At 59.6% G+C, this 55,998-nt stretch carries 52 protein-coding genes and 1 pseudogene (2 of these 53 cut by a window edge); 20 read left to right on the forward strand and 33 right to left on the reverse strand.

Annotated features, from left to right (window positions below):
• From ACWGXF_RS10675 to cysD, 14 genes are all read right to left on the reverse strand, one after another.
• Positions 1–225: the 5' end (the start) of a cytochrome c3 family protein gene (locus ACWGXF_RS10675; protein ID WP_012838109.1), read on the reverse strand. The gene continues 420 nt to the left of window position 1, outside the view; the window shows 225 of its 645 coding nt (coding positions 1–225); its start codon is at positions 223–225; the stop codon falls past the left edge of the window.
• 24 nt (positions 226–249) lie between these two features.
• Positions 250–756, reverse strand: coding sequence for a nitrate reductase cytochrome c-type subunit (locus ACWGXF_RS10680; protein ID WP_034351940.1), 507 nt, complete (start codon positions 754–756; stop codon positions 250–252).
• 17 nt (positions 757–773) lie between these two features.
• A complete protein-coding gene (napA, locus tag ACWGXF_RS10685; RefSeq protein WP_054075242.1) occupies positions 774–3,263 on the reverse strand; it encodes a periplasmic nitrate reductase subunit alpha in 2,490 nt (829 codons plus the stop codon).
• Positions 3,256–3,558: a chaperone NapD gene (locus ACWGXF_RS10690; protein WP_229228610.1), complete on the reverse strand. Its 303-nt coding sequence runs from the start codon at positions 3,556–3,558 to the stop codon at positions 3,256–3,258. Before ACWGXF_RS10690 ends, napA begins: the two co-directional genes overlap by 8 nt.
• Complete coding sequence (gene napE, locus ACWGXF_RS10695; protein ID WP_003070148.1) at positions 3,551–3,712, reverse strand: periplasmic nitrate reductase, NapE protein; 162 nt, start codon at positions 3,710–3,712, stop codon at positions 3,551–3,553. The genes ACWGXF_RS10690 and napE overlap by 8 nt, the downstream gene beginning before the upstream one ends.
• 750 nt (positions 3,713–4,462) lie before the next feature.
• The gene (locus ACWGXF_RS10700; RefSeq protein ID WP_012838113.1) at positions 4,463–4,927 is read right to left on the reverse strand and encodes a nuclear transport factor 2 family protein; all 465 of its coding nucleotides are present in this window, start codon (positions 4,925–4,927) and stop codon (positions 4,463–4,465) included.
• Positions 4,928–4,945: 18 nt separating this feature from the next.
• Positions 4,946–5,740, reverse strand: coding sequence for an SDR family oxidoreductase (locus ACWGXF_RS10705; RefSeq protein ID WP_012838114.1), 795 nt, complete (start codon positions 5,738–5,740; stop codon positions 4,946–4,948).
• 34 nt (positions 5,741–5,774) lie between these two features.
• Positions 5,775–6,254: an SRPBCC domain-containing protein gene (locus ACWGXF_RS10710; protein ID WP_003079789.1), complete on the reverse strand. Its 480-nt coding sequence runs from the start codon at positions 6,252–6,254 to the stop codon at positions 5,775–5,777.
• A gap of 13 nt (positions 6,255–6,267) precedes the next feature.
• A complete protein-coding gene (locus ACWGXF_RS10715; RefSeq protein ID WP_034377520.1) occupies positions 6,268–6,723 on the reverse strand; it encodes a nuclear transport factor 2 family protein in 456 nt (151 codons plus the stop codon).
• Positions 6,724–6,754: 31 nt separating this feature from the next.
• Entirely contained in the window at positions 6,755–7,465 is a 711-nt protein-coding gene (locus ACWGXF_RS10720; protein WP_256630302.1) for an EthD domain-containing protein, read from the reverse strand.
• 23 nt (positions 7,466–7,488) lie between these two features.
• A complete protein-coding gene (locus tag ACWGXF_RS10725; RefSeq protein ID WP_256630303.1) occupies positions 7,489–8,676 on the reverse strand; it encodes a sulfotransferase family protein in 1,188 nt (395 codons plus the stop codon).
• Positions 8,673–9,782 carry a DUF1214 domain-containing protein gene (locus ACWGXF_RS10730; protein WP_012838118.1) on the reverse strand — a complete coding sequence of 370 codons (1,110 nt, stop codon included), beginning with the start codon at positions 9,780–9,782 and terminating at the stop codon, positions 8,673–8,675. The genes ACWGXF_RS10725 and ACWGXF_RS10730 overlap by 4 nt, the downstream gene beginning before the upstream one ends.
• A 113-nt stretch (positions 9,783–9,895) precedes the next feature.
• Entirely contained in the window at positions 9,896–11,809 is a 1,914-nt protein-coding gene (gene cysN, locus ACWGXF_RS10735) for a sulfate adenylyltransferase subunit CysN (protein WP_256630304.1), read from the reverse strand.
• Positions 11,809–13,305 carry a sulfate adenylyltransferase subunit CysD gene (gene cysD, locus ACWGXF_RS10740; protein ID WP_440588474.1) on the reverse strand — a complete coding sequence of 499 codons (1,497 nt, stop codon included), beginning with the start codon at positions 13,303–13,305 and terminating at the stop codon, positions 11,809–11,811. Before cysD ends, cysN begins: the two co-directional genes overlap by 1 nt.
• On the opposite strand from cysD, the gene ACWGXF_RS10745 reads away from it, so the two are divergent.
• The 3 genes from ACWGXF_RS10745 to ACWGXF_RS10755 all read left to right on the forward strand — a co-directional run bounded on the left by ACWGXF_RS10745 (position 13,189) and on the right by ACWGXF_RS10755 (position 15,671).
• Positions 13,189–13,737, forward strand: coding sequence for a hypothetical protein (locus ACWGXF_RS10745; RefSeq protein WP_256630305.1), 549 nt, complete (start codon positions 13,189–13,191; stop codon positions 13,735–13,737). The genes cysD and ACWGXF_RS10745 overlap by 117 nt on opposite strands.
• 108 nt (positions 13,738–13,845) lie before the next feature.
• Entirely contained in the window at positions 13,846–14,619 is a 774-nt protein-coding gene (gene cysQ / locus ACWGXF_RS10750) for a 3'(2'),5'-bisphosphate nucleotidase CysQ (RefSeq protein ID WP_256630306.1), read from the forward strand.
• Positions 14,620–14,699: 80 nt separating this feature from the next.
• Entirely contained in the window at positions 14,700–15,671 is a 972-nt protein-coding gene (locus tag ACWGXF_RS10755; protein ID WP_452101897.1) for a Bug family tripartite tricarboxylate transporter substrate binding protein, read from the forward strand.
• Positions 15,672–16,029: 358 nt separating this feature from the next.
• Here ACWGXF_RS10755 and ACWGXF_RS10760 read toward each other — a convergent pair whose 3' ends face one another.
• On the reverse strand, positions 16,030–16,968 hold the full coding sequence (locus ACWGXF_RS10760) for a LysR family transcriptional regulator (protein WP_256630308.1): 939 nt from the start codon (positions 16,966–16,968) through the stop codon (positions 16,030–16,032).
• Positions 16,969–17,116: 148 nt separating this feature from the next.
• Here ACWGXF_RS10760 and ACWGXF_RS10765 point away from each other — a divergent pair, with 148 nt between their 5' ends.
• Together ACWGXF_RS10765 and ACWGXF_RS10770 are read left to right on the forward strand one after the other, a co-directional pair.
• Entirely contained in the window at positions 17,117–17,581 is a 465-nt protein-coding gene (locus ACWGXF_RS10765; protein WP_003070120.1) for a (2Fe-2S)-binding protein, read from the forward strand.
• 17 nt (positions 17,582–17,598) lie between these two features.
• Positions 17,599–19,860: a xanthine dehydrogenase family protein molybdopterin-binding subunit gene (locus ACWGXF_RS10770; protein WP_256630309.1), complete on the forward strand. Its 2,262-nt coding sequence runs from the start codon at positions 17,599–17,601 to the stop codon at positions 19,858–19,860.
• Positions 19,861–19,878: 18 nt separating this feature from the next.
• Here the strand turns inward: ACWGXF_RS10770 and ACWGXF_RS10775 are convergent, their stop codons facing one another.
• Complete coding sequence (locus ACWGXF_RS10775) at positions 19,879–22,266, reverse strand: DNA polymerase II (protein ID WP_370466574.1); 2,388 nt, start codon at positions 22,264–22,266, stop codon at positions 19,879–19,881.
• A gap of 388 nt (positions 22,267–22,654) precedes the next feature.
• Complete coding sequence (locus ACWGXF_RS10780) at positions 22,655–23,584, reverse strand: LysR family transcriptional regulator (protein WP_081007773.1); 930 nt, start codon at positions 23,582–23,584, stop codon at positions 22,655–22,657.
• 68 nt (positions 23,585–23,652) lie between these two features.
• Here ACWGXF_RS10780 and ACWGXF_RS10785 point away from each other — a divergent pair, with 68 nt between their 5' ends.
• On the forward strand, positions 23,653–24,651 hold the full coding sequence (locus ACWGXF_RS10785) for a tripartite tricarboxylate transporter substrate binding protein (protein ID WP_054075289.1): 999 nt from the start codon (positions 23,653–23,655) through the stop codon (positions 24,649–24,651).
• Between the two features lie 23 nt (positions 24,652–24,674).
• A complete protein-coding gene (locus ACWGXF_RS10790) occupies positions 24,675–26,300 on the forward strand; it encodes an FAD-dependent monooxygenase (protein WP_054075254.1) in 1,626 nt (541 codons plus the stop codon).
• 160 nt (positions 26,301–26,460) lie between these two features.
• Here the strand turns inward: ACWGXF_RS10790 and ACWGXF_RS10795 are convergent, their stop codons facing one another.
• Positions 26,461–27,717: a Zn-dependent hydrolase gene (locus tag ACWGXF_RS10795; protein WP_054075255.1), complete on the reverse strand. Its 1,257-nt coding sequence runs from the start codon at positions 27,715–27,717 to the stop codon at positions 26,461–26,463.
• Positions 27,714–28,385: an orotate phosphoribosyltransferase gene (locus tag ACWGXF_RS10800; protein ID WP_039048605.1), complete on the reverse strand. Its 672-nt coding sequence runs from the start codon at positions 28,383–28,385 to the stop codon at positions 27,714–27,716. The genes ACWGXF_RS10795 and ACWGXF_RS10800 overlap by 4 nt, the downstream gene beginning before the upstream one ends.
• Positions 28,386–28,562: 177 nt before the next feature.
• Between ACWGXF_RS10800 and ACWGXF_RS10805 the strand changes: the two genes are divergently transcribed.
• Entirely contained in the window at positions 28,563–29,483 is a 921-nt protein-coding gene (locus tag ACWGXF_RS10805) for a LysR family transcriptional regulator (protein WP_003070090.1), read from the forward strand.
• Between the two features lie 183 nt (positions 29,484–29,666).
• Here the strand turns inward: ACWGXF_RS10805 and ACWGXF_RS10810 are convergent, their stop codons facing one another.
• From ACWGXF_RS10810 to ACWGXF_RS10820, 3 genes are read right to left on the reverse strand one after another with little or no spacing between them, the layout of a single operon-like run.
• Positions 29,667–30,086 (reverse strand): YeeE/YedE family protein, encoded by a 420-nt coding sequence (locus ACWGXF_RS10810; RefSeq protein ID WP_256630311.1) that lies wholly within the window; start codon positions 30,084–30,086, stop codon positions 29,667–29,669.
• 18 nt (positions 30,087–30,104) lie between these two features.
• Complete coding sequence (locus tag ACWGXF_RS10815) at positions 30,105–30,548, reverse strand: YeeE/YedE family protein (RefSeq protein WP_054075256.1); 444 nt, start codon at positions 30,546–30,548, stop codon at positions 30,105–30,107.
• Entirely contained in the window at positions 30,545–30,889 is a 345-nt protein-coding gene (locus ACWGXF_RS10820) for an ArsR/SmtB family transcription factor (protein WP_003070079.1), read from the reverse strand. Before ACWGXF_RS10820 ends, ACWGXF_RS10815 begins: the two co-directional genes overlap by 4 nt.
• 93 nt (positions 30,890–30,982) lie before the next feature.
• Here ACWGXF_RS10820 and ACWGXF_RS10825 point away from each other — a divergent pair, with 93 nt between their 5' ends.
• The gene (locus tag ACWGXF_RS10825; RefSeq protein ID WP_034351992.1) at positions 30,983–31,888 is read left to right on the forward strand and encodes an MBL fold metallo-hydrolase; all 906 of its coding nucleotides are present in this window, start codon (positions 30,983–30,985) and stop codon (positions 31,886–31,888) included.
• Here the strand turns inward: ACWGXF_RS10825 and ACWGXF_RS10830 are convergent, their stop codons facing one another.
• From ACWGXF_RS10830 to ACWGXF_RS10840, 3 genes are all read right to left on the reverse strand, one after another.
• On the reverse strand, positions 31,889–33,370 hold the full coding sequence (locus tag ACWGXF_RS10830) for an MBL fold metallo-hydrolase (protein ID WP_256630312.1): 1,482 nt from the start codon (positions 33,368–33,370) through the stop codon (positions 31,889–31,891).
• A gap of 17 nt (positions 33,371–33,387) precedes the next feature.
• A complete protein-coding gene (locus tag ACWGXF_RS10835) occupies positions 33,388–34,785 on the reverse strand; it encodes a DUF1254 domain-containing protein (protein ID WP_256630313.1) in 1,398 nt (465 codons plus the stop codon).
• Positions 34,786–34,909: 124 nt separating this feature from the next.
• Positions 34,910–36,295: a DUF1329 domain-containing protein gene (locus tag ACWGXF_RS10840; protein WP_039048611.1), complete on the reverse strand. Its 1,386-nt coding sequence runs from the start codon at positions 36,293–36,295 to the stop codon at positions 34,910–34,912.
• A gap of 739 nt (positions 36,296–37,034) precedes the next feature.
• On the opposite strand from ACWGXF_RS10840, the gene ACWGXF_RS10845 reads away from it, so the two are divergent.
• Together ACWGXF_RS10845 and ACWGXF_RS10850 are read left to right on the forward strand one after the other, a co-directional pair.
• Positions 37,035–38,507 carry a DUF1254 domain-containing protein gene (locus ACWGXF_RS10845; RefSeq protein WP_256630315.1) on the forward strand — a complete coding sequence of 491 codons (1,473 nt, stop codon included), beginning with the start codon at positions 37,035–37,037 and terminating at the stop codon, positions 38,505–38,507.
• Between the two features lie 68 nt (positions 38,508–38,575).
• Positions 38,576–39,104, forward strand: a pseudogene (locus ACWGXF_RS10850) (IS5 family transposase); the annotation flags it as partial.
• Positions 39,105–39,214: 110 nt separating this feature from the next.
• On the opposite strand, the gene ACWGXF_RS10855 reads toward ACWGXF_RS10850, so the two are convergent.
• On the reverse strand, positions 39,215–39,625 hold the full coding sequence (locus ACWGXF_RS10855) for a hypothetical protein (protein WP_256630316.1): 411 nt from the start codon (positions 39,623–39,625) through the stop codon (positions 39,215–39,217).
• 328 nt (positions 39,626–39,953) lie between these two features.
• Between ACWGXF_RS10855 and ACWGXF_RS10860 the strand changes: the two genes are divergently transcribed.
• The 4 genes from ACWGXF_RS10860 (at position 39,954) to ACWGXF_RS10875 (ending at position 43,125) form a co-directional block, all read left to right on the forward strand.
• Positions 39,954–41,000, forward strand: coding sequence for a methionine ABC transporter ATP-binding protein (locus tag ACWGXF_RS10860; RefSeq protein ID WP_003070063.1), 1,047 nt, complete (start codon positions 39,954–39,956; stop codon positions 40,998–41,000).
• Positions 41,001–41,005: 5 nt separating this feature from the next.
• The gene (locus ACWGXF_RS10865; RefSeq protein ID WP_003070061.1) at positions 41,006–41,671 is read left to right on the forward strand and encodes a methionine ABC transporter permease; all 666 of its coding nucleotides are present in this window, start codon (positions 41,006–41,008) and stop codon (positions 41,669–41,671) included.
• Positions 41,672–41,812: 141 nt separating this feature from the next.
• Entirely contained in the window at positions 41,813–42,121 is a 309-nt protein-coding gene (locus tag ACWGXF_RS10870) for a single-stranded DNA-binding protein (protein WP_452101898.1), read from the forward strand.
• Between the two features lie 203 nt (positions 42,122–42,324).
• A complete protein-coding gene (locus ACWGXF_RS10875) occupies positions 42,325–43,125 on the forward strand; it encodes a MetQ/NlpA family ABC transporter substrate-binding protein (protein ID WP_256630317.1) in 801 nt (266 codons plus the stop codon).
• A 243-nt stretch (positions 43,126–43,368) separates the two neighbouring features.
• On the opposite strand, the gene ACWGXF_RS10880 is transcribed toward ACWGXF_RS10875, so the two are convergent.
• The 6 genes from ACWGXF_RS10880 to ACWGXF_RS10905 are packed head-to-tail and all read right to left on the reverse strand — an operon-like array spanning position 43,369 to position 48,784.
• Positions 43,369–44,082: a nitroreductase gene (locus tag ACWGXF_RS10880; protein ID WP_370466575.1), complete on the reverse strand. Its 714-nt coding sequence runs from the start codon at positions 44,080–44,082 to the stop codon at positions 43,369–43,371.
• Between the two features lie 25 nt (positions 44,083–44,107).
• Positions 44,108–45,331: an acetyl-CoA C-acyltransferase gene (locus ACWGXF_RS10885; protein WP_452101899.1), complete on the reverse strand. Its 1,224-nt coding sequence runs from the start codon at positions 45,329–45,331 to the stop codon at positions 44,108–44,110.
• 5 nt (positions 45,332–45,336) lie between these two features.
• A complete protein-coding gene (locus tag ACWGXF_RS10890; protein ID WP_256630319.1) occupies positions 45,337–46,848 on the reverse strand; it encodes an AMP-binding protein in 1,512 nt (503 codons plus the stop codon).
• Positions 46,845–47,438 carry a biotin transporter BioY gene (locus tag ACWGXF_RS10895; protein ID WP_256630320.1) on the reverse strand — a complete coding sequence of 198 codons (594 nt, stop codon included), beginning with the start codon at positions 47,436–47,438 and terminating at the stop codon, positions 46,845–46,847. Before ACWGXF_RS10895 ends, ACWGXF_RS10890 begins: the two co-directional genes overlap by 4 nt.
• Before the next feature lie 10 nt (positions 47,439–47,448).
• A complete protein-coding gene (locus ACWGXF_RS10900) occupies positions 47,449–48,042 on the reverse strand; it encodes an energy-coupling factor transporter transmembrane component T family protein (protein ID WP_087865152.1) in 594 nt (197 codons plus the stop codon).
• A complete protein-coding gene (locus ACWGXF_RS10905) occupies positions 48,035–48,784 on the reverse strand; it encodes an energy-coupling factor ABC transporter ATP-binding protein (RefSeq protein WP_202787324.1) in 750 nt (249 codons plus the stop codon). The genes ACWGXF_RS10900 and ACWGXF_RS10905 overlap by 8 nt, the downstream gene beginning before the upstream one ends.
• Before the next feature lie 241 nt (positions 48,785–49,025).
• On the opposite strand from ACWGXF_RS10905, the gene ACWGXF_RS10910 reads away from it, so the two are divergent.
• On the forward strand, positions 49,026–49,334 hold the full coding sequence (locus ACWGXF_RS10910; RefSeq protein ID WP_452101900.1) for a hypothetical protein: 309 nt from the start codon (positions 49,026–49,028) through the stop codon (positions 49,332–49,334).
• A gap of 68 nt (positions 49,335–49,402) precedes the next feature.
• On the opposite strand, the gene ACWGXF_RS10915 is transcribed toward ACWGXF_RS10910, so the two are convergent.
• Positions 49,403–51,547 carry a TonB-dependent receptor family protein gene (locus tag ACWGXF_RS10915; protein WP_452101901.1) on the reverse strand — a complete coding sequence of 715 codons (2,145 nt, stop codon included), beginning with the start codon at positions 51,545–51,547 and terminating at the stop codon, positions 49,403–49,405.
• A gap of 473 nt (positions 51,548–52,020) precedes the next feature.
• On the opposite strand from ACWGXF_RS10915, the gene ACWGXF_RS10920 reads away from it, so the two are divergent.
• The 4 genes in view from ACWGXF_RS10920 to ACWGXF_RS10935 are tightly spaced (at most 25 nt apart) and all read left to right on the forward strand, a layout consistent with a single transcriptional unit that may run on beyond the window.
• Positions 52,021–53,115, forward strand: a complete 1,095-nt coding sequence (locus tag ACWGXF_RS10920; protein ID WP_256630323.1) for a LuxE/PaaK family acyltransferase — start codon at positions 52,021–52,023, stop codon at positions 53,113–53,115.
• Positions 53,112–54,578: an acyl-CoA reductase gene (locus ACWGXF_RS10925; RefSeq protein ID WP_256630324.1), complete on the forward strand. Its 1,467-nt coding sequence runs from the start codon at positions 53,112–53,114 to the stop codon at positions 54,576–54,578. Before ACWGXF_RS10920 ends, ACWGXF_RS10925 begins: the two co-directional genes overlap by 4 nt.
• Positions 54,579–54,603: 25 nt before the next feature.
• On the forward strand, positions 54,604–55,341 hold the full coding sequence (locus ACWGXF_RS10930; protein WP_256631236.1) for an ABC transporter ATP-binding protein: 738 nt from the start codon (positions 54,604–54,606) through the stop codon (positions 55,339–55,341).
• A protein-coding gene (locus tag ACWGXF_RS10935) for an ABC transporter permease (protein WP_256630325.1) crosses the window boundary here: on the forward strand, positions 55,338–55,998 show its 5' portion. The gene runs 128 nt beyond the window's last position; the window shows 661 of its 789 coding nt (coding positions 1–661); it begins with the start codon at positions 55,338–55,340; its stop codon lies beyond the right edge, outside the window. The genes ACWGXF_RS10930 and ACWGXF_RS10935 overlap by 4 nt, the downstream gene beginning before the upstream one ends.

Raw genomic sequence — 55,998 nt, forward strand, 5'->3', positions numbered from 1 at the left:
GCGGTTGGTGTAGTGGATCGTGCTCTTGAGCTCTGCAAACACGTTGTCCCGCATCTCGTGACAACCCGTGCAGAATTTCTCCGTATTGGTCAGCTCCATGGCGGTATTGAACGCGCCCCAGAAGAGGATGCCGCCGATGAAGCCGCCGATGGTCAGAAAGCCCAGGCTGAAATGTACGCTGGGGCGGCGGATCACCGCCCAGTAGCGCTTGAGAAGTGTCAACATAGATGAGCCTCGTGCGCCGCAGCGTCAGTTTTTCTTGGATGTCTTGCCCGACTGGGACTGCAGGGCCTTCAGGATCACGGTATCCACATCTTCGAAGGTGTTGCTGACCAGAGGGCGGACGGCATCCTGAGCCACATGGCATTGCTGGCAGAAGTAGCGTCGCGTGGACACCTGCCCCAACATGCGCCCGTCGCGGTCCATATAGTGCGTGACCGATACCGGCACTGCCTGCGAGATCTCGGCCTTGGTTCGCGAATGGCAGTCCATGCATTTGTTGAAGTTCTTGTCCACCTGGTAGCCATCAACGCGATGAGGGATCGTGGGCGGTTGCCAGGTGTAGTTGCGCGTGCGGCGCACGTCATCATTGACGGCATTGCCAAGCACTGGCGGTTTGGTTGCCTGCATGATGGGCGTGGGGCCACGCGCCGAGTCATAGAAGGTCTCCGCGATGGCGGCTGGTGTCCAGGCCATACCTATATTGAGCATGAGCAGCATGCCCACAAGACGGACGAGTTTGCGGAAGAAGTTCATGGTCAACCTCTCTTTCGTCAAACCTTGGTGATCTTCACAGCGCACTTCTTGAAGTCCGTCTGCAACGAAATCGGGTCGGTAGCATCCAGCGTCACCTTGTTGATCAGCTGGCTGGCGTCGAACCAGGGGACATAGACCAATCCGCGCGGCGGCTTGTTGCGGCCGCGCGTCTCGACGCGCGTGCGCATGGAGCCGCGCCGCGAGGACAGCTCCACTTCGCTGCCGCGGCGCACGCCCAGTGCCTTGGCATCGTCAGGATGCATGTAGCACAGTGCGTTAGGCACGGCACGATGCAGCTCGGGTACGCGCCGGGTCATGGATCCTGAGTGCCAGTGTTCAAGCACTCGGCCCGTGGAAAGCCAGAACGGGTAATCCTTGTCCGGAGCCTCCGCCGGTGGTTCGTACGGCAAGGCAAAGATGTTGGCCTTGCCGTCGATATTGCCGTAGAACTGGTAGCCCGTACCGGCTTTCACATAAGGGTCCGAGCCTTCGCGGTAACGCCAGAGCGTTTCCTTGCCGTTGACCACGGGCCAGCGCATGCCGCGCACCTTGTGGTACTGGTCGAACGGTGCCAGATCGTGGCCATGGCCACGGCCGAACGAGGCGTACTCCTCGAACAGACCTTTTTGCGGATAGAAGCCAAAGGCCTTGGCTTCCTCGTTTTCATAGGCGGGGTCCATGTCGGCCAAGGGGAACTTGTCCACGTTGCCGTTGCGGTACAGCACCTCGAACAGGGTCTTGCCGCGCAACTGGGGCTTCTTGGCCAGCAGTTCCTCGGGCCAGACTTCCTCGACCTTGAAACGCTTGGAAAACTCCATCAATTGCCACAGGTCGGAGCGCGCCTCACCAGGAGCCTTGACCAGCTGGTGCCAAAAGTGGGTGCGGCGCTCTGCATTGCCGTAGGCGCCTTCCTTTTCGACCCACATGGCCGACGGCAAGATCAGATCGGCGGCTACAGCTGTGACTGTGGGATAGACATCGGAGACCACCACGAAATTGTCAGGGTTGCGGTAGCCCGGGTAGCCTTCCTGCGCCAGGTTGGCGCCGGCCTGTATGTTGTTGTTGACCATCACCCAGTAGGCATTGAGCCTGCCGTCCTTGAGCGCACGGTTTTGTTCCACGGCATGGTAGCCGGGCTTGGGTGGAATCGTGCCTTCGGGCAGCTTCCAGATGGTTTCAGCAGTCTTGCGATGCTCAGGGTTCGTCACCACCATGTCCGCTGGCAGGCGGTGCGAGAAAGTGCCCACCTCACGCGCCGTTCCGCAGGCAGAAGGCTGACCCGTCAGTGAGAACGGGCTGTTGCCGGGTGTGGCGATCTTGCCCAGCAGCAAGTGGATGTTGTAGACCATGTTGTTGGCCCAGACACCGCGTGTGTGCTGGTTGAAACCCATGGTCCAGAACGACACCACCTTGCTATTGGGGTCTGCATAGAGCTCGGCAAGAGCCTTGAGACGGTTGGCCGGTACACCCGTGAGCTTGGTTGTGTACTCGAGCGTATAGGTGGATACGAACTTGGCGTATTCCTCGTAGTTTATGGACTTGGCACCATTGGGGTCCTTGGCGTTCTTGGCAGCCTTCTGCAGCGGATGCTCGGGACGCAGCCCGTAGCCGATATCGGTGTTGCCGAGCTTGAAATTGCAGTGCTTGGAGACAAAGTCCTTGTTGACCCTGCCTGTGGTGATGATGTGGTTGGCGATGTAGTTGAGTATGGCCAGGTCGGTCTGAGGCTTGAAGGTCAGAGACATGTCCGCCAACTCATACGAGCGGTGCTCGAAGGTGGACAGTACGGCCACCTTCACGCCCGGTGTGGACAGGCGCCTGTCGGTCACGCGCGTCCACAGCACCGGATGCATTTCAGCCATGTTCGAGCCCCATAGCACAAAGGCAGTCGCGGCCTCGATGTCGTCATAGCAACCCATGGGCTCGTCCATGCCAAAGGTGCGCATGAAGCCGGCAACTGCCGAGGCCATGCAGTGCCTTGCATTGGGATCAATGTTGTTGGTGCGAAAGCCCGCCTTGAACAGCTTGGAGGCGGCATAGCCCTCCCATACCGTCCACTGGCCGGAGCCGAACATGCCCACCGCGTCGGCCCCCTTGGCCTTGAGCGTCTTTTTGAACTGCTCTGCCATGACGTCGAAGGCCGTATCCCAGGAAACCTGCTGGAATTCGCCATCCTTGGCATAGCGACCATTCTTCATGCGCAGCAACGGCTTTGTCAGACGATCACCGCCATACATGATCTTGGACAGGAAGTAACCCTTGACGCAGTTCAGTCCCCGGTTGACCTCGGCCTCAGGGTCACCCTGGGTGGCCACTACGCGGTTGTCCTTGACGGCCACCATGACGCCGCAACCTGTACCGCAAAAGCGGCATGGCGCCTTGGACCACTTCAGGTCGGCAGCCATTGCTCCTGCATCCTGGGACAGAACTTCTATGGGGATGCCTGCAACGGCCCCTGCGGCTGCGGCCGCAGATTGACGGACAAAATCACGCCTAGTGCTAGTCATGTGTTACCTCTTGGTTTAGCGACTGCCAGTTCTCAACATGCTGATAAACCAGGGATGCGTTGATTACGCCATCAAGCAGCTCAATCTGAGACACGCAATCAAGTATTTCTCTTGCATGGGGCGCTTCCAAGGTCACGACCAACTTGCCGGCCGGATGACTTCCATGTATTTGGGCGCCTTTGATCGTGACGATGCCAGCAGCTACTTGTGCCAGTGCATGGGGAAGCACATGCACAACCAGACTGGTGATATGCAAGTCGGTATGAGTTTCAATGGGCTCAGATTCTTCATGCATGTGGAGGGCCACCGATGATCATCTGATAAAACCAGATCGCAAAGCCGTAAGACGCAATCAGTACAACGGCCAATATAGGTGCCATAACAACTGCGAGAAATGCGAAGCTGCGCAACTCCTCGGTACGAGTCGATTCAGGCTGAGGTTCTGTCATTAGCAATCCCCCTTGGCTTGGATGCCTGAGCATCCATGATTTGGCGATAGAGATCCGATAACGAACTTTGCCACGAGATTACCTACAAAATTGACTTGCAACAAGGTTCTTCTTGATTCGTTGCTTTGCATCAATTCCTTCATCAAGATTTCATCGAGTGAATTGACATTCAAGTAAATACCTCGGGCGTTGACTAAATAGCCGGCGGAATCAAGCGCGGCTTGGATCAGCCCTCTGCAAACTGAATTCGCGCCTCAATCTCGCACTGACCCGTTGAAGTTGAGGCGTGAAATCTGGCCTGAAACCGATAGCCGCCGCCTGTTGCTTGCTTGAAAGCCGTCACTGGATCGCCTGACTGACACAGAGAGGGAATCGGGGTATCGTGCGGCCGTAATCAATGATGGCAATCAGCGGGAGAAAGCCAGTCTTGCACAAGAGATTGCTGCAGATTGTGGATTTGGTGACTCAATACAGCGCAGGACCTCGCGGTATTCAAGACGCGCTCCTCTCGGCCAGACGGGAAGCGGTAACGAGTCTCATGCGAGCTCAACCTGGATTTGTGCAAGCTCAAAGCATCACCGTGACGAGCACGATGCGCATCGAACCAAAAAGCGCTCCACAAAAGCGCTTTATAGGAGTAAAAGAATCTAGGGGCAGAGCTCCGCTCCTGCTCGTCCATCAGCCTGCATTGGACTGCCCCTAGACATGTCTACCTGCTAAGGGAAAGTCCAATAGCAGTCTTAATGTCGCTTATAAGCTGCTCGTAATAGGTCGCGATGTGATGCGACAACCACTGCTCAGAGGTTCAATCATCTCCAGCAGCCGCTTGTAGCCCGTGCGCTGCACCCGCCACTGACCGGCGACCCTGGTATAGCAGTCCTCATATAGCGCACTGCCGGTGAGTATGGTCTGCTCATCCAGATTGATGAACAGATCATTGAGGTACCAGATGCCGGTGGCCGTGTCACCGTCGACCCTGATTTCCGGTGTATGCCCGTGGTGCATGCCAAAGCGCCGATGGGTGAAGGCATTGCGGTAGAAGTTCATGGCTTCATCAATGCCATTGATCTCATACTGGTAAGTCGGGCTGTCGAAGCGAATATGGACAGCATCGGCCAGAACGGTTTTCAGAAGCTCCAGATTGCAGGTGTCGATGCCGCGAAAGTAGCGCGCCTTGAGCTGTTTGATTTCTTCAATATCCAGAAGAGTTTGCATGCTGTTCCCCGCTGGAATTTAGTGAGGCAGGTAATGGCCGCCACTGACGTCCAGTTGGGCGCCGGTCACCACGCGCGCATAGTCGCTGGCCAGATACAGCGCGGCAGAGGCGCAATCGGCATCGTCGGGGATCTCGTTGCGCAATGGAATCTGCTGGGCAATCACATCGACCAGAGATTCCATGGACACGCCCTGGCGCTTGGCTTCCGCCTGGAAATAGCCTTTGACCGGTGCGCCCCACATCCAGCCGTTGTAGGTGCTGTTGACGCGAATGCCGAAGGGCCCCAGGTCTTCCGCCAGATATTGCACAGCGGTCTTGAGCGCGCCTTTGGATACTGCGTAACCGGCTTCGAGCTGATTGGGGCGGCGCGTTGCCATGGTGTTGATCATCACAATGCTGCCGTCTTTTTGCTTTTTCATCTGCGGCACCACGGCCTGGGTCATGTTCATGGAGCCGTAGAGATTGACTTCCATGACCTTGCGCCAGTCATCCATGGAGGAGTTGCTCGAAGAGCCCCAGGTCCCGTGGGCATAGGCCGAGTTGATCAGCGCATCGATGCGGCCGAACCTGGCAACGGTCAGCTCTGCAAGCCGCTGGCACTGCTCGGGCTGCGAGATATCGGTGGACACTTTGAGCGTCTCGCAGGAGTGGCCGGCATCGCGAATCGTTTGCTCTGCCTCATCGAGCATGGACTGTGTGCGGGCTGCCAGCACCACGGCCTTGGCCTGATATTCCGCCGCGCGCAGGGCGAGCTTGATGCCCATGCCGGGGCCGATGCCAGAGATGATGATGACTTTGTCTTTCAGAAGCATATGGGTCTCCTTGGATATATAGCCTGGGGGTTTCTCAGAATGCAGCCCGGGTGCGGGCAAAGTGCAGCTCTTCTGCGCGGTGCTTGACATCTTCGGCGACCTGGTCAAAGGCGATCTTTACCCAGGCGCCATGCTCGCGCATGATGGTGTCGGCGTTCAGTCCCAGGAACTGATCGGTGGTGAAGTAGGTGCAGCGGTTGGCGTCAATCGCCTCTATGTATTGATCCCGGCGCGCAGCGTCCTTGTTCTCGGGCACGGGGCGCTGTTCCCAGGACAGCAGTTGCTCGGGCTCAAACGCAACCAGGTATTCATTGACAGGCCAGACTTCACCCGTCAGCGGATGGCGTGTTTTCATCTCGACCAAGTCATTGAGCTTGAGCCCACAGCGGATGTCGGGGCAGAAGCGATTCCAGAGGCGGTAGTTCTCCAGATCGGCCAGCACTTCCCAGACCACGCTGGCGGGGGCATTGATTTCCACCTTGATGGAGGTGACGAGGTTGGCAGCTTTGGTCATTGGAGTGCTCGCTTCAGTTGATGGGCTTGGAGGTGATCTGCAACTGCTCGCTCAGCGGCTCCACGGTTTCAAGCAAGGTCTTGTAGCCCGTCTCTGCAATCCACCAGCGGCCATCGCGCTTGACATAACGGTCTTCATAGATCGCACCGCCATGCATATGCGTTTTCTCTTCGAGGTTGATGAAGACGTAGTTCAGATACCAGAGCGCGGTAGCTTCGTCTCCCTTGACCTCGATCTCCGGCGTGTGGCCGTTGTGCATGGCCAGGCGGGTCTTGGTAAAGGAGGTTTTGTAGAAGTCCAGCGCCTTGTCTATGCCTTCCAGATGGAATTCGTAAGCAGGGCTTTTGAAGGCCAGTTTGATGTCTGGCGTCAGCATGCCCTGCAGCAATTCCAGATTGCAGGTGTCGATGGCGCGAAAGTAGCGCGCCTTGAGCTGCTTGATCAACTCAATGGCTTCCAGGTCCAACATGTGTTTTGTCTCCGGTGGTAGTGGGTCAGTCTCAAGCGCTGACTTGATAGAAACTGGTGAGAATGCAATCGAGGCTGCTGAAATCCATGATGGGAGTCACAGATTCGGACATGTATTTCTGCCGCTGGCGCAGCAGGTCTTCATCTCCTTGCGTGTCATAGAAGCCGTGAGCACTGCCGATCGCGATATCGGGAAACTGCTCCTCGACGATGGCGTGGACTTCCGGTGCGTCTTCGGTCAAGCGTCGCACGACCAGGTTTTGCCGGTATCCGAAGATGGACTGCAGCGGGTAGGCATTGCTGCCATGGCCTTCACGCCAGTGAACCATCCATTCTTCAAAGTTCATGCCGATCGGCTTTCTGAACAGCGCCACCTGGCACATGCCCGGTGTGCGCTTGCCTAAAGCCACTTCGGCATCAAAACGCGCAATGCGCGCCTTGCGTTCTTCGGGGTAGGGCTCGGACTCGCAGACCAGATAGGCATGCAGGCTTGCCACCTGCTGCGCGATCAGTGCTTGCACCGGGCCCAGCATGGATGCGCTGTCCAGCCACAGACTGATCATTCCATCGAGAGGATGTTGGCTGAAAGTGATGCGCTGGCTTGCGGCCTTGTCCATGGCGTCATCGACAACCATCACACGAATCCGCGAGGCGCCACAGGCTTGCAGGGATCTTTGCAAATCCATCAGCGACAGGCGCCAACTTTCTGCCGAATGCTGTGCGGGGCGCCACAGGCTGAACATGATTTTTTCCATGAAAGCACCTCTCAGCTTTGGGTTGGCAGATGCCGGGATCGGTACAGCGCATAGTCGCGTTGCATCTGCTGCTCGCTCAGGCCAAAGGTCTCGAGGCTGTAGTCATGACCCGCACGCTTTTCCCGGCCGTTGCCAGACAGCCATTGCTGTGCATCGGTGCGGGCTTTCTCGGTGAAGGGCATCTGGGCGAACTGATAGACAGCCTCCAGCACCTCCATGGGCTTGGCCACGGTGTCCGAGAAGTGGATATCCAGAAAGCGCCGGCTGTCCTGCTGCTCGCGCACTTGCATGGTGTGGTGAATACCACGCGCCATGCGGCTGTTCCACTGGCGGCCTGCCGAGCTAGGGTCAGGCTGGTCGCTGTAGATCTGCCACAGCGTATGCGCCATGCTGGCCATGGACGGGATGGTCTGCGCGGGCTCGCGATGGGTAAGAATGACCTGAGCTCGGGGAAAGACGGACAGCAGAATTTCCAGCGTGTGCAAATGCTGCGGGGCTTTGAGCAGCCAGCGCTGGCCCTGTGCCTCGCCGCGCTGGCTCTTTTGCCATTGCAGAAACTGCAGCATCTTCTTGAGCTGCGTATAGACGGGGCGCTGATCCTGCTGATCGAGCCAGGAGGTGTAGCTGGGCACATCGGCGTAAGCGTCCATGGCGCAGAGAAAGGAATGCTCCATGAGCATGAATTCCTCGTCGCACAGCGTGGCGCTCATGGGGTGGATGGACAGAATCTGGGGAATCGCCTCAATCGTCTGCGCTACTTCCGTCTTGGCCATTGCAATGCGGTTGGCGCAGTCCTGCGGGCCTTCGCCGGTCAATGGTGCAGGGTAGCGGGTCTCCCACCAGGCAGCAGAGTAAAAGCGCGGGTCTACGGCCAGTGTTCGCTGCAGCATGGTGGTGCCGGTGCGCGGCAGGCCCACGATGACCAATGGGTCTTCGATCTCGATCTGTGCAATTTCGGGGAAGCGCTGGAGATAGTCCTCCATGAGCAGGCGATTGACCAACTGGCCCACGAGTCGCTCGTGCATCATGGCAATGCCGGTTGCCGACAGCTTGGCTTCGGTGTTCAGGGCTCGCGTCAGAACTTCCAGCGCTTGCCGGTAGTTGTCGTTGCCAAAATCTCTGAGGCCTGGTACACGCTCACATGCTGCTTGCAGCAGTTCTTCGACGTGCAGGGTTTGGGGTGTCACAGGGGCATTCATACAGTCTCCAGCAACTGGTCTATCGAGATCACTTTGGTGGTGGGGTGGCACTGCTCCTTGGCGCCAACCCAGCGCAGGCACATGGTTCCCTGGCGTATGCCGGCGGTCTGCAGCCAGTTGGCAATGCCGGGGTCTTTTTCGCTCAGCACCAGAGTGACGCCGCCGTTTTCGTCGTATTGCGCCTGGTGCTTGTTGATGCAGATCTGGTGGTAGCGGTAGTCCAGAGACTCCAGCCAGTAGTTATTGATCTGCAGATTCCAGAACGAGCATTCCGGCACCTTATCGATATGGATGACCAGGGCCTGGTCCTCGCGCAGTTCCCAATGCGAGTGGTAGTAGAAAATATTGGGATCACCGCCCACGGACTGGCAGTAGGCCTGATCGGCTGGCGGCAACTGATTGCTATGTGGAAGATAGCTTTGTGCCCAGTCGGCAAATAGCTTCGCCGTGTTCTCGACAAAAGACGTTACGCGCTGCAGCGATTGCGCCAGAACCAGGGGATCCAGCGGGCCGGGGGTGTCCGTGGTGCCAATGCGCTCGATGGCAAGCTTGGCGGGCACTTCGCTCTTGCGATCCATGAAGGTTTGGCGCACCAGCAGCGACACCGAGGCATCCTCCATGGGCAGCCAGTTACCCGGCTGCGGGTCACGGCTGACGATGAGTTCGAAGTCACCGTTCTCGTCAGTCTTGAGCTGTGTGGCGTCGATAAATCCGGTGACAACCATGCGGCCATCGGTTTCATAGCCGCCTTTTTGCGTGCAAAAGCTCAGGTACGAAACCGTGCCTCGATTGCCATGAATGCGGTATTTCATGGACCCGTTGAGGCGTGAGTATTCGTAGATGTTGTCCGGGTTGTCCGCGCCAATCTTGGCGGTTTCGTGCGAGGTCTTGAAGAAGCTGGGAAACGCCGGGTCGGCGAATTCCACATGCATCTCCAGCGCGATGCGCAGCAGTCGGGTCAGATAGCGATAGCCTTCTGCCCGCGTTGCGGGGTCGGCAGGGGTTTCGGGACGCAGAATCTGCTGGCCGCAGCGTTTGAGGTGATCGCAGAACTGCGACCAGGTTTCGCCGCTGAGCAGTTGCTCATTAATGGTTTGGGTATCCATGATCTGGCTTTCTTTGTGTGCCGCGCATTGCCAGGTGGTGGCTGTGTGCGGTGGGTGAAAGAAGAAAGAGGGGCGTTGCAAAGGCTGGCAACGCCACAGTTCATCCAGTTGCTTTAGTCTTCCGCGGCGATGATTTCGCGGGCCACCAGTTCGGCGATGATCTTGTCCACCGCCTCTTGCGCAGTCATCGTGGGGGTGGAGATATGAATGTCCGGAGACTCCGGCACTTCAAACGGTGAGTCGATCCCCGTGAAGTTCTTCAGCTCGCCACGGCGCACTTTCTTGTAGAGGCCCTTGGGGTCACGCTCTTCGGCAACGGAAAGCGGTGTGTCGATGAATACTTCGAGGAACTCGCCATCCTTCACCAGCTTGCGCGCCATTTCGCGTTCTGCCTGGAATGGCGAGATGAAGGCGGTGATGGCAATCAGCCCGGCGTCCACAAACAGCTTGCCCACTTCAGCGACGCGACGAATGTTTTCCACGCGGTCTGCATCGGTGAAGCCAAGGTCGCGATTGAGGCCGTGGCGCACGTTGTCGCCGTCGAGCAGATAGGTATGCCGGCCACGCGCATGCAAACGGGTTTCTAGCAGATTGGCAATGGTGGATTTGCCAGCGCCCGACAGACCGGTAAACCATAGCAGGGCCGGTTTTTGATGCAGGCGTTCGGCACGCGCTTCCTGGTTCACATTCACATGCTGCATATGAATGTTCTGCGAGCGACGCAGCGAAAAGTCGATCAGACCCGCGCCCACCGTGGCGTTGCTCAGGCGATCGATCAGGATGAAGCTGCCTGTTTCGCGATTGTCCTTATAGGAATCGAAAGCGATAGGCTGGCTGCTGGACAGATTGCAGACGCCGATTTCATTGAGCGCCAGTTCCTTGGCGGCCAGATGCTCCAGCGTGTTGACATTGATCTTGTACTTGGGGGCGGCGAAGGTGACGGGAATCGTCTTGCCGCCGATCTTCATCAGATAGGGCCGGCCGCCGAGCATGGGCTGCTCGTGCATCCAGATGAGCGTGACCTGGAACTGATCGGCCACATCGGAAGGTGCATCCGCAACCGCAATCACATCGCCCCGGCTGCAGTCCACCTCGTCGGCCAAGGTCATGGTAACGGACTGGCCAGCAACCGCCTGCTGCAGATCTCCGTCCTGGGTGACGATGCGCGCAACCTTGGTCACGCGCCCGCTAGGCAGGATGCGGACGCTGTCTCCGGGGTGAATCTGGCCGCTGGCAATGCAGCCCGCAAAGCCGCGGAAGTCGAGGTTGGGGCGATTGACCCATTGCACAGGCATGCGAAACGGCAGCTTTTGCTGGCGGGCTTCGTCGATTTCCACCGTCTCCAGATAGCCCATGAGCGTGGTGCCGCGGTACCAGGGCATGTGCTCGCTCTGCTCGGTGATGTTGTCACCACGCAAGGCCGACATGGGGATGGCCGTGATGTCTTCCAGATTGATCTTCTTGGCGAATTCGCGGTAGTCGGCCACGATGTCGTTGAAGATCTTTTCGGAGTAGCCCATCAAGTCCATCTTGTTGACGGCCAGCACGATTTTGCGGATGCCGATCAGCGATGCCAGATAGCTATGGCGCCTGGATTGAGTCAGCACACCGCGGCGCGCATCGATCATCACCACGGCCACATCGGCGGTGGAGGCACCAGTGACCATATTGCGGGTGTACTGCTCATGGCCGGGCGTGTCGGCCACGATGAACTTGCGCTGGTCGGTCGAGAAGAAGCGGTAGGCCACATCGATGGTGATGCCTTGCTCGCGCTCTGCGGCCAGACCATCGACGAGCAGCGCGAAGTCCAGCTCGCCGCCTTGCGTGCCGACTTTCTTGGAGTCCGCGACCAGTGCTTCCATCTGGTCCTCAAACAGCATCTTGGATTCGTACAGCAAGCGTCCGATCAGCGTGCTCTTGCCGTCATCCACGCTGCCGCAGGTGATGAAGCGCAGCAGGCTTTTCTGCTCGTGCGCCTTCAGGTATTTCTCGATATCTTCAGAGATGAGTGCGGATACATGTGACATCAGAAATACCCCTCTTGCTTCTTCTTTTCCATGGATGCGGCCGAGTCGTGGTCGATCATCCGGCCCTGTCGTTCCGAAGTACGGGTCAGCAGCATTTCCTGAATGATCTTGGGCAAGCTATTGGCGTCGGATTCGACGGCACCCGTCAGGGGGTAGCAGCCCAGGGTGCGAAAGCGAACATTGCGCATCATGGGAACTTCGCCACTCTTGAGCGGCATGCGCTCGTCATCGACCATCAGCAGCGTGCCGTCTCGCTCCACCACTGGGCGAGGCGCTGAAAAATAGAGTGGAACGATGGGGATGTTCTCGAGATAGATGTATTGCCAGATATCCAGCTCGGTCCAGTTGGACAGCGGGAACACTCGGATTGATTCGCCTTTGTTCTTGCGTGTGTTGTACAGATGCCAGAGTTCCGGACGCTGGTTCTTGGGATCCCAGCGGTGCTGGTCCGAGCGGAAGGAAAAGATGCGCTCCTTGGCGCGAGACTTCTCTTCATCGCGGCGCGCGCCACCAAAGGCGGCGTCGAAGCCATACTTGTCGAGAGCTTGCTTCAGGCCCTCGGTTTTCATGACGTCGGTATGAATTTGCGAGCCATGCTTGAACGGGCTGATGCCCATTTCAAGACCTTCTGGGTTGATGTGGACCAGCAGGTCCATACCCAGCTTGGCTGCCATCTGATCACGAAAGCGGTACATGTCCTGAAACTTCCAGGTCGTGTCCACATGCAGCAAAGGGAAGGGCGGCTTGGCGGGGTAGAAGGCCTTCATCGCCAGATGCAGCATGACCGCACTGTCCTTGCCGATGGAGTAGAGCATGACGGGGTTTTCTGCCTCGGCAACAACCTCGCGCATGGCCTGAATGCTTTCGGCTTCCAGCCTTTGCAAATGAGTCAGCACCACAGATTTCTCCTTGGTTTTTTGTTTTGGGTGCTGCCAACTGTAGGAGTCCGTTAAATCAAATCTTTGCGCGAATTGATGTTTTAGAAGTTGCTGCGCCATGCTCGCCATAGGGTCCAGCTTCGTTGACGTTGGGGTTCTGGCATAGGTGTTCTTCGGTACCAGCGATACGTCTTGCGCAGTCTTCAAGATGCGGCTGGCCAATTCGTTCGACTGGCTGAGCATCTCTGTGGCAGCAGGCAGATGAAACAGGCGCAGCCGGTCGTGGCTGTCGCTGGCAAGCGATGAAAAGGTGGCTGCGCGTTGCCACTGCATGGCGGCAAGCAGGGCAAAGATCTTGCCCTCGCTGGAGCACCTGAGGCGATCAAAAAAATCTTCCAGATGTGCAGCGCACAGGCTGCCTTCATACGGTTGCCAATACACCTTGCCGCGGTTGTTGACGGCACGCAAGATGCCATGCCTCAGGCGTCCGGGGCAGTTGTTATGGGCGCCAAAATCATCGATCCAGACAATGCTGGCGCTCTCTTTTCGGGCCTGCTCGCAAATATCCAGATAAGTGGTGGCATACCAGCGCTGCACATTGCTGGATGCCTGCTTCATGCGCTTTGCAGGGCGGTCGGCATTCAGGTTCCAGCGCTGCAGGTACTGGGCGTTGGTACGCTCGGGCAAGTCAAGCTGCTGGCGCTGCAAGATCAGCTGCTGCATGGCTTCCAGCTGCCACAGCAAAAACGGCAGGCCATGGTCGGCGGGCTGGGTGCTGACCAGTTGCACATAGATGTCCTGCTCCTGTATGGCCGACAAGGAGCGGCCTTCGCCAGGTTTGCGGCCTCGCTCGCGCACAAGGACAGCGCTCCATCCCCCTTCCAGCCAGGCTTTGTGGGCGGCAATGATGGTTGGTGTGGACAGGCCGGTCGCCTTGCCGACCTCTTTGAGCGTTTTGCCTTCAAGCCGCAATTTCACGGCTTGAATTCGCAGTGGATTGATTTCCTGGACACTGAGTTTCTTACCAACAGCCATGCGCATTCCTGTTAAACATTCACTCGCTTATTCGCGAAGATCCGGACGCATTTACTGTCGGCCTGTCCTCTGATCGGCGCATAGGCCAAACGGACCACATGAATAACAAAACAGGAGATTTTTGTGACTCAGACTCGAAGCGCACTGCTTGAAGACGTAATGGCCATCACCCGTGAAGCGGGTGCTTTAATCATGAAGATCTACCGCTGCGACTTTGAGGTACGCGGCAAGCAGGATGCATCGCCCGTGACTGAAGCCGACGAAAAGGCCGAGCGCCTGATTCTTGAGCGTCTGGGCGCCTTGCAGTCGCAGTTTCCCGTCGTCTCCGAGGAGGCGGCTGCAGCGGGATATGTGCCTGAGATGGGGCAATGCTTCTGGCTGGTTGATCCTCTTGACGGGACCAAGGAATTCATCAACCGCAATGGCGAGTTCACAGTCAATATCGCGCTGATCGAAAATGGAACCCCTGTGCTGGGTGTCGTTTTCGCTCCAGCGCTGGATCGCATGTACGCGGGAGCCATAGGACTTGGCGCATTGCTGGAGGTGCAGGGAAAGCGCCAAGCCATCGAATGCAGAAGCATCCCGGAGGATGGCCTTGATGTGGTGGCCAGTCGTTCACACGGCGATGCCGATGCGCTTGATCAGTTTCTCAATGGGCGCTTGGTGCGGTCACTCAAAAGTGCAGGCTCATCGCTCAAGATTTGTCTGATCGCAGAGGGAGAGGCTGACCTTTATCCACGCTTGGGGCGCACCATGGAGTGGGATATCGCTGCGGGTCATGCGGTGCTGGCCGCGGCAGGCGGCCAGATTCATGCGCTCAATGGAGATGTTCTGAGCTACGGCAAGCGAGATTTGAGTAACCCTCATTTTTATGCCTGCTCGGCAGATTACCGCTGATTTCAAGCTTTCGCACAGCATTGCCTCCCGCCCTGAATGCCCTGGGTGCGAGCACTCAAAACCTCTCTGTTCTCCGATAGATGAACTTTGCTGCGACGCTAATTCGAGCTTGCCTGCTTTGCGGGCTGCTAATGAGTGCAGCCTGTGCCGACAAGGCTGCGTCTCGCCAACCCGTCAAAATCGTTGTCGGATTCGAAGCCGGTGGTGCTATGGATACCTTGGCGCGCGCGTTTGCAACCCAGCTCTCAGCGCGATTGCAGCGTTCCGTCTATGTGGAAAACAGAGTGGGGGCAGGTGGAGCCATTGCCGCGAACTATGTTGCGAAATCCAGGCCTGATGGAAATACGTTGCTCTTGGCGTCGCCTGCCGAGATCTTCATCAATCCCATTTACACCAGAAGCCAGGGGTCGGGCGAAGTCGCTGACATGGTGCCGGTGGCCAAAATTTCCTCTGCTCCTATTGTTCTTGCCACGCGTGGCGACTCCGCAATACATCAACTGAGTGATATCGCAACTGCAGCACAAAAAAATGCCAGCGGCCTGAGTTTCGCCTCCTCAGGAATTGGCAGCTTGCAGCATTTGGTGGGAGAGAGCTTGGGCAAAGCCCTGGGTGTGGAGCTATTGCATGTTCCATACGGGGGAGCTGCTTCCGCAACTGCAAGCCTGATGGGCAAACAAGTGGACCTGCTCTTTGCGGGGCTTGCTCCCATAGCCCCCCATCTGCAAAGCCAAAAGATGCACGCAGTGGGCATTGCATCGGCCTACAGGTCTAAGCGTTTCTCCGATATTCCTACGTTTCAGGAGAGGGGGCTCCAGGGCGTCAGCTTTGAATACTGGCAAGGAATCTTTCTTCCCAAGGGAGCGTCCTCCGAACTGGCTCTATTTCTATCCGCCGAGATCAATAACGTGATCAAAGACACGGGCTTTGTGGATCAACTAGAAAATACAGGCTTTGAGGTTGCATACAAGGACTACAAGCAATTCAAAGCATTTTTGCAAGCTGAAGATCAGAGCTACCGAAGCTTCTTTGAGAGAGACGGTTTTTTATATTGACCCCATGAATTCTTTTGGGGCTCAAACTTAACTAGATCATTGGATGTAGAAATCGTCGCGCAGGATCTGCTCTTGCTCGGTTTGAACGGCAGCATGGAGTCTGCTGCGCTTGTTCCAGAGCCCTGATGGCGGACCTCAAGCAAATCATCGGGCTGGAGCTGACATTTATGCTCTCCTGCTGGCCAGAAACCTGGCGTTGACGGTAGCTCGCGATGCGGACCTGAGCAGCAACCATCGTTGCCAAGCTACGGCAGGGGGATTTCCGTCCTTTGAAGAATATCCGGCGATGGGACATGAGGCTTAAAGGAATAAATGACGGGAAGTCGCTGATCAAGAAAGACATCAGAAGCAGCCACGGTCAGGGCCTCATTTGCCCGCGGGCTGTTTCGGACAAGCCATTGCTCTGCACATGCTGGACCAGAAAATCAAGAAATATCCGGGTCTTGAGAGGCAGGTGTGTGCGGTGTGGGTAATAAGCATAAAAGCCCGGGAAGCTTGCCCAATACGGTTTCAGCACTTCAATCAACTGGCCTGTGTTGAATGCGTCGGTCATGGATTCACGCCAGCCGGTAATCACGCCAATGCCATCAAGGGCTGCGCGCATGGCCGTGTCGCTATGGTTGACTGTCAGTGGCCCGCTCACGGAGCGCTCGCTTAGTTTGCCGTCGATATTGAATTCCCACTTGTAGAGTGCGCCGCTGCTGCTCATGCGGTAGTTGATGCATAGGTGCTGCTCCAGCTCGTCGGGGTGCTCGGGTGTGCCGTGTGTCCTGAGGTAAGCAGGAGATGCACCGAAACACATGGTCAGATCCTGTGTGAGTGGCACGGCAACCATATCGCCCTCCAGCGACTCGCCATTGCGTATGCCGACGTCAAATCCTTCTCGCACGATGTCCACAAAGCCGTCGTCATAGACCAGCTCGACGTGAATGTGCGGATGCATTGCAAAGAACTCGGCGAGCATGGGCTCGACGAGCACCTGGCCAGCAGGATGAGAGATGGTGAGGCGCAGCGTGCCGCCTTCGACGCCAGCTTGGAGCTGCAGATCCTCGGTCGCTTCGCGCAGGTTGGTGAGAGCCGGGGAAATGCGTTCCAGATAAATTCTTCCGGCTTCTGTCAGGTTGAGGCTGCGCGTTGTTCGATCGAACAGGCGTACATCCAGACGGGTTTCCAGCTTCTTGATCGTCTGGGACAGGGCGGCCGGCGTGACCCCGATGGCGTGGGCGGCGTAGGTCAGACTGCGATGCTGAGCTACCTGCTCAAAGGCAGCCAGATAGGCGAGTATTTCGGGCTTCATGTCCTCTATTTTTAAGTAAAACTTAATAACTTAAATAGTCTGCTTGACTTTTTCTTTTGCATTGCCTGGCGCACACTGCCTCTGCTTCACGCGCTGCCCAGGTGCCTGCAGCAGTCTCCGTGTCGAAAAGCAAACAAGAAAGCCCCCCATGCCTGTCAAATTCACTCTCAACGGCAAGCCCGCATCGGCTGATGTGGATCCTTCAACGCCCATCCTCTGGACCCTGCGTGACACACTGGGTATGACAGGGACCAAATTCGGTTGCGGCATGGCCATGTGCGGGGCATGCACTGTGCATCTGAATGGCCAGGCCATCCGTTCTTGCATTACGCCCATATCGGCGGCGCAAGGGCAAAAAATCGACACCATCGAAGCGCAGGCCGCAGACAAGGTGGGCAAGGCTGTCGAGGATGCGTGGGTTCGCAACGATGTGGCGCAATGCGGCTATTGCCAAAGTGGGCAAATCATGAGTGCGACCGCGCTGCTCAAAAGCAATCGCCAGCCCAGCGATGCGGATATCGATGCAGCCATGGCGGGCAATATCTGCCGCTGCGGAACCTATACACGCATTCGTGCAGCCATCCACGATGCTGCCAAAAACCTGTCGGCCTAAAAGAAGGAGCACATCCCATGCCTATTCCCAACCATCTTTTTGCCGATCTGCCCAAAGGTCTGCGTGCGCTGGCGGCTGACTCCATAGATGCAGGCCTAAAGCTCGAGCGGCGCGATTTCCTCAAGCTGGCGACGGCCTCGGGTTTCGCGCTGGGTGTATTTCCCGCGGCTGTGTCTGCACAAGCGAAGGGTAACGAAGAGGTTTCTACAAGCGCACTCAAGCCTTACCAGCAGCCATCGGCTTTTGTGAAGATTGACCGCGATGGAGCGGTGACGATCACCATCAACCGTCTGGAGTTCGGCCAAGGCGTGCAAACCGGCCTGCCCATGGTGCTGGCCGAAGAGCTGGACGCCGATTGGTCCAAGGTGCAGAGCGCGCACGGCAATGCCGATCCCGCATATCTGGATCCGGTCATGGGAATGCATCTCACGGGCGGCTCCACTGCCATCAAGAACTCGTATGTCCAGTATCGTGAACTGGGGGCGCGAACCCGCTCCATGCTGCTGGCCACGGCTGCCAAGCGCTGGGGTGTAGACCCGCAGTCCCTGCGCACTCAGGCAGGGCAGGTGATCGGGCCTAGGGGCAAGAAGCTGGGGTACGGCGAATTGGCGGATGAGGCCATGAAGATGCCTGTTCCGCAGCAGGTGAAGCTCAAGGACGTCAAAGACTTTCGCATCATCGGTCATGCCACGGGACGGCTCGATGCACGCGCCAAGTCCAGCGGCAGACAGTCCTACGGCATCGACATGCATCTGCCGGGTATGTTGACCGCGGTTGTGGCGCATCCGCCGGTGTATGGAAGCAAGATTCAATCGGTGGACGATGCGGCAGCCAAAGCCATCAAGGGTGTGCGTGCAGTGCTTCGTGTGCCCAGCGTGTGGGGGGGCGAGCTGGTTGCGGTGCTGGCCGATGGTTACTGGCCAGCCAAGCAGGGTCGCGATGCCCTGAAAATCCAGTGGGACAGCGCGGCGGTTGGCAAAGTCGATTCGGCTCGGCAACTGGCGCAGTATCGTGAATTGGCCAGGAAGCCGGGCGCACTCAAGTTCGATGCCGATGTTTCGGCATTGAGCGGTGCTGTTCACAAAATCAGTGCCGAATATGTCTTCCCCTACCTTGCCCATACGCCGATGGAGCCGCTGAACTGCACGGTGCGTGTGACAGGTGCTGGTAAGGACGCCAAGGTTGAGCTTTGGTTGGGCACGCAGGCCCCGGGCTGGGAAGTTGCAACGGCTGCGCGCGTGCTTGGCGTGGCACCGCAGAATGTCCGAGTCAATGTTCAGATGGCAGGGGGCGGTTTCGGCCGCCGCGCCAACCCGCGCAGTGACTACGTGGCCGAAGCCTGCGAGATTGCCAAGGCCGCCAGAACATCTGGTATTGAGGCACCGGTGCGCATGATCTGGAGCCGCGAGGACGATGTCAAAGGGGGCTATTACCGACCCATGCATGTGCATCGCGCCGAAATAGGTTTTGACGACAAGGGAAAGGTGATCGCCTGGGACCATGTGATCGTAGGCCAGTCGCTTGCCAAAGGCACGGCGTTTGAGGGCTTCATGGTCAAGAACGGAGTGGACACCACTACGGTTGAAGGAATGAAAGAGCCGTACGACCTGCCGATGCGACTCTCGGTGCATCACCCCGAGCTCAATGCGCCGGTTCTCTGGTGGCGCAGCGTGGGCTCTACGCACACCGCTTATGTGATGGAGACCTTGATGGATGAAATTGCCCGAGCTGTAAAGCAAGATCCTGTCGCATACAGGCTGCAGCAGTTTGGCGACAGGCATCCGCGTCACAAGGCCGCGTTGCAGCTGGCAGTCGAAAAGTCGGGCTACGGAAAGCGCCAACTGGCCGAGGGCAGAGCCTGGGGAGTGGCTGTGCACCAGTCTTTCGACTCGGTGGTTGCCTATGTGGTCGAGGCATCGATGAAGGATGGTGCTCCCAAGCTGCATGCGGTTACAGCTGGCGTGCATTGCAATCTGGCGGTGAACCCTCGGAGTGTCGAGGCTCAGGTGCAGGGTGGTGCCCTGATGGGCCTTGGCATGTGCTTGCCTGGGGCTGCGATCACCTTCAAGGATGGACAGGTGGAGCAGGGTAACTTCAATGATTACACCGTGGCCCGCTTAACCGATATGCCCGCGATCTCCGTGCATATCGTGCCGAGTGCCGATGCGCCCACGGGTATGGGTGAGCCGGGTGTGCCGCCATTGGCACCTGCTTTTGCCAACGCCATCGCCAAGCTGAGCGGCCATACACCACGCGAGCTGCCTTTCCAGAAAGCGTGAGAGCATGAGCCTGGATCGCTAGAAAAGCTCCTGCTGAGAGGATGTCAGAGTGACGAAATCCTCTCCGAGAGGGATCAAGATCGAGTCGGCAATCGGCTTGATCTGTTTCGCCAGATAGTGCTCGTAATCGATGCGTGAGCGGCGGATTTCCAAAGGCTCAGGGCCATTCTTGGTCATGACGTATTGGATCCAGCCGCCGTTCTGGTACTGCCTGGGGCGCCCCACGCGATCGTTGTACTCGTCGGCAATGCGAGCGGCACGGACCTGTGGTGGCACGTTGGCCACGTAGGCATCCAGGCGATGTCGCAGGCGTTTGCGATAGATGAGCAGATCATCCTTCTTGCCCGCCAGTGTCGAATGGGCGTACTCGATGACGAACTCGCGATAGGGGGCACCTTGGAAGACTCGCGAGAGCAAGCCCTCCTGGAACTGCCGAGCCAGCAGCGTCCAGTCGCTGCGTGCCATTTCAAGGCCGCGGTAGATCATCGATTCGTTTCCGGCGGCATCTACACTCAAGCCGGCATAGCGCTTCTTGCTGCCGATGTCCGAGCCGCGGATGGTGGGCATGAAGAACTTCTTGTAGTACGTGTCGAACTCGATCTCGAGAAAGCTCTTCAGGCCTTGCTCTTGATGCAGGGTTTGAATCCACCACGCGTTGATGTCCCGGGCCAGCTTGGCAGCCACGGCATATGCCTCTTCGGTGGTATGGGGCCGCTTGAGCCAAATAAAGATGGAGTCCGTGTCTCCATAAATAACTTCGTATCCGCGCTCTTCGACCAGATCCCTTGTGAGCTTCACCATTTCGTGGCCACGTAAGGTAATGGCTGAAATCAGATCTGGATTGAAGAATCTGCATTCCGACGCGCCTAGCACCCCAGCGAATGAGTTCATCACCAGCTTGAGCGCTTGCGACAGTGGCTCGTTCCTGGTGCGTTTGGCCTCATCTCGGGCCTGCCAGAGGGTGGTCACGATTTCCGGGAGACAGTGCTTCTCGCGAGAAAAGAGCGTGCCCCTTGGGCCTCTGATCAAAAGCTCAGAAGAGCTGGCATGTCGACCTTCTACCAAACCCACGGGGTCGACGAGGAAGGTGCGGATGATTGATGGATAGAGACTCTTGTAGTCCAGAACCACGACGGAGTCGTAGAAGCCAGGCTTGGAGTCCATGACATAGCCGCCGGGGGAGGACTTTCCTTGAACATCGCCCACGTTGGGCGCGACATATCCCATGCGGTGCATGCGTGGCAAATAGTGATGGCTGAATGCAGCAATGGAGCCACCGAACTGGTCGAGCTGCAGGCCCGTGGTGTGGGCGCGCTCCATCGCAAACTGCAGCAGCTTCGCCTTTTCGAAGATTCGTAGAACCAGCTCGCAGTCGCGTATGTTGTAGGCTGCAAGAGCGGGCTTGTCTAGCTGGTAGCGCCGCTCGATTTCCGCCATCTTGTCGTATTCGTCTCCGATGTCCTTGCCTTCGCCCAGAAGCTCCTGCGCGACGTTCTCGAGGCTGAAGGACGGGAAGCTCCAGACCGCGGCCCTGAGCGCTTCAATCCCGTCAACGACAACTCGTCCTGGCATGGGAGCAAACAGATAGCCTTGTTTGCCGGGATGGGTTCGCCATGCAATGGGCTTGCGCTCACGCCCAAGGAGTAGCGGTGTTGCACATTCGTCTGCAGTTTTCTGCAGCACACGCAGGTCGAACTGAATGACATTCCATCCAATGATGACGTCCGGATCATTGCGTGCAAACCAGTCGTTGAGCCTGTCAATCATGGCTTTGCGTGTTGAGCAATGAATCAGCTCGAAACCAGGCGTTCTTACGGGTTTGGCAGGAGCCTCACCCAGCATGAAAACGACGCGCTCCACCATGCCGTCCAGTGCGATCGAATACAGATCTTGGTGCTGACTGGTCTCGATGTCCAATGACACGACCTTCAGAACCGGCCGGAAATCGGGCGCAGGAACAAGCTTGCAGTTCACCAGCGTCGCATGTTCTGTCCGCCCGCCTTGCAGCGTGACGCCCGCCGTGATGAAGCGCTCCATCAAGTAACGCTCATGTGGTCGAACATCGGCTTCCAGAAGGGGAATGCCTAGTTGCTGGAGAGTGCGTGCAAGTCGCCGTAATTGACGAAAACTCCTGGCATAGATACCCAAGACGGGCTCTTGCTGAAAACTCTTCAGTCCCAGTTCCCGCAATTCCGCTCCAGCCAGGGGCGGGAGTTGCGCTTCTACCGCTTCTCTGTGCCGGGCCTCGACGAAAGCCACAGATTTCTGAGCAGTCAGGAGAACCTTCAGGGGGCCGCTATCGGTAGCCAGCCAATACTCAAGCTCGACGCCCGCCGGTGTGTCTCGCCAATTGCGAGTAAGGATGAATCCCTGGCGTTCTGGAGATAGCACGAAAGATGAAGTCAAGCGAATGTGACCGTCTTGAACCGGAGTTCAAGGCCCTGGCGGTGTGTGATGGCATGAGCTTGCGGAGCAAGCCACATGTCTCGAAAGAGGTGCCAATGAAATGATACCCAGCAATCATGACCACGTTTTTCCAACAGCGCCACGTCAACAGCAATCTAGGCGTTCCACAGATCTAAAGCGGATGGCGCAAATAGATGGGGTGATGCAAATGTTCCGCGAGGGCTGAAAACCGTCATCAAGTTGCTGCCGATCGATGACTGCCTCTATCGATAGCAGCTATTGCGAGAGGCTTGGTCCGAAATTTCGAACTGGCGTGAGAGTTGCACGAGGCGCCAGGGTTCGAGTTTTCAGGCCATATGCGAGGACGGATGGATCCAGAGGAGGGGCGTCAAGCCAGGTCATCTGACATGGCAATATGCATTTTCAAGGCTTCTATGAATTGAGTCTCGGCAAGCTGTCGATCTGCGCCTCTCCGTAGCGCGACGTACATATTGAGGTGAACGGCTGGTTCGGTCAGCATCGCTATGTTCAAGCCGTGCTGCTGGCATTCCTCCATCATGAAGGAGGGTACGACCGCGTTACCCAGGCCCGCTTCCACCATGGCAATCATGGTGCCCAGAAAATTCATTTCTGCCCGCTCTTCCTGGCTTGCCTTGACGCTGGGAAGATGCTTGTCAATCAAGGCCTGAATCGGGTTTGACATCGGCAAAGCAATCATGGGTAGGCCATCCAGAGATTTCCATGTTCGGTTCTGGACATGTGTGTTGCGCCGCCTCTCTCCTGGGCTGATGCTCATGAGCCGGAATCTGCACACCGATTCTCTGAGAAGGCCAGCCGCAGGCTTCACAAAAAATGCCATGCCCATGTTGGCATGTCCTTCAAGAACGGCTTGCCGAACGGAATCGAGGCTGCCATCCATGACCTGGATTCGCACCTCGGGATGTTTGCGTGCAAATTCAGCCACGACCTTCGGTAAAAGACAGGTCGCGATCACAGGCGTCGCGGCAATGGTCAGGGTTGACCGAGAGGCCAAGGTGCTGCCTTGTAACGCGACACCCAGTTGCCGCAGTTCCGTCACCACTCTCTCGGCATAGGGCTGCAGCAGCCGGCCTGCGTCGGTCAATGCCACTGCACGTGTGGTTCGCTCGAAGAGCCTGACCCCCAATTGGCGCTCAAGCTCCTTGACCAGCATGCTGACTCCTGAAGGAGACAGATGAATGCGCTCTGCCGCTGCCGCAAAGCTGCCGCACCTGCATATCTCGAGAAACGCCTGCAGTTGACGGCTCCCGACATTAATCAGCTTTACTGATGAATTCACCAAAAATTCCCGTTTGATTCAAATCAATGGACGCGGTGCAATTGCAGCACAAAACACAAGGAGACACCATGCTTACACCTTCAATAGGAGGCTTGGCCCTCAGCCGTCGCAAGGCACTTATTACCCTGGCTGCCACAGCCACGACGGCCCCCCTCGGGCTTTCGGCATTCGCGAATACGCAGGCTCCTGTGCGGCTGGTTGTGCCATTCACACCAGGCACAGGTATCGATCTGATTGCTCGAGTCATCGGTCCCAAGCTCTCGGAGCGCTTTCAGCGTCCCTTCATCGTGGACAACAAGCCTGGGGCCTCGGGCAACATCGGTACCCTGGAGGTGGTCCGGTCCACTCCCGACGGAACGACTTTGCTTGTCACCGTGAACACATTGGTGATGAATACCGAGCTATATCCGAAGATGGGATATAGCCCGGTTCGCGATCTCAGCGCCATCAGCCAGACCAGCGTAGGTCAATTGGTGCTGGTCACGGGCTCTCAATCCCGGATCACGGATCTGAAGGAGCTCATCAGCTATGCACAGAAAAATCCGGGCATGCTGAACTATGGCTCGCCAGGTGCCGGAACCCCCCATCACCTGGCAACAGAGCTGCTCAAGAGCAAAGCCAGGATATCGCTCACACATGTCAGCTATCGCGGCACGGCCCCGGCCTTGACCGACTTGCTGGGCGGACAGATTGATCTGATGTTTCTTCCTATCCACGTTGCTTTGCAGCACATCAAGGCAGGCAAGCTTCGCGCGCTTGCGATCAGTTCAGACACGCAATCCCCGCTGCTGCCTCAGGCGCCCTCGCTGAGGAGTCTGAACCTGGGCGATATGAATGTGGACATGTGGTATGGCTTGTTGGGGCCCAAGGGACTGTCTCCCGAGTTTGTGCGCAGCATCAACGAAGCCCTGAAGAGCATTCTTGCTCAGCCTGAAGTTGCCAAAGCATTTGAGTCCCAGGGCATGACACCCCAGCACAGCACTCCCCAGGCTTTCCAAACCTTGATCGAAGCCGATGCCAGGCGCTGGGGCAATCTCATCAAGACCCAGGGCATTACTGCCGAATAAGCCGGCCATAACAAGAAGATCAAATGAATATGCAAATCAATCAGACACAAGCGCCAGACAAGGATGCGGATGTAATCATCGTGGGCGGCGGCCCCGTGGGCATGGGGCTGGCTATAGAGCTGGGTCAGCGTGGTATCCGCTGTATCGTCGTGGAGCGCTACGCCAAGCCGCAACCGATTCCCAAGGGGCAGAACCTGACCCAGCGCACCATGGAGCATTTCCACGCCTGGGGTGCAGAAAAGGAGCTTCGCGCAGCTCGTACCATCCCGCCCGAATACGGCATAGGAGGCCTGACGGCCTACAACACATTGCTGGGGTCTTATTCTTACGACTGGCTTCAGCGCGATCTCGTCAAGCCTTATTACTTCACGGCGAACGAGCGCCTGCCTCAGTACGCCACGGAAGCGGTTCTGCGCGATAGAGCCGCCGAGCTGCCCTCTGTTGAAACCTTTTATGGCTGGAATTTCGATAGCTTGCGGCAGGACGACGAGGGTGTCAGCGTCACGGTGTCCGAAAAGAACGGATCGGATAGCAAGACGCTGCGGGCTAGTTATGTCGTGGGCTGTGATGGAGCACGCTCTGGCGTCCGGCAGCAAGCGGGCATCAGCCAGACCAAGACCGATCATGATCGCCTCATGGTACTGCTCGTATTCCGCTCACAGGGACTGCACAAGTTGCTTGAGCGCTTTCCCGGCAAGTCTTACTACAACGTGCTTCAGCCTGAACTCAAGGGCTACTGGAAATTCTTCGGCCGCGTCGATCTGGGCAATACCTGGTTCTTCCATGCGCCAGTGCCACCGGGAACCACGGCAGACAACTTCGACTTCCAGGCTTATCTGGAAGATGCTGTCGGAGCATCTTTTGATGTCGAGTTCGAGCATATAGGCTTCTGGGATCTGCGCTTCATGCTTGCCGACAGCTATCGCTCAGGCCGGGTCTTTATCGCCGGGGATGCAGCGCACAGCCATCCACCCTATGGCGGCTATGGGGTGAACTCAGGCCTGGAAGATGCACGTAATCTCGGGTGGAAGCTGGCAGCCGTGCTGGAGGGCTGGGGCAGCGAAAAGCTGCTGGACTCCTATGACCAGGAGCGCCGTCCTGTATTCAGATCCACCATTGACGACTTTATTGCCAAGTCCATAGAGACCGATCACCAGTTTCTGGCCAGCTTCGATCCAGAAAAGGATAGAAGCGCCTTTGAAGCAGCCTGGAGTCAGCGGGCAAATGGGGCCGCAGGTGAGGTTCATGCTTTCGAGCCCAACTATGAAGGCTCTCCAATTGTGCGCAGTGCTCGGGAGTCGGCCATCGGCAATTGCAGCGCCAAGGGCTCACACATATTCACCGCACGTGCCGGTCACCACCTGGCTCCAGCCGCGCTCGACGATGGCCGGAATGCATTCGAGCATTTGGGGGAGGGCTACACGCTGCTGGCAGCCGATATGCCTGCGCAAACGCTTGAGACGTTTCGGTATGTTGCCGGCACCAGGCAGCTGCCTCTGACCATTGTTGAAACCGCAAAAACGGATGAGTTTGCGCGCTATGGGGCAGACTTGATACTGGTTCGTCCGGATGCATTTGTCGCTTGGACGAATAGCGAGAAATTCATATCGAACGAGGATGTGGAAAATCTGCTCAAGGCAGTCATCTGAAAGATCGAGAACAGCTCGATGCCCCCTCGCTTGAGTCGAGCCTGGCTTGGGCGAGGGGCAGCCTGGCTACCAAGACTGGCGTCCCGGTAGCAGGCGGCAGCGCAATCATGGCTGCCGGCTTGCAATACGCTCGGAAGTGCCCGGCTAGAGCGGGCAGGGTTCAGGCAATCAGCGCGCGAGTCAACAAATCCACTCCTGCCAGGAAGTCGCCGATGTCCATGGCTTCATGCGGATTGTGCGAGCCATTTTCGTTGCGAATGAAGACCATGGCCGACGGTACTCCCGCATTGGCAAACACTGCCGCATCGTGACCGGCACCGCTTGCCATGCGCTCCAGTTTCATGCCTTGCTCAGCGGCTGCTTCCAGACGGTTCAGCCAGCTTGCATCCATGGTGGCAGGCTCCGTGAACAGGCGCTCGTCGAACTCGAAACGCACGCCGCGGGCGCGCTCTATGGCCTGACACTCTTCGCGCATAAGGGTGTAGAAGCGCTCCAGCGTCTGGGTGTCCTGGCTGCGTACCTCGAAGCTGAAGGCCACTTCGCCGGGAATGACGGAAACAGCATGCGATTGCGCCGAGGTGGAGCAGATGCCCGTGGTCATCACCATGTCCATGCCCATCTGCAGCAGCACGCGCCAGTGTTCGTCCATGCGTGACAGCAGTTCGGCAACCGCCAGCAATGCATCCTTGCGCAGCCAGCGCGGCACGGCGCCCGAGTGGCCGGTTTCGCCGATGCAGCGGATCAGGTTGTGACGGACGTTGCCGCGGATGCCTGTGACCAGGGCCACCGGCCAGCCGCGATTGACCATGACCGGCCCCTGCTCGATGTGCAACTCCAGATAGGCAGATACATTCGCGAGATCCAGCAGCGGCTCGGCGCGTTGAATGGCGTCGATATCGGCGCCGCAGCGCGACATGGCTTCGCTCAGCACGCCTGCGCCATCGCGGTGAGGGCGTTTCAATGTGGCGGCGGGCAGCTTGCCCAGCAGGGACAGAGAGCCGAGGTAGGCCTTTCCGTACCAGGCGCTTTCCTCGCCGCGCAGGGCCAGAACGCGCAGTGGCGGAGCCTGTTCGTGGCGGCCGCGCAGCTGAAGCAGCATCAGCATGCCGGCGACAATGCCTGCCAGTCCGTCGAAGTTGCCGCCCTGCGGCACGGAATCGGCATGCGAGCCAACGACGACGTAGGGTTCCGTCCGGTTTTCCTCTGGCAGACTCAACCACAGGTTGCCGGCTCGATCCCATTCATGGTTCAGGCCCAGATCTTCGGCCCGCTCCTCAAGTATGCGCAGCGCAGCAGTCTCGCCTTCGCCGTAGCTTTCGCGGGTGACGCCAAGGCCGTCGCGGGTGGCATCGCGAATTTCAGAGAGCAGGGCTTGCGCGAGTGCGCTGGTATCCGTCATGGTGTTGCAGGCCATCATGCTCCGCTACCTCCGTGTCGGATGGACCAGTCCACGGGCGAGGCCGAGAAGTCCGCCAGCGTGGCCTTTTGCTCGGCACTGAGCTGTCCGCTCGCAAGCAGCGCTTCATGCAGCTGATTCCAGGTCGCCAGAGCATGCAGGGACAAGGCGTGATCGGCCAGGGTGCCTGCTTGGGGGGCATAGAGCGCATAGTCGAGCAGAACCAGCACGTCCTCGACCACGGGACCGGCGCGGCGCAGGGCGGCAACCGTCCCGGCCTTGGAGCGACCGTCTGTGGTGACGTCATCCACCAGCAGGACCTTGGCATCGGCAGGCAGGCGGCCTTCGAGCTGGGCCGTGATGTCCCAGCCGACAGGACGCTTGCGCAGATAGAGCATGGGCAGCTCAAGTCGCTCGGCCAGCCATGCCGCAAAGGCAATGCCCGAGCTTTCGGTTCCCACGATGGCATTGATGCCGCGGGCTGCAACCAGTGCCCGCATGCAGCGGGCTGCGATGTCCATGATTTCGCTGCGCAGAGCGACATCGGACATCAGGACCTGGGCATCCACATAGACCGGGCTGGCCCAGCCCGAGGTGTAGATGAACGGTTGATGCGAAGCAATGCGTACAGCGCCGAGGCCGACCAGGGCCCGGGCAACGCGTGGGGCGTCGGAAGCGGAAAGAAGCATGAGCGTGTGTGTTGGCAAAGTGGGCATGTTAAGTAGGCAGGCTTGCGGCAAGAAGTGGCTAAAATTCCTCGAGCCGTTCCAAAACGTGATGGCTTGAGCTGCGCATCTGGGTGTTGACCGCTGCGTCCTGTTTGAAATCCCTGGCTGCGCTTCCGTGCGCCTGCTTGTCATCGCCCCATGTCCGACTTCACTTCGCCGCGCAGCTTTCTGCGCCAGATAGACCTTTCATCGCTGGATCTGTTCGTGCTGATCTGCGAGCACGGCAGTATTGCGCGGGCGGCCGAGCAGGGCGGCATGGTCGCCTCGGCGGTCAGCAAGCGTGTTGCCGAACTGGAATCCCTGGCCCGCACTCCCTTGCTGCTGCGCCATGCCCGCGGGGTGCGCCCGACTCCTGCCGGAGAGTTGCTGCTCGCGCATGCGCGCACGATTCTTCTGGGTGTCGAACACCTGCGTGACGACCTTGGCGAATATGCGCGGGGCGTACGTGGGCTGGTGCGCCTCAGTGCCAATGCCTCCGCCGTGGAGCAGTTCTTGCCCGAGGATATTGCTGTCTTCGTGAAGCATCATCCCGATATCCGCATCGATCTGCGTCAGGCAACCAGTCGCTCGGTAGCGCGTGCCGTGCGCGATCACATGGCTGATCTGGGGGTCTGCAGTCCAAGCGACGAAGTCGAGGGCCTGGAGTCCATGCCGTACCGGCATGAACGCATGGTACTGATCATGCCCAATGACCACGCTCTGGCCCATCATCAGGAACTGGCCTATGAAGAAGCACTGGACTATGCCCAGATCGGTTTGCGCGACAGCAGCATCGTTCAGGAGGTGCTCAATCAGGAAGCCCGCGCCGGCCGACGAATGTTGCGCCAGCGCATCGAGGTCGACAGCCTGAGTGCCATGTGCCGAATGATCGAATGCGGGCTGGGTGTAGGCGTCATGCCCGAAGGCGCGTACCAGAGACTGGGCGAGGCTCGTGCTCTGCATGCGGTGCCGCTGACCGATGCCTGGGCAGAGCGCAGCCTCAAGCTGTATGCCAATAGCTTTGCCGACCTGCCTGCGCCGGCCAGACATTTTGCGCAGGCACTGATGCCGAAGGAGTGAGGCAGAGCGGATGGCATGACGCGATATGGGTGCTGCTTGCCTGCCTTTGCTGGAGTCACTTCAGCCGGTCGGCCGCTGTCTGCAATTGCGTGCCTGCAAAGCAATGGGCAAGTGACGCAGACAGCTTGCACGGCCCAAACACCTCGGTTTGTGGATGACTCCTGAGCGAATCGCCGCCAGGTCTCAGCTTTTCTTGGCAGCCCACAGATGCTGCGCCCACATGCCGGCCAGCATGGCGGCGACAAACAGCCAGACTTGCGGTGCAAGGGTCGCCAGATTCATCAGCGCCGGGCCGGGGCAAAAACCTGCCAGTCCCCAGCCTATGCCAAACAGGGCTGAGCCTGTCAGCAGCTTGTGATCAATGACGGTGCTGGTGGGCAGCTGCATGGGCTCGCCCAGCAAAGCGGTCTTGCGGCGCTTGGCCCAGGTGAAGGCAATCAAGCCTACGGCGATGGCTCCGCCCATGACGAAGCCCAGCGAAGGATCCCATCGACCGAAAAAATCCAGAAAGTTCTGCACCTTGGCGGGGTTGCCCATACCCGAAAGAATCAGACCCAGGCCAAACACCAGTCCGCAGAGCAAGGCAGCAATATTGATGATCATCATGTTCTCCTTGCTGACTCAAGCAATGACATGGCGCATCACGAACACGGTGATGGCGCCTGTGGCGATAAAGGTTGCCGTAGCGGCCAAAGAGCGCGGCGACAGGCGTGACAGACCGCACACGCCGTGGCCGCTGGTGCAGCCCGAGCTCATGCGTGTGCCGAAGCCCACCAGCAGGCCGGCGGCGATGATGATTGCCGGGCTGGAAGGCAGCTGCATGGCTGGCAGCGGGGCAAACAGCGACCAGACCAACGGCGCGGCAACCATGCCCAGGATGAATGCCAGGCGCCAGCCCCACTGCTTGACGGAGGACCAGGTCGGCAACTGCAGCAATGCCCCGGCAATGCCGCTGATGCCCGCCACGCGACCCAGCAAGGCAATGAGCAGGGCAGCGGACAGACCGATCAGCAGGCCGCCGACCAGAGATGTCCAGGGCGTGAATTCACCCCATAAGATATTCATGCTGTCTCTCCTGGTTGGCAGAACAATTGATACAAGGTTTGCATCAGCTGCAGGGCGCGGGCATCGGCCAACTGATACCAGATGAACTTGCCTTCGCGGCGGGTGGTGACCAGACCCTCACGCCGCAAAATGCCCAATTGCTGGGACAAGGTAGGCTGGGACACGCCTGTCAGTTGCTCCAACTCGCCCACGGTGCGCTCCTGCAGGGAGAGCTGGCACAGCAGCAGCAGTCGGTCTTCATTGCCCAGTAGCTTGAGCATGACCACAGCCTCGCCTGCATGGGTTCGCATGGCATGCAGATCCAGCGTGGCCTGTGCTTCGTCAAAGGTTGATGAGCTCACTGTTTCACTTTCAAAATATTTTCATATATTATATAAAAAAGTAAATTAAGTGGTGTGCTTCGGTGTTTCGGGTACATCGTTTTAGGAGTCACCATGTCCGCCAATGTGATGCATATCGAGCCGTTTTTTGATGCGGCTACCGGTACCGTGAGCTATGTTCTGGCCGATACGATCAGTGGTCAGGCCGCAGTGATTGACCCGGTGCTGGATTTCGAGCCCAAATCCGGCACCCTGAGCAGCCGCTCCGCGGACAAGCTGATTGACTATGTGCGAGCCAATGGCTGGCAGCTGCAATGGATTCTGGAAACTCACGCTCATGCGGATCATCTTTCCGCGGCCCAGCATATTCGTCACCATCTGGGCGGCAAGGTGGCGATCGGTGCCCATATCCGCGATGTGCAGGCCGTGTTTCGCAAGATCTATCACTTCGAGCGCAGCTTCTTGCCTGACGGCAGCCAGTTCGACCATCTGGTGCAGGATGGCGAACGCCTGCCTCTGGGTCAGTTGGAGTTGCTGGCCATGCATGTGCCCGGCCATACTCCGGCCGATATGGCCTACCGTGTGGAGGATGCCGTGTTTGTGGGCGATACCTTGTTCATGCCCGATGTGGGCACGGCACGTGCCGACTTTCCCGGCGGCGATGCGGCGACGCTCTATCGTTCGATTCGGCGCATCCTGGAACTACCTGGGCAGACCCGCATTTGGGTCTGCCACGACTACCCGCCGGCTGGGCGCAAGCCGCAATGGCAGACCACGGTACAGGCCCAGCGCGACAGCAACATCCATGTGCATGATGGCGTCAGCGAGGCGGAGTTTGTGCAGATGCGCACTGCACGCGACGCTACGCTGGATATGCCCACGCTGATTCTGCCTTCGGTGCAGGTCAATGTGCGTGCCGGCAAGCTGCCGCCTGCACAGGACGATGGCCGTACCTATATTCAGCTGCCCATCAATGCCTTTGCCAAGAATGGGCAGCTTCCGCAGGGTCTGCAGCAGTGATTAACGCGCTGTGCTGCTCTGACTGGCACTGGCCGCGCGTGTGCTGTTCAGCTCATTGAGCTTGAGCTGCAGGCGCACCATGTGCTCGGCATAAACCAGCACTTCCTGCGTGGGCAGAGGCTTGGCAACACGCGCGGAATAGACCTTCAGTGCGCCTTGAGCCACCTCGGGGTCATCGCTGTCTGCATACCAGGCCCAGTCGGCCAGATGGGAGGCCAGCTCCGGATTGCTGTCTGCCAGCGCCACAGCACGCTGAATCACCGGCCTGGCACCGCCGGCTAGCTGCACGATTTCTTTGGCCTCATTGGCCAGGGGCGCCGGGCGCCAGTGCGATGGAATATCGTCCCACCAGCCGCTGTACTCGCTGACCACCATGCGGCCGATGTCCTTGGCCGAGACATAGAGCTCGCGCGCATCGCTTCGCCGGGCCAGCTCCGGTGGCAGTGTGATTTTGTCAATCACCAGATCGCGGCGCTCGCCGCTGTTGAGGCCAGCCACCACTTGCCTGGAGATGCTATCCAGCATCTGGGCCTGGGCGGGCAGTCGGTCCTGAATTTCCTCGGGCTTGGTGATGGCCGGGCCATGCGCAGGCAGCAGCAGCTCGGGTTTGAGTGCTGCCATGTCGCGCAGGGCCTGGGCCCACTCCTCGGGGTAGCGCTGGCGGCGCTTGCCGTTGCCCGCATTGGGCAGAAAGCCCTGGAAGTAATCCGCGCTGGCCACGATCTTGCGGCCTGGCACGGCAACCCAGATCTGGTCTTCAGTCTCGCCGCGGGCATGGGTCAGCACAAAATCTTCGCCGCCAATTTTGAGTGTGATCTTGTCCCTGAAAGTCTGGGTGGGCCGAACTGCATCTGCCCAGGTGCGGGGCACATCGGCCACGCTTTGCTGGTTATTGCGCGCAATCAGACCGTTGCTGCGCATGTCCAGCTCCATCTGAGTGATGAAGCGCTGCTCGGTCACTACACGCGGTTTCTGGTCCATCAGCGTCCAGGCGCCAAAGGCATGATCGGCATGGAAATGCGTGAGGATGACGGTGTGCAGCGGCTTGTTGCTAAGCTTCTTCAGCGTTTCTGCCAGCGCGGGACCGGCGGGTGCATAGCCGCTATCGACCAGAACCAGGCCTTCATCGGTCTCGAAGACCACCACATTGACGATGGGAAAGCGCAGCAGCCAGGTGCGTGGAGCCACGGCCTCGACTTTGAGCTTGGCTCGGGCATCTGCAATGGCGTTCTGGTCGGTTCGGCTGTACATGCTGTTGGCCACTGCATACGACAGCTCAGTGCCAAAGCCCCCTCCTTCCGTGATGGACTTGACCATTTGCGGATTGGCCTTGAAAACCTGGGCGCGGGCAGCAAGCACAGCGGGGCTTTTCGCTCCCGAACCTCCGCGATCATCCTGATCGTGGGCGTTGGCCATGCCGAACTGGCTCAGTGTCAGGGCTGTGACAAAAGCGTATCGGGAGATCTGAGGTATTTTTTTCATGTGTGCCATCACTGCATTCATTGGGGGCTGATTAGCTGAACGGGCTCCAGAATCCAGGACGGATCCAGAACCTCGGGCCAGGGCTGATAGGCGCGGGCCATCAGATAGAACAGATTCTTCTCGGGCGTGGGCAGCCAGTTGGCACGCTTGTCAGGGCCCGGCTCCGTGGGCTGCAACCAGATGTCGAGGCTGCCGTCGGCGTTGAACTTCATGCCCTTGGTGCGGTCGCCAATGGAGTAGCGGTTGATGGGGTTTTCCACCATGTACTGGCCCCCGGTTGCGAATTCATAAAGAGAGATAGACCAGAATGCATCGGCGGGCAAACGACCTTGAGGCAGATGCAGGCGGTAAGCCTGTCCTTTGCCGAGAGCCTGATTGTTGGCGTCCACACTGGCAGCGAAATAAGTGGCCTCTGCGGCCTCCAGGCCCAGGATGCCGCCCGACATGGCTGCCGACTGAGCACGCATGGCGTAGTTTGTGCCAAAGCCATCCGGCAGGCGATAAGGGGTCCAGCCGTTTCTGCGTCTAGGGTCTGCTGTCTTGCGGTCGGCATTCAGGCGATTCTTGAGTTCGTTTTTCTCGATCTCGGGTGCCAAGCTCAGCCAGCGCTGCTGCACGGCCTCGGGCAGCTTGTCCCAGCTGCAGGCCTTGCCGCAGATGCCCACGCTGGCAAAGCGCTGCAGCAGTGCTTGTTCCGTACCGGGCGGTGGGTTGCGTGCCAGGGCCTCGTTGCTCACATCGACAAAGCGGCTCCAGTCCTGGGCTTGCGGCTTGAGCTGCGGACTGTCGGCGTCGGTTCTGAGCACAGGCTCCATGCGAAACCCATCCTGTACTGCATGGGCGGCCTTGAGGTCGTCTTCGCCGGTGACCAGCACGCGCAGATTCAGGTAGACATCACGCGTAGGCGCGCGCACTACTTGGTCGACCTGCGGGATCTTGCCGCTCCAGCGCGGGCCGACCAGGGCGACCTTGCGAGCCTGGGTGCCACCAATGCGCCGGCCCACGTAGGAGAAGGTGTTGAGGTCTGCCCCGATCATGGCGATCACGTAGTAGCGGCCATGGGTTTCCGGCAGAGACAGCACCAGTGGAGATTTCTCCAGATCCAGCCAGGAGGTGGAGTAGAAAGTGTCTCGAATCGGGCTGTTGGCCCAGCGGTCCTTGGGCGTGGCCAGGTGGCGCGAGTGGCGGAAGTGGTTGAGCGTGGTGGCGGTGGGTGAGTCTTTGACCTCCAGGGCTTCATGCCGCATTTTCATGAATTCCTGATAGGGGTAGGCGTAGAGCATGGCCTCGCGGATCAGGCTGTCCAGAGCCTGGTCTTCGGTGGCTGCGGAAGTCTGGGCATGGGCCATGCCCAGGCAAAGGCCCAATGCAGCAGCCGCCATGGCGCTCAGCCCGGCGCGGTTCAAACTTGACATGTGATTGAGATAGTGTTTTTGCAGTGATGTCCGGAGCCTGCGCTTTCTTCATCGAGGCCCGGACTTGTCTCCCGCGAGCAGTTGTTGGCGCATGCTCAGGCGATGGTCTTGGTGCCGGGCGTGCTCAGGTGCCGGCGTTGCGCGTGGCTTCAGGGGTGAACATGGATGGGTTCATGTCTCCCTTGTTGAGCACAGGGCCCTTGGGGCGCTCCTGGAACATGTTGTAGGCCACGTAGCCGCCACCAATCAGGTCGTGGTAGAAGGCCGTGCCTGCATGCCAGGCGTTGGCATCAAACGCGTAGTAGTAATTGATGAGGCCGTACTGCCACAGACTGCCGCGTGCATCGTAGAAGTCGCTCATCACGGCTTGACCGGTGTCTTCGTCAAGGAAAAGAACGCGCTTGCCATAGAGATGGCGATAGCCTTCCTTGAGCGTGGCTTCCAGCACCCAGACGCGGCGCAGTTCGTAGCGCATGTAGTCGGGGTTGGCATGACCGGGTTTGAGCAGATCGGCATACTTTACTGTGTTGGCGTGAATCTTGTACGCGTTGGCGGGAATATAGATTTCCTTCTTGCCCAGATTCTTCCAGTTGTAGCGTTCGGGCGAGCCATTGAAGAGACGGTCGGAATCAATCGTCATCTTGGCACCCACACCGCCACCCATGGGCTGGTCAAAACCGTACTCGGGAATCTGGCGCACCCGGCGTGTGCCCGGGTCATAGCTCCAGCCCAGGCGCTTGTCCTTGCCGAAGTTGACAGGTTCCCTGTTTACGCTGACGCCACCTTTTTCGCGTTCGGGCAGCTTGACCACATTCATGCCCTGGGCCATGGTGCCTTCCAGCGGCTTGCCAGCCTGCTCGGGGGAGTTCAGCAAGCTCATGCTGCGGTTGTCGGCGCGGCCAAAGACGGTGGAGCCATCCAGCATCACGTAGGCGTTGTCACGCAGTGTGTGTTCGGTGAACGAGCGCAGCGGAAACAGGTTGTTGAAGGCCAGCTCCATGCCGGTCTTGGGGAAGGGGAACGGTATTGCCCCCTTGACCGCATTGTCAGCCCCCATTCCGTCTGCGCTGATCACGGCATTCTGCGCGTTGGCTTTGGCCGAGGCGCAGGCAAAGTCCGGATAGCGGAAGTCGCGGTGGCCCGGGTAGACGGGAATGCTGAAGGTCTTGGGATAGCGCGCGAACATGGCCTTCTGGCCTTCGGTCAGATTGGCAGCGTACTTGGCGACATTCTCGGCCGTGATGGAGAACAAGGGCTTTTCATTGGCATAGGGATCCACCGGGTGCTGACCCGCATGCGGCGTGTACTGAATTCCAGGTGGCGTTCCCAGCCATTTGCCCGTGTATTCGGGCACGCCGCTGGCGGTGCCGGCCTTTTCGGCACCGATACAGGTCAAGGACTTGCCCAGCTTTTCAATTTCTTCGGGGCTGCCTTTGGCGGCGGCTGCACCAGCCATGACGCTGGTCACGGTCAGCGCGATCAGGGCGCGGTAGCTCAGGTTGCTTTCCATCACGAATCCTCAAAGATGTATGCGTGCAGCATTTGCACTATCGATCTGCCCGCGAATCGGGCCAAGGTCTAGTCCAGGTCAGCTAGTCGCTGACTTGGCGCCTGTCGATGAATTCAATGTTCAAGCGAGCTTTGCCGCTCACCATCGCTCGTTCGGACTAGCTCGTAAGGTCTAGCGAAGTCACTTCCGAGACAGAATGTTTGCTCAATTCTTTTTCCGACCTGTCCAACCAAGGGAAAACCTGTGGGGTCTAGCTTGGGGAAAACCAAAATGAAAATACGCTTGAGTGAGATCAAGCTCTACGGTTTTGAGGTGGATGACGGCCTCTGGGCTGATAGGCGTAGGCCATAAGGACCAAGACTTGCTCAAAACAGATCGACGAAGTGCGTGCAGATGATTTGTGCGATCAATTTCAAAACTTCGTGGATATCAAGTCGTCGCGCGGGGTGAGGGGCGCGCATTCTGCACTGAGGTCATCGCGCGCCTAGCGCACAAGTTGCCGAAATCCATAGGCGCACAAAGTCACAAAATATGCACTTTCTAGCAAATATAGAAAGATAGATATTTTCATGAACTAACTATCGTATGTACATGTAGCGTCAATAGCTTTCAGCTAGTCCGTTCGAAGGATGCTGAGAAATTTCATTAAAAAAATACTGATACATCAGATTTGCTTTAAGAAGAATAATGTTTTATTTGATAGCATCTGATCTCACGAAATATTAATCTCAGAGACAATATGATCTACCAGAAAATTACTTCTATATTCAAATCCAATTTAAGCTATCAAGGTGTATTGAAAGAATTATTTTCTTCAAGTCATGTTCATAGAAGAAGTGCACTTGCTCTCTCAGGATTTGCATTAATTCTTTCTCAGACGATGATTCCGACTTCCGCATACTCAACCTCCAGAGAAGGTCCAAGTGATTCTGCATTAATTGAAGAAGCTTACGATTATATTTATCCTTCTTATGCTCTTTCAACATTCAGGTGGAATGCGTTGAATGAAAAAGGTGGAAGAACAAGCACAAAGCTCAATGAATTTGTTCATCAGCGTGCGATGACCACACCTGCTGACACGTGGGCTGCAAGTCCTCTGGTTGATTGCCTCTATTCAACCGCATGGCTTGACTTGTCAGCAGGCCCGGTATTGATCGAAACGCCAGATACGGGTAGTCGGTACTTTGTTTTGACGCTTATTGACTATTTCAGTGGAACGTTTAAATATGTTGGCTCAAGAAACACAGGGACAGCTGCACAAAAGCACTTGGTGGTTGGTCCAGACTGGACTGGCTCAATACCAGATGGTGTTCAAGTCGTTCGCTCTCCAACTAACGATGTATACATCAATCTGAGGGTCGCTATTGATGGGCCTGATGATCAAGTTGCGGCTAATGCCACGCAGGATGGTTTTTTGCTTAAGCAGTCGGGGGCTGGTGTCAGCCGGAGGCCACCATCGATTAAGCCAATTCCAGGAGATCTAGAAAACTATTTCTCAATAGTAAACCAAGCAATCGCATTTAATCCAGCGCCTGATAGAGATAAAGAAGTCATGAAACGTCTTCGTGCCGTGGGAATTTGTGGCGAGGACTGTAAATGGGAGAAATTGTCTGAAAAGGTGCGTGAAGCTTGGCGCGCCAATTTCGATAAGCTGACTCACCAATTCGACCAAGTTCTAAATAGACCATTGAAAGGAAGTCCTAATTGGATTAACTATGCACCTCCTGGCTCAAAGATGGGAAGTCCAGAGCGAAAAGATTTTAAAATGAGGGCAAGGGAAATATCACGGGGATTAGCCATGCTCGGACTTGCACCTGCCGAGGCAGCTTATTCTGCGGCCGGATATGGAACTGATGGTCAGGCGTTGGTAGGATCAAAGAAATATAAGCTGCATATCCCAGCTGGTGGAATTCCATCAAACGTTTTTTGGTCGGTGACGTTGTATGAATTCAAAAATGACAGTCAATTCTTGACACCTAATCCAATTAATCGCCATCGCGTCAGCAGCAGCACACGAGAGTTTGTACGCAATGCCGATGGATCAATTGATGTCTGGGTTCAATCAACGCCTCCAGTTGGCGAAAAGGCTACTAATTGGCTTCCTTCCCCCGCTAATGGAGAACGATTTTGGTTTATCGCACGTAGCTATGGACCTAAGCCAGCAGTGCTCGAAGGAAAGTTCAGCCTTCCTCATGTTGAGGTCATTCAGTAGTGAACTGGACTACCCTTAGATGGGGCTAACACCACTTCGGCAGAGGCCTCAGCAACGCAGTTATGCTCGCTGTCCTCAATGGAATACCTGTTCGTGCTGCAAACAGGTATTCCATGGGAAGACCTTTCCCAGTCCTTGGGCTACGGCAGTGGCATGGACGCTTACGTGACTGGAATGCCAACGGCGGCTGGCAGAAATTGCATCTGGCGATGCTGGTGTGTATGCGCGAACATGACCAGATTGATTGGAGCTGGGACCGCATCGATGGCTCCTCGGTGCCAAGCCCCCGAAGGAGCAGCAAACGGGCTCCGACCCCATCGACCGAGTCAAGCTCGGCTCCAAGCGACACCTCGTTGTAGATGCCAGAGGCATCCCACTGATGATCCTGGTCAACGGTGCCAACAGGCACGACTCCATGATGTTCGAGAAGTGCATGGTTGCGATTCCAGCCATTGAGGGCTTGCCAGGGCGGGCGCGCAAGCGACCTGCAAAGCGCATGCGGACAAAGGCTAAGACTACCAGCGCTGCCGGGCCTGCCTCAAACGACGAGACATCGCCAGCCGGATTGCACGAAGAGGTATCGAGAGCAGCAAAAAGCATGATGCTTTTGAAAGCGAAAGGCCACCATAGGCCGCAAGGACTACCGGTGTCCCAAGGCTCAAGTGACGAAGTGCCTGCTTTGCTGCCGGGCGTTGCCCTTGCTTGGCTCAGCTGCCGGGCATGCCAAACAGGTCATGTGCATCCAGCAGGGCCCAGGCAATCTCGGGCTTGCGCTCCAGCCCCTTGCGTATCGCGGCGGGAATGCTCTGGCGCGTTTTGCGGCATAGACCCGGCAGGTCGCCGAGCTCGATCTGGATGCCGCGCATGGTGCGTACCTCGTTGTTGCCGGGAGTGATGCGTATTTCCAGGCCCAAGAGCGCGTGAATGCGCTGCTGCATATGCTCGAGATCGACCAGGCTGCTGATGCTCTCCAGGCGCTGCAGCAGCTTTTTCTCCTCTTCGCGTGTGAGCCGCAGAATGCGCAGATCCGCATCCGGCGTGCCAAGCAGCTGCTCACGCTGGCAGTCGCAGGCGCCGGGCGGGCATTCAACACGGATGGGCAGGGGGGGCGGCTGCATAGGGCGGCAGAGAAAACCAGAAGCAGATGCAAGCATGCTAAGGCCTGCAGTGCCGCGCCGCCAGTGGGGACAGGCCCGGGCAAGACCTGCGTTGGATGGCTTGCTGGGGGCGCCATAAGTGAATTCACTTGTCCCAGTTGCTCTCAGGTTTGCCTAGACTCAGGCATTATTGAGGGTTACTACTAAAAGTAGGCTGGCTTGATCTGCCGGTTTCTACCAGAACGAAGGCCTGCATTGCCCGCTGCCCGGCAGCGCTGCAGCTGGGATGGGATCAATCACTTTTTATAGCGTCAATCGCATTGTTCATGCGTGATTCGCGATATTTTTCATGATAGAAATTCGGGATTTATCCCTGACATACCAAGGCCCCAAGGGCCCGGTGCACGCCTTGCGTGGCATCAATCTGGAAATCGCTTCGGGCGAGGTGTTCGGCATCATCGGCCGCTCCGGCGCGGGCAAAAGCTCGCTGGTGCGCTGCCTGAATCTGCTCAACCGCCCCACGGAAGGCAAGGTCATCGTCAACGGACGCGACCTCATGCAGCTGTCCGACGGCGAGCTGCGCGCTGCGCGCCGCGACATCGGCATGGTGTTCCAGCACTTCAATCTGCTGTCCTCGCGCACCGTGTATGACAACGTGGCACTACCGCTGGAACTGGCCGGTATTTCCAAGGACGAGATTTACCAGCGCGTGACGCCGCTGCTGGAGCTGGTGGGCCTGGATCATCTGGCCGATCGCTATCCGGCCCAGATTTCCGGTGGGCAGAAACAGCGCGTGGGCATTGCCCGGGCGCTGGCCAGCAACCCCAAGGTTCTGCTGAGCGACGAAGCCACGTCGGCACTGGACCCCGAAACCACGCGCTCCATTCTGGATCTGCTGCGCAAGGTCAATCGCGAGCTGGGCGTGACCGTGGTGCTGATCACCCACCAGATGCTGGTGATCAAGCAGATTGCCGACCGCGTGGCCGTGATCGACGGCGGCGAGATCGCCGAGCTGGGGCCTGTGATCGATGTCTTCACCCGGCCTCAGAAGGCGATCACCAAGAGCCTGATCGACGAAATCGTGCCCCAGCAACTGCCCGAGTCGGTGATGACGCGTGTGAACCAGCTGGCCGCACAGTTGCAGCCCGGCCAGCAAGGCCAGCTGTTGCGTCTTTCCTATGCAGGTGAGAGCGCCTATCAGCCCATTTTGTCGCACCTGATTCGCGAGCTGGGTCTGGACCTGTCGATTCTGCACGGCCAGATCGACGAGATCCAGGAGCAGACCTTTGGTTCGCTGGCGGTGTACGCCAGCGGCGAGGCCGCCAAGATTGACGCGGCCGTGGAGCACCTGCGTGCCAGCGGTGTGCAAGTGCAGATCGTGTCCAGCAAGGATTGAGAGCGATGTTTGAGAATTTTTCGGAAATGATGCTCCAGCTGCTGCTGGATTCCTTCTGGGAGACGCTGATCATGGTTGGCGTCTCGGGCCTGATCGGCGGCTTGATCGGTATTCCGCTGGGCGTCTTCCTGCGCCTGACCGACCATGGCGGCATCTTGCAGAACGGTCCGGCCAACAAGGTTGTCGGCTGGATCGTGAATGCGCTGCGCTCCACCCCCTTCATCATCTTGCTGGTGGCCATCATTCCGCTGACGCGTCTGATCACCGGCTCCTCCATCGGCACCTGGGCGGCCGTGGTGCCGTTGACGATTGCGGCGGCGCCTTTTGTGGCCCGCCTGGTGGAGACTGCCTTGCGTGAAGTCGATGGCGGCCTGATCGAAGCGGCCCAGTCCATGGGGGCGACCACCGGCCAGATCGTCTGGAAGGTGCTGCTGCCCGAGGCGTTGCCTGGCATCGTCGCGGGTCTGACCATCAGCTTCGTCAGCCTGACCGGCTACTCGGCCATGGCGGGCGCCATCGGCGGTGGTGGCCTGGGCGACCTGGGTATCCGCTACGGCTACCAGCGCTTCTTGCCCGACGTGATGCTGGTCGTGGTGATCATCCTGATCTTCTTTGTTCAAGCCATTCAAAGCCTGGGCGACTGGGCCGTGCGCCGTCTGAGCCATCGCTGAGCACTGGCGTACATTACAAAAAATTAAGAAAAGGGCTGCTGCCTGGAAACAGGCGCCGCCCTAAAATGCAGGTTCAAAATTTTTTGAAAGGCCGCTCTTGTTCAAGGGCGGCCATGATTTTTTCTGGGTAGATAACAGCAAATGATGGATGGTTTGATTACCGGCCGACTGACCGGCATCCCTGAGAGTCGCGTAGACCGCAACCGCCGCCCCTATATGGTGGCCCGCATGCGAGCCAATGCAGGTGACGGCTCCTCGATTCCCGTGAATATCGTCGCTTTCGACAACGCACCCTGCGCCGTGCTGCGCAGTCTCTCCGAAGGCGATGCGATTGCCTTGCGCGGCAGCTTCACGCCCAAGGTCTGGATCGACAGGCAGGACGAGCCCCATGCTGTGCTCGACGTGGTGGCCCAGCAGGTGCTGGCAGCACCCACGATGTCCGATCTTTGACAGCCTGTGCATGCAGACAAGCCCGCTACCGTGAAGGAGCGGGCTTTTTTGTGGGCGCTTGGGTTGCCGCATGCATGCCGTTGCGGCTTGCATTGCCAATCTGTAGTTTGCATCTGAGCAATCTGTCTAAGAAACAGCGCTCCGGCACATGAAACTGACGCTACAGTCTTAGCCACTCTCAATCTTTGGCACAAGGAATCTGCATGTTGAACAAGCGCTCGCTTTTGCGCACCACATTGGCCGTGGCTGCTGCGGCCACCCTGGGTTTTGCCGCCCAGGCCCAGGACAAGACCATCAAGATCGGCGTGACCGCCGGCCCCCACGCGCAGATCATGGAAGTGGTCAAAAAGGTTGCTGCCAAGAGCGGTCTGAACCTCAAGGTCATCGAGTTCGGCGACTATGTCCAGCCCAATGCGGCGCTGGCCGCCGGCGACCTGGATGCCAACAGCTACCAGCACCGCCCCTATCTGGATGCTCAGCTCAAGGATCGTGGCTACAAGATCAGCTGGGTGGCCGACACGGTGAATTTCCCTATCGGCATCTACTCCAAGAAGATCAAGGCCTTGTCCGAGCTCCCCGTCGGCGCCAAGTTCGGTCTCCCCAACGACCCCACCAATGGCGGCCGTGCGCTGCTGCTGCTGCAGACCCAGGGCCTGATCAAGCTCAAGGAGGGTGCTGGCCTGAAGGCGACGCCCCTGGATGTGGTGTCCAACCCCAAGAAGCTCAAGTTCGTCGAGCTGGATGCAGCCCAGTTGCCACGTTCGCTGGACGATCTGGATGCCTCCACCGTCAACACCAACTTCGCGATCTCGGCAGGTCTGAACCCCAAGAAGGATGCGATTGCGCTGGAGTCGGCCAAGAACCCCTATGTGAACATCATGGTGGTGCGTGATGCCGACAAGAATCAGCCCTGGGTCGCCCAGCTGATCAAGTCCTATCACTCCGACGAGGTGCGCCAGTTCATCGACAAGGAATTCAAGGGCTCGGTCTTCCCGGCGTTCTAGAAGCTCCCCCTGAGCCGCTTTGCGGCTTCCCCCTGAGGGGGACGACAGCATTGCTGCGCGGCGGCGCTTGCTGGCTGTCTCTTTGATGGGGCATGCCTGACTGAGGGCATTGAACTAAGCGCTGCACCTGCAGCGCTTTTTTGCTCTCTTGTTGATAGCTGCCTGCGCTGGCTGCACATTGATTTTCGCTTCTTTCTATGGAAAACCATTTAATCACTGGCGCTGGCAGCTATTGTTTTTTGCTTATTCCATGACCTGAAACCACTCGCCCAGCGGCGCACGTGTGGTCTGGGTCTGGTTGACGGGGGCGGTCTCGTCGGCCCAGCCCAGGGCCAGGCCGCAGACGATGTGCTTGTTCTCGGCCAGGCCCAGCACGCGGCGCACGGTAGCCGGGTACGAGGCCAGGGCACCGATGGCGCAGCTGCCCAGGCCCATGGCGGCGGCCGCCAGTTGCAGTCCGTAGAGCGTCATGCCCAGGTCCATATAGCCACCGGGGCCGTAATGGGCGTCGATGGTGACGACCAGCGCCACGGGTGCATCGAAGAAGCGGTAGTTGCGCGCAAATTGCGCTTCGCGCCCGGCGCGGTCGTCGCGCGCCACGCCAAGGGCGCCGTAAAGCGCCTGTGCCGAAGCCACCTGGCGCTTGCGCAGCTGCATGGGCATGGGACGCGGAAAGTAGGCGTAGTCCTCGCATTCGGGCACCTGGCTTTCAGCGTCCTGCAGCAAGGCGGCAGTCAGTTGCTCGCGCAGCTTGCCGCGTACCGCGATCAGCTGGCCTGGTTGCAGATTGCCGCCGCTGGGCGCCTGGCGCGCCGTCAACAGCAGCTTCTCCAGCAGCGCGTCAGGCACGGCATCGGGCAGAAAAGCACGTGTGGAGCGGCGCTGCTGCATCAGCGCCATGCCTGCCGGCAAGTCGAAGCCTTCAGATGTTTTTACGACTGAACCTTTGCTGGACATGGGGTAATAGCTATCAAAAATGAATTCAGGGAGCGGCTTGCAGCCATTGCACCAGGGTTGCCGCTCCGATGCCGCCGGCACCGGCGATGGCCGCCAGGCCGAGTCCGGCCTCGGGTGTCGATGACTGGGCCTGATACTCAAGCTGAGCCAGGCAGCGTACCAGGGCAATTGCGCCTGACGCGCCTATCGGGTGACCGCGCGCCAGGCCGCCGCCTGCGCTGTTGATCTGCTCGGGCGCAAGGCCCATGGCGGCGCAAAAGGCCAGGCCTTGAACGGCAAAGGCGTCATGCAGTTCGATGGCCGAGAGATCCCGGGCCAGCAACGGCGACTGGTGCGGCCCGGCCAGCGCATGGCTGCCTCGGGCCAGCGCCATCTGCGCCGCCGCAATGGCCGCCAGCAGCGGTGTTTCGGGCGCGGTGCCCACGCTGGCGCTGGCAAGCCATTGCGCGCGGGGCTGCAGATTCCAGCGTGCGCAGGCCTCGGGCGTGGCCAGCAGGATCAGGGCCGCACCATCGGCCTTGGCCGAGATGGTCAGGGGGCTGAGTGCGTGGGCCGCAATATCGTCGGCACTCGCGCCCTCACAGCTGCCCCGGGCCAGGGTCGGCATGCGCGCGGCACGTGCAGGCTGCAGCGCGCGCGGATAGGCATCGGCCTCAAGTCCTGCCATGGGCACGATTTCCGGGGCGAGTTGCGCCTGGGCGGCCAGGGCCCGGCTGTGGCTCAGCAGCGCGTACTGCTCCTGCTGGCTGCGGCTGAATCCATGCGCGAGCGCATAGTCGGCCGCCGATTGCAACATATCGGGATCGCGCTCGGGATCGGGCGCAAATGGCGGGCGCTCGTAGCTTTGGGGCTGCTCGCCTGGGAGCTGCGGGCGGGTCTGGCGAATGGGGGCGCGGCTCCAGGCCTCGATGCCGCCGGCAATCACCACCTCGGCCTGACCCGATTGCAGCAGACCCACGGCCATGGCCACCGCATCCAGGCCCGAGCAGCACTGGGTATCGATGGTGTGCGCGGCGCAGCCATCGGGCAGGCCTGCGGCCAGTGTCAGCATGCGCGCCGGGTTGCCACCAGCGCCCAGGGCGTTGCCGACGATCACCGCGTCCACGGCATGGGCTGGCAGGCCGCTTTGCTGCAGCAGTGACAGCAGCAGCGGCCGGCCCAGTTCATGGGGTCTGAGCTGGGCCAGGGCCGAGCCTAGCGGAGCCACCGGGCTGCGTGCCCAGGCAATGATGGGGGTCTTGCTTGGCATGGGCCTCAACTCTGCCACGGCCGCAATGCGGGGAGCTGGGCAGGGGATATGGCAGCTCCCGCAGGCCCGGCCATGCTGGCGCGCAGGGCCTGGGCCAGCTGACCGTGATCGGTCTTGCCGCTGGCTGTGTGCGGCCAGTGCTCGCAGATCCACCACTGGCGCGGCACCTTGAAGGCTTCGGTGCGCTCGCGCAGCCACTGGTTCAGCTCCAGGGCCGAAGGCGCCTCGGTCTGGGGCCTCCATTGCAGCACCGCGTGTACCTGCAGGCCGCGCAGCGCATCGGCCTGGCCGTGCAGCGAGACCTGGGCAATCGCCGGGTGGCTGGCCAGCAGGTTCTCCACTTCCTCGGGAAACAGGTTCTTGCCCTGGGTGACGAGCATGCGGCTCTGGCGTCCTGCCAGGCACAGCATGCCGCGTTCGTCGATATGGCCCATGTCGCGCACGGACAGCCAGTCGCCATCGCGCAGCACGGCCGTGGCGTCATGGGCATCGCCCACATAGTCCATGAACAGCATGGGGCTGCGGATATAGATCAGGCCGTCGCCGGCATGGCTGGTGTCATGCTCGGCCAGCGCATTCTCGGCGGCATCGCTGCCGGTGGGACGAATGGATAGCGTTACATTGCTAAATGGCCTGCCCACGGCCTGCGGGCCGCTGGCTTCATCGGCATCCATCCAGGCGACAAAACTGGCCTCGGAGGCTCCATAGAACTCGATGATGCGGGCCTTGGGGAAGAGGGCGCGCAGCGCCGGCGTGTGGGCGCGCATCCAGCGTGCGCCGCTGATGGTGATCAGCTCGACCTCGGGAGTCGGTGCGAGCTGTCTATGCTGCGCCCATTGCAGCATCAGCAGCAACTGGCTGGGCACGGCGACAAGACAGGGGATATCGCCGCGCGCCAGGGCTGCAAGACAGCGCGAGGCCGAGAACTTCTCCTGCATGACGGCGCCACAGCCATACCAGATGCCTTGCATGGCTCCGAACAGAAACAGCGAATGCGAGATGCGCCCCGGTGCCAGCGTGCGCTGGGCGACGACGGGGCCGAAATCCTGCAGGCCGACGCGAAAGCTCTCCGTCCACGATAGATGGTGGCGCTTGAAGCCCTTGGGCAGGCCGGTGCTGCCCGAGGTGAAGCCGGTATAAAAGGCTGCCGTCGGTGCTGCCGCATCCAGCTCGCAGGGCTGCTCAGGCAGCCAGCTTTCAATGCGCTGGCGCACGGCCGGTTGCCAGTCGGGGTCGGCGACTGCCGCGCAGCGGCCGCTGTGGATCACGGATAGAAAGTCCACCAGCCGCTCCAGCGTTGAGCGGTTGGCATCCAGCAGCAGCATTTGCGGCGCGCGTTGCGCCACCAGACGTGCCGAGCGCTGCTCGACCTCGGCATGCAGCTCTCCAAAGGTCCAGGAGCCGGCCTCGCTCTGCAGGGCCACCACATCGGGCCGGTGTTGCGCCCAATAGGCCAGCGGGCCATGAACCAGCTGCCACAAGCCCTGCAGCGGTGCCGCAGCGGACAGCGCGTTCACCGGCGACCGCCAAAACGCCAGTCAGGCATTCCGCGCGCCACGGTGTGGACGATGATGGCGCAGAGAACACATTTGATGAAGTCGCCGGGGACAAAGGCCAGCGTCACGGCAAAGGCCTGACTCAGGCTCATCTTGGCGACCAGCATCAGGCCCAGCACGCCAAAGGCATGCAGGCACAACAGGCCGCCGATCAAGGAGGCGATGAAGGCGCTCAGCGCCGTGCGACGCGGCGTGCTCTGCGGCAGGGCAGCCATGACGGCGCCAGTAATGCCTGCGGCCAGCATGTAGCCGACCAGATAGCCGGCAGACGGTGCCATGAAGACTCCGATGCCGCCGCGGCCGCCAGACAGCAGTGGCAGACCTACGGCCACGGCCGCGAGAAACAGTGCCATGGACTGCAGGCCGCGCCAGGGCCCGAGCATGACGCCTGCCAGCATCACGCCCAGCGACTGGATGGTGATGGGCACGCCGAACGGCAGGTCGATCTTGGGAATCAGGCCCATCACGGCCATCAGGGCGGCGAACAGCGATACCTGAGCCATGGAGCGTGCGCCGCCGCGCGATACGGTGTGAGAGGGTGTGGTAGTCATCAACGGTCTCCTAGAAACCCAGTCTTGCCCAGAGGGCGTCGGCCACACGGCGCGTGGCCTGCAGCATATGAATCGTCAGCGGTGCAATCAGGCGCAGGCCGCCGCTTTTGCCGGTGCGCAGGCGGTATGCCTCGTCCAGCTTTGTCCATTGCACAAAGAAATGTTCGGTAAAGCGCAGCATGAGTGCAAGCTGCATGGCCACGCGCTCGGTGGGGATGCCTAGGCGAGCCAGCGGGGCCAGCAGCCATTCCAGTACCTCGACGAGATCGCTGGGGCGGGTGGTGATGGTCAGCGCAATGCCCAGGGTCGAGGCGCAGATCAGCCGCAGACTGCTGACGGCTGCCAGCACAGGGTTGCCCATGAAGACATGAAAGCCCGCCACCAGCAGTGCCGCGACGATAACCGAGCGCATCAGCCGGCGCGCCACCTGTGTGGCCCGACCCAGCGATATCCAGAGAAGCAGGCAAGCCACGCCGCAGCCCGCCAACATCCAGGGGTTGGCTATCAGAAACAACAGCGTGCCAAAAACCGCCAGCAGCAAGAGCTTGAGGCCGGCCGACCAGCGATGCAGCCAGGTCGCAACTTCGCTGTAGAGACTACCCATGCAGGTCTCCGTACGAGCTTTTCTTCAGCAACTGCTCCCGCACTGAGGTCTCGTAGGCGCTGCAGATGTCGCGGCCCGGGCCGTCGGCGCGCAGCCGGCCTTGCTCCAGCCAGATCACGCGCTCAAAGTCACGCACATGGTCGAGCACATGGGTGGAGACCAGCACCTGTTGCGGTGCGCTGGCAATATCCTGGGCCAAGCGGGCTTGACCGGGCAGGTCCAGGCTGGCAAAGGGCTCGTCCAGCAGCAGCAGTTGCGGTGCGGCAATCAGCAGCGAGAGCCAGCACACCTGCTGGCGCTGGCCCTGGCTCAGACTGCTGACGGCACGCTCGGCCCAGTGGGCCAGGCCGCGTGCGGCCAGCAACTCGCGCGCCCTGGCTCTGGCCTGCTGCTTGCTCAGGCCCTGGGGGCGAAGGCCCAGGGCCAGTTCTTCCTCCACGGTGGGGAAGATGATCTGATCGTCCGGATTCTGGAACATCAGGCCGATCAGGCCGGGCTTGTGCTGGCGGGCCTGCAGCAAGGGCATGCCATCCACCAGTACTTGTCCGGCCTGGGGCAGCTCGAGCCCGCAAAGCAGGCGAAACAGGCTGGACTTGCCGGCGCCGTTGTTGCCGATCACGCCGATGCGCTGTTCCGTCAGGGCCAGGTTCAAACCGTCAAACACCTGGGTCTGGCCGCGCTGCAGCCGTATGTCGACCAACTGCACGCCCTGTTGGGCGGGGCTTTGCAAACCGTCACTCATACATCAGCTCCGGCTGCTGGAATGGCAGGGCTGCAAGGTGCCGGGCTGGAATGTGGATGGCAAGAAACGAAAAGGGCTGACATACGGAGGAGTCTGAAACCGTGCCCCGGCTTAAAACATACGAGGCAGCGCTGGTGGCGGATTCTAGCGCTGTGAATTTGCTTTCAAAAGCCCGCCATCTGAGCTCTTTTTATGTGAATTTCCTATAAGAAATGATTTCTTTACTTTGGGGAGTCACCTGTTGCCATTTGCCCTGCATTTCGTAGAAGTTGCACGCCTGATGGCAGCGTGTTGCAGAGTGAAGAATTTCTGTGTGCCGTTCATGCCTGCTTCAGGGGCTAACTTCGCTCAAACTGCACGAGCGCTGGCGAGAAGATTCGTGAGATTGGACGTGGATAGCCATGTTTTGACGTGGCTTGCACTGCTGAAGGGCGCAAGCATGCTGGAGGCATCTACCGCCAGGCAGTCAAACCGGCGCGGGATTGGCGGCTTTCGGGCTCAAACAGGCAGTTTGCAGGCACCAAATATTTTTCTGAAAAATCGTCTTTGATCTGTCCGGACATGAAAAAAGCGGGCACCAGGCCCGCTTGCTGCTGTCCGATTATGCGGATGACATGCCTAGAACTGGTAGCTGAGGCTGGTTCCGGCCATCCATTGGCGCCCCGGGGCCGGTTCGTAGTAGCGGCCCTCGGGCTTGGTCGCTTCGTTGACGATGACCGAGCCCACATAGTTCTTGTCGGTCAGATTGTCGACGCGGGCAAAAGCACTGAGCTTCCAGGCGCCCAGGCGTTTGGTGTAGCCAACGCTCAGGCTGGCAACGTTGTAGCTGGGGGCATAGACCTGGTTCTTGTCGTCAGCGGCAATACGGCCCACATGACGCCAGTCCAGACCCACACGCCAGTCGGTGGCGGGAAGCCATTCCAGCCCCAGGTAGCCCAGATGCCTGGCCGTACCGGCAATGCGCTTGCCGGCGGGAGTGCAGTCCTGGCCCTTGCTGTCGCAATAGCCGCTGCGCAGACTGGCATCGAGCAAGGTCAGCGCGCCGTTCAGGCGCAACTGGGGCATCAGCCAGGTGCTGGTGCTCAGCTCCATGCCGCGGCGGCGGGTCTTGCCGGCATTCTGATAAGAGGTGCGGCCGTTGTCGTTGCTGGCCACCACGATTTCATCGTCGGTGCTGGTCTGGAACAGCGCGGCAGACCAGTCGCCGCGCAGTCCGGCCATATTGAAGCCTTGCCTGATGCCCAGTTCTGCACTGGTCGATACCGCAGGCTTGAGGCCGAAGTTCAGTCCGGGAGGCGGGTTGGGGCCAGGGCGGTAGGAGATCTCGTTGAAGGTCGGTGTTTCCATGCCGCGACCCAGCGAGGCATAGATATTGATGTCCTGATTGAGCTCGTGCTGGAGCGAAACAACCGGCAGCAGCTTATGGAATCCGGCATTGCCGCTGTCGTTCTTGTCGGCCAGGAAATGGTCGCGCGACTGGAACTGCACATTGCTCCAGCGCAGGCCGGCATCGAGCTTCCAGTGCGGTGCAAAGGCCCAGGAGGCTTGCAGATAGGGGTCTATGCTGGTGAGGGTATTGCGCTCGTCACGCACCAGCTCGCCGACCACGCCCAACTGGTTGCCCACAAAGTTCTTGTAGCCCTGGCGGTCTTCCCTGACGGTATTGGCGGCCAGGCCCGCAATCAGGCCCAGGCTGCCGCTGCCCAGCTCGTATTTGCCGCTCCAGCGCGCATCGATGCCGCCATAGTCGCGCTTGAGACCGATCACCCCACCTCTGTAGCCGGTCTGCGATGCCTTGGGCGTGGACTGAAACTGCATCATTTCGCGCTGACCGGCATAGGCCATGAAGCGCAGAGCCTGGCCAGCGCCCAGCTCGCGCTCATAGGTCAGTCCGGCCTGGGTCTGCTTCACGCTTTTGCGCGAATCGTAGAGCAAGGGGTTGGACGCCACAGCCTTCGGATCTGCCGCCCAGTCCTTGGGCGTGATGCCGCCGGGATCCTTGGCATCGATGCCCACATGGTTGGCGACCAGGGTCAATTGGCTGTATTCGTCGGGCTTGACATCGATGCGGGCGTTGAACAGGTTTCTGTCCGCCGCGCTCTGGGCCCGGTAGCCGTCGGTGAGAAAACGGCTGGCGCTGAGCACATAGCCAATCCCGTTGGCTTCGCCCTTGGCCTTGAGGCCCAGGCGCTTCTGGCCGTCGCTGCCCAGTGCAAAGCTGCTTTCCACCGAGGGTGCGCCTTCACCACGTTCGGTATAGGCATTGATCACGCCGCCAGAGGCGTTGCCGTAGAGGGCGGAGTAAGGACCACGCAGCACTTCCACGCGCTCCAGCGAGGCGATATCGATATTGTTGGTCTGACCCTGGCCGTCCGGCATGGTGGAGGGGATGCCGTCCACATAGATCTGTATGCCGCGCACGCCGAAGGTGGAGCGCGCGCCAAAGCCGCGAATCGACAGCTGCAGGTCTTGCGCGTAGTTCTGGCGGTTCTGCAACTGCAGGCCCGGAGCTGCGCTCAGGGACTCCGAGAGATTGACCTGCAGATTGCGCTCGCGCATGCGCTCGCCGTCGAGCACGGTCACGGAGGCCGGGGTTTGCTCAAGTGCAGACTCCTGCAAGGTGCTGCGCACGGTGACTTCGGACAACTGGGGCAGCTCCGGCTGGGCGGTGGCTTGCTGGGCCATTGCGGACTGTGCCGTCAGCAGCAGTCCGGCGGCGGCCACAGGCCAGCCTGCCAGATGACAAAGGCGCGAAAAATGCATGTGAATATCTCTGGGGCTCGGGGTGGACGTTCGGTGCCCTGGATGGCGCAAGCTCTGTTGACAGCGTTTCTTGCTACGGCGTGAAGCTCGCTCAGGCAGTGCGCGCCCGCATCATTGTTGGTGCCATGGCAAGGTGCGTGTCGGGCACGTTCGCAATTTTTGCTCCGATTGTATTCGGGTGGTAATGTTTTAATGATTTCTACTGTGGATGACCTTCTTCTCCGTGATAGAGCATTACCCCAGGTTACAAGTGACGCGACCTTCATGCGGCGGCTCAGGCACCGTGCAGCGATGCCGTTGGGGTAAGATGGCGCCGCGCTCCGGGGTGCACACCAGTGCTGAGATCTACACCCGCGAACTTGACCCGGTTCATACCGGCGGAAGAAGAGCTTGCAAGCTGACCTCAGGGCAGTGCGTTCTCGCATGGTCAGCAAGCCTTCGGAGCATGATGTCCCCGCTCTCGAAGGAATTTCATGGACAAGGCCGCTTCGCTGGTCGCCGATCTGCTTGCTTTCATCGCAATGGATGACTGCACCGACGACCAGTTCAATCAACTCGCCCTGCGCCTTTTCGCCTACCAGTACGAATGCAATGCGCCGTTTCGCAGCTTTTGCCAGCGACGCGGCGCCACGCTGCGCAATGTCAGGAGCTGGCGCGATGTTCCGGCCGTGCCCATCGATGCCTTCAAGGCCATGGAGCTGCGCAGCGAGCCGCCGTCGCCCGCCGAGCGCGTGTTCATGACCAGCGGCACCACGGGCCGCGCTGCGCGCGGACGTCATTTCCATCCCCAGCTCGATGTCTACGACCTGTCCATGAAGCGCTATTTCGCCAGACGTTTCATGCAGGGTCTGGAGCGCATGCCCATGGGCATTCTGTTTCCCGATGAGCAGGCCATGCCCAATTCCTCGCTGGCTCACTATCTGGCACTTGCCCGGTCCGAATTCGGCTCGGCAGGCAGCCGCTACTATCTGAACTCGGAAGGGCTGGACATGTCGGCCCTGTGTGCCGCGCTGGAAGAGTCCGAGCGCAGCGGCCAGCCCTTTGCGCTGCTGGGCGCGAGCTTCAGCCTGGTCCATGTGATGGATGCCCTGCGTGCGCAGGGCCGCAGCTTTCGCCTGCCCGCAGGCAGCCGCGTGCTGGATACGGGCGGCTACAAGGGGCAGTCGCGTGAGCTGCCGCTCGAGCAGTTCTATGCCGAGCTTTCGCAGTTGCTGGGCGTGCCGCGCAGTCTGTGCATCAATATGTATGGCATGACCGAGCTGAGCACCCAGTTCTATGACGATGGCAATGCGGTTCTGCCCTCGGTCAAGTCCGGTCCGCACTGGATCCGTTCGCGTCTGGTCGAGCCGATCACCGGCAGGGATGTGGCCGCTGGTGAGCGCGGCATTCTGGTGCATTGCGATCTGGCCAACTACAACGCGGTGACCACCATACTGACCGAGGATGTGGGCCTGTGGGCCGGCCAGCAGGAAAAAGACGGCTTTTTGCTGCTGGGGCGCGCCGAGGGTGCCGCCGCCAAGGGCTGCTCGCTGGCGGTTGAAGAGTTTGTGAAAGCTGCCGGCGCATGAGCGAGCAGCGCAAGCTACAGCGTATCAAGGCAGGCTACCTGCCGGGCCTCGGCGACGAGGAAGTGCAGTGGCAGACGCTGGACTTCGAGTCCCGCGACGGCCAGAGGCTGGAAGTCAGCGTGCCCGTGCTGACGGCGCCGCAGATGCGGGCTCTGGCTGCTCGCGTTCGCGCGGCTGCATGCGCCCATCTGCGCCCGATGCCGGTGGCCGAGATCATCGATGCCGTCGATCGTGCGATGGCCCGCCTGCTGGATCGTAACGACACCTACCGTCAGCAGGCCGAAGCCTGGCTGCCCGTGGTCAGCGGCTATGACGCCGATATGGTGCGGCTGGGGCTGACAGGATTTTTCAAGACCTTTCGTGCAGCGCAGCTCAAGCGCTTTGTGGCCGAGGATTTTGCCAATCCGGCAGTGCTCGATGGCTTTCAACCGGCAGCCAAGGGCGGGGCCGTACGTGCTTTCGGCCCGGACCTGCTGGTGCACAGCTGGGCCGGCAACGTACCTGCGCTGTCGCTGTGGAGCCTGGTCTGCGGCTTGCTGGTCAAGGCCCCGGCGATCGGCAAGCTGGCCAGTGCCGAGCCCTTGTTTGCGGGGTGGTTTGCACGCTTGCTGGCAGAGGTCCACCCGCCGCTGGCCGATTGCCTGGCCGTGGTGTGGTGGCGCGGTGCAGGTGGCGAGGAGGCCGACGCGCTCTATGCCCAGGCCGATACGGTACTGGCCTATGGCGGCAACCAGACGCTGGATGCGTTGCGCCGTCGCCTGCCCGTGACGACGCGCTTTTTGCCCCATGGCCACAAGCTGGGCTTTGGCCTGATCGGCGCGCAGGCGCTGGATACGCTCAAGGCTCCGGGCATGGCAAGGCTGGCCGCCTGGGACGTGATGCGCTACGACCAGCAAGGCTGCTACTCGCCCCATGTGTTCTATGTGCAGCGTGGGGCGCCGGTCTCGCCGCGTGCTTTTGCCGACTACCTGGCGGCCGAGCTTGCCAATCTGCAGCGACGTTTCGCACGCCGCGAGCTGGATCTGGAAGAAGGGGCGGCGCTGGCACGCTGGCAGCAGAACATGGAGTGGGGCGGTGAAGCACACCAACTGCTGGGACCTGTGGATGCACCCTGGAGCGTGGCCTACAGCGAGAGTCTGCAGCCCCTGGCACCGACCGCGCTGTACCGCACGATTGCCGTGGTGGCCGTGGACCGGCTCGATGCCGTGCTGCCCGTGGTGGCCGCTCAGCGTGACTATCTGCAGACCGCGGGCATTGCGGCCGGCCCCGAAGAGCTGCACCGCCTGGCCGGGCTGCTGGGCGCGGCTGGCGTCACGCGCATCAGCGCCATTGGTTCCATGAGCATGCCCGAGGCGGGCTGGCACCATGACGGGCGCTTCAACCTGCTGGATCTGGTGCGCATGACGGAGATCGAGCAGTCGGCAGAACTGGCGGCCCAGCCGCTGGCCTCTTATGCGGACTGAGGGAGTGGATACCGTCGTGGCATTCATGGAGTTCAAGCAGGCCCGATTCAGCTACCCGGGACGAGCGCCGGTGGTGGATGGCGTGGACTGGCAGGTCGGGGCTGGAGAGTTTCACTGCCTGCTGGGGCGCAGCGGCTGCGGCAAGACCACGCTGCTCAAGCTGGCGGCTGGCCTGCTCAGGCCCCAGTCGGGGCATGTCTTGCTGCGCGGCAGCGAAGTGGCAGCGCCGGGGCCGCAACTGGGCTTCATGTTCCAGGCGCCGACGCTGCTGGACTGGCATACGGTGATCGACAACGTGCTGCTGCCCGTGTCGCTGCAGCGCAAACCCACGCAGCAGGACCGACAGGCAGCCATGCAGTTGCTGGAGCAACTGGGCCTTGCCGAACATGCTTCGCTCTATCCGCGCCAGCTCTCGGGCGGACAGCAAAGTCGCGCGGCGCTGGCGCGAGCCCTGATTCTGGAGCCGCCGCTGCTGCTGCTCGACGAGCCTTTTGCGGCGCTGGATGCCATTACGCGTGCCGAACTGCAGGACGATTTGCTGCGCACCTGCCAGCGCCATGGGACGACGGTGCTCTTTGTTACCCACGACATCAACGAGGCCGTCTATCTGGGTGACCGCATTGCACTCATGCATGGCGGCCGCATCGTGGACGACTGGTCCGTCGAGCTGCCACAGCCGCGCCAGCAGAGCCTGCGCCATGGCGCGGCGTTCAACGACTATTGCGCGCGCATTCGCGCATCCATGGACCGAGGTGGCGCATGAGCGGCCTGCTGAACAGAACACACTGGCTGTCTGCCTCGCTTTTGATAGCTGTCATCGCAATATGGGAAGTGGCTGCGAGGCAATTTGGCTTGTCGGCGCTGGTGCTGCCCGCGCCCTCGGCGGTGGCTCTGTCGCTGTGGTCGGGTCTCGCGTCCGGCTATTTCTGGCCGCATCTCCGGGCTACCTTGCAGGCCTTGCTGCTGGGGCTGCTCATAGGCAGTGCCGTGGGCTTGCTGGCCGGCATGGCTCTGGCCGAGTCCGAGTTGCTGGAGCGCGTGCTCAAGCCCTATGTAGTGGTCAGCCAGGTCGTGCCCAAGCTGGCTCTGGCGCCGCTGTTCGTGCTGTGGTTCGGCTTCGGCATGCTGCCCACGGTACTGATCACGGCGCTGATCTGCTTTTTTCCATTGATGGAAAACACATTGACGGGCCTGCGGCAGGTGGATGGCCAGCGCCTGCAGCTGTTTCGCATGCTGGGCGCAACCAGGCTGCAGACCTTGCTGCGCCTGAAACTGCCGACCGGACTGCCCGCGATTCTGGCCGGGCTGCGCGTGGCCGTCGTGCTGGCGCTGGTCGGTGCCGTGGTGGCCGAGTTCATGGGTGCAAGCCAGGGCCTGGGTGCCGTGGTCATTGCCGCCCAGGGAATGATGGACACCACGC

This window comes from Comamonas sp. HJ-2 (assembly GCF_053615495.1).

What these genes read in the sequence shown, in the direction of transcription:
- ACWGXF_RS10845 (WP_256630315.1), top strand. Translation starts at nt 37,035, where the DNA reads ATGATCTACCAGAAAATTACTTCTATATTCAAATCCAATTTAAGCTAT.
- ACWGXF_RS10830 (WP_256630312.1), bottom strand. Translation starts at nt 33,370, where the DNA reads ATGAAAAAAATACCTCAGATCTCCCGATACGCTTTTGTCACAGCCCTG.
- ACWGXF_RS10905 (WP_202787324.1), bottom strand. Translation starts at nt 48,784, where the DNA reads ATGAGTGACGGTTTGCAAAGCCCCGCCCAACAGGGCGTGCAGTTGGTC.
- cysN (WP_256630304.1), bottom strand. Translation starts at nt 11,809, where the DNA reads ATGTCACATGTATCCGCACTCATCTCTGAAGATATCGAGAAATACCTG.
- ACWGXF_RS10790 (WP_054075254.1), top strand. Translation starts at nt 24,675, where the DNA reads ATGAATATGCAAATCAATCAGACACAAGCGCCAGACAAGGATGCGGAT.
- ACWGXF_RS10765 (WP_003070120.1), top strand. Translation starts at nt 17,117, where the DNA reads ATGCCTGTCAAATTCACTCTCAACGGCAAGCCCGCATCGGCTGATGTG.
- ACWGXF_RS10875 (WP_256630317.1), top strand. Translation starts at nt 42,325, where the DNA reads ATGTTGAACAAGCGCTCGCTTTTGCGCACCACATTGGCCGTGGCTGCT.
- ACWGXF_RS10815 (WP_054075256.1), bottom strand. Translation starts at nt 30,548, where the DNA reads ATGAATATCTTATGGGGTGAATTCACGCCCTGGACATCTCTGGTCGGC.
- ACWGXF_RS10900 (WP_087865152.1), bottom strand. Translation starts at nt 48,042, where the DNA reads ATGGGTAGTCTCTACAGCGAAGTTGCGACCTGGCTGCATCGCTGGTCG.
- ACWGXF_RS10865 (WP_003070061.1), top strand. Translation starts at nt 41,006, where the DNA reads ATGTTTGAGAATTTTTCGGAAATGATGCTCCAGCTGCTGCTGGATTCC.
- ACWGXF_RS10855 (WP_256630316.1), bottom strand. Translation starts at nt 39,625, where the DNA reads ATGCAGCCGCCCCCCCTGCCCATCCGTGTTGAATGCCCGCCCGGCGCC.
- ACWGXF_RS10715 (WP_034377520.1), bottom strand. Translation starts at nt 6,723, where the DNA reads ATGTTGGACCTGGAAGCCATTGAGTTGATCAAGCAGCTCAAGGCGCGC.
- ACWGXF_RS10720 (WP_256630302.1), bottom strand. Translation starts at nt 7,465, where the DNA reads ATGTTCAGCCTGTGGCGCCCCGCACAGCATTCGGCAGAAAGTTGGCGC.
- ACWGXF_RS10825 (WP_034351992.1), top strand. Translation starts at nt 30,983, where the DNA reads ATGTCCGCCAATGTGATGCATATCGAGCCGTTTTTTGATGCGGCTACC.
- ACWGXF_RS10690 (WP_229228610.1), bottom strand. Translation starts at nt 3,558, where the DNA reads ATGCATGAAGAATCTGAGCCCATTGAAACTCATACCGACTTGCATATC.
- ACWGXF_RS10920 (WP_256630323.1), top strand. Translation starts at nt 52,021, where the DNA reads ATGGACAAGGCCGCTTCGCTGGTCGCCGATCTGCTTGCTTTCATCGCA.
- ACWGXF_RS10725 (WP_256630303.1), bottom strand. Translation starts at nt 8,676, where the DNA reads ATGAATGCCCCTGTGACACCCCAAACCCTGCACGTCGAAGAACTGCTG.
- napA (WP_054075242.1), bottom strand. Translation starts at nt 3,263, where the DNA reads ATGACTAGCACTAGGCGTGATTTTGTCCGTCAATCTGCGGCCGCAGCC.
- ACWGXF_RS10870 (WP_452101898.1), top strand. Translation starts at nt 41,813, where the DNA reads ATGATGGATGGTTTGATTACCGGCCGACTGACCGGCATCCCTGAGAGT.
- napE (WP_003070148.1), bottom strand. Translation starts at nt 3,712, where the DNA reads ATGACAGAACCTCAGCCTGAATCGACTCGTACCGAGGAGTTGCGCAGC.
- ACWGXF_RS10705 (WP_012838114.1), bottom strand. Translation starts at nt 5,740, where the DNA reads ATGCTTCTGAAAGACAAAGTCATCATCATCTCTGGCATCGGCCCCGGC.
- ACWGXF_RS10915 (WP_452101901.1), bottom strand. Translation starts at nt 51,547, where the DNA reads ATGCATTTTTCGCGCCTTTGTCATCTGGCAGGCTGGCCTGTGGCCGCC.
- ACWGXF_RS10760 (WP_256630308.1), bottom strand. Translation starts at nt 16,968, where the DNA reads ATGAAGCCCGAAATACTCGCCTATCTGGCTGCCTTTGAGCAGGTAGCT.
- ACWGXF_RS10785 (WP_054075289.1), top strand. Translation starts at nt 23,653, where the DNA reads ATGCTTACACCTTCAATAGGAGGCTTGGCCCTCAGCCGTCGCAAGGCA.
- ACWGXF_RS10895 (WP_256630320.1), bottom strand. Translation starts at nt 47,438, where the DNA reads ATGACTACCACACCCTCTCACACCGTATCGCGCGGCGGCGCACGCTCC.
- ACWGXF_RS10680 (WP_034351940.1), bottom strand. Translation starts at nt 756, where the DNA reads ATGAACTTCTTCCGCAAACTCGTCCGTCTTGTGGGCATGCTGCTCATG.
- ACWGXF_RS10885 (WP_452101899.1), bottom strand. Translation starts at nt 45,331, where the DNA reads ATGCCAAGCAAGACCCCCATCATTGCCTGGGCACGCAGCCCGGTGGCT.
- ACWGXF_RS10930 (WP_256631236.1), top strand. Translation starts at nt 54,604, where the DNA reads ATGGAGTTCAAGCAGGCCCGATTCAGCTACCCGGGACGAGCGCCGGTG.
- ACWGXF_RS10755 (WP_452101897.1), top strand. Translation starts at nt 14,700, where the DNA reads ATGAACTTTGCTGCGACGCTAATTCGAGCTTGCCTGCTTTGCGGGCTG.
- ACWGXF_RS10840 (WP_039048611.1), bottom strand. Translation starts at nt 36,295, where the DNA reads ATGGAAAGCAACCTGAGCTACCGCGCCCTGATCGCGCTGACCGTGACC.
- ACWGXF_RS10805 (WP_003070090.1), top strand. Translation starts at nt 28,563, where the DNA reads ATGTCCGACTTCACTTCGCCGCGCAGCTTTCTGCGCCAGATAGACCTT.
- ACWGXF_RS10700 (WP_012838113.1), bottom strand. Translation starts at nt 4,927, where the DNA reads ATGCAAACTCTTCTGGATATTGAAGAAATCAAACAGCTCAAGGCGCGC.
- ACWGXF_RS10795 (WP_054075255.1), bottom strand. Translation starts at nt 27,717, where the DNA reads ATGATGGCCTGCAACACCATGACGGATACCAGCGCACTCGCGCAAGCC.
- ACWGXF_RS10730 (WP_012838118.1), bottom strand. Translation starts at nt 9,782, where the DNA reads ATGGATACCCAAACCATTAATGAGCAACTGCTCAGCGGCGAAACCTGG.
- ACWGXF_RS10835 (WP_256630313.1), bottom strand. Translation starts at nt 34,785, where the DNA reads ATGTCAAGTTTGAACCGCGCCGGGCTGAGCGCCATGGCGGCTGCTGCA.
- ACWGXF_RS10925 (WP_256630324.1), top strand. Translation starts at nt 53,112, where the DNA reads ATGAGCGAGCAGCGCAAGCTACAGCGTATCAAGGCAGGCTACCTGCCG.
- ACWGXF_RS10710 (WP_003079789.1), bottom strand. Translation starts at nt 6,254, where the DNA reads ATGACCAAAGCTGCCAACCTCGTCACCTCCATCAAGGTGGAAATCAAT.
- ACWGXF_RS10770 (WP_256630309.1), top strand. Translation starts at nt 17,599, where the DNA reads ATGCCTATTCCCAACCATCTTTTTGCCGATCTGCCCAAAGGTCTGCGT.
- ACWGXF_RS10810 (WP_256630311.1), bottom strand. Translation starts at nt 30,086, where the DNA reads ATGATCATCAATATTGCTGCCTTGCTCTGCGGACTGGTGTTTGGCCTG.
- ACWGXF_RS10880 (WP_370466575.1), bottom strand. Translation starts at nt 44,082, where the DNA reads ATGTCCAGCAAAGGTTCAGTCGTAAAAACATCTGAAGGCTTCGACTTG.
- ACWGXF_RS10745 (WP_256630305.1), top strand. Translation starts at nt 13,189, where the DNA reads ATGGGCGCCAAAATCATCGATCCAGACAATGCTGGCGCTCTCTTTTCG.
- cysD (WP_440588474.1), bottom strand. Translation starts at nt 13,305, where the DNA reads ATGAAGCAGGCATCCAGCAATGTGCAGCGCTGGTATGCCACCACTTAT.
- ACWGXF_RS10800 (WP_039048605.1), bottom strand. Translation starts at nt 28,385, where the DNA reads ATGCTTCTTTCCGCTTCCGACGCCCCACGCGTTGCCCGGGCCCTGGTC.
- ACWGXF_RS10860 (WP_003070063.1), top strand. Translation starts at nt 39,954, where the DNA reads ATGATAGAAATTCGGGATTTATCCCTGACATACCAAGGCCCCAAGGGC.